This is a genomic window from Streptococcus oralis, from assembly GCF_004127215.1.
GTDB classification, from domain to species: domain Bacteria; phylum Bacillota; class Bacilli; order Lactobacillales; family Streptococcaceae; genus Streptococcus; species Streptococcus oralis_BD.
Genome location: NZ_QEWJ01000009.1, coordinates 1 through 57,671 on the forward strand (window position 1 = coordinate 1; position 57,671 = coordinate 57,671).

57 protein-coding genes, 2 pseudogenes and 3 riboswitches (1 of these 62 running past the window's edge) are annotated in these 57,671 nt (G+C 41.9%); of the genes and pseudogenes, 8 read left to right on the forward strand and 51 right to left on the reverse strand.

The features are described from left to right. Positions 1-317: HlyD family efflux transporter periplasmic adaptor subunit (locus DF216_RS07335; RefSeq protein WP_129326419.1), on the forward strand; the 317-nt coding region annotated here is incomplete at its 5' end. Between the two features lie 196 nt (positions 318-513). Here the strand turns inward: DF216_RS07335 and ftsX are convergent. The 19 genes and pseudogenes from ftsX to DF216_RS07435 all read right to left on the reverse strand — a co-directional run bounded on the left by ftsX (position 514) and on the right by DF216_RS07435 (position 17,657). Then, entirely contained in the window at positions 514-1,440 is a 927-nt protein-coding gene (gene ftsX / locus DF216_RS07340) for a permease-like cell division protein FtsX (protein WP_061454510.1), read from the reverse strand. Beyond that, a complete protein-coding gene (gene ftsE / locus DF216_RS07345) occupies positions 1,433-2,125 on the reverse strand; it encodes a cell division ATP-binding protein FtsE (RefSeq protein WP_061454509.1) in 693 nt (230 codons plus the stop codon). The genes ftsX and ftsE overlap by 8 nt, the downstream gene beginning before the upstream one ends. Positions 2,126-2,142: 17 nt before the next feature. Beyond that, positions 2,143-3,238 (reverse strand): peptide chain release factor 2 gene (prfB, locus tag DF216_RS07350; protein ID WP_125827928.1). Its coding sequence is split into 2 segments (ribosomal slippage): positions 2,143-3,165 and positions 3,167-3,238, totalling 1,095 coding nucleotides; the frame shifts between segments, so codons are not numbered across the junction. Positions 3,239-3,348: 110 nt separating this feature from the next. Continuing rightward, entirely contained in the window at positions 3,349-4,005 is a 657-nt protein-coding gene (locus DF216_RS07360) for a CBS domain-containing protein (protein ID WP_129326424.1), read from the reverse strand. 133 nt (positions 4,006-4,138) lie between these two features. Next, positions 4,139-5,566, reverse strand: coding sequence for a cytosine permease (locus tag DF216_RS07365; protein ID WP_129326425.1), 1,428 nt, complete (start codon positions 5,564-5,566; stop codon positions 4,139-4,141). A 132-nt stretch (positions 5,567-5,698) separates the two neighbouring features. Then, positions 5,699-7,126 (reverse strand): cytosine permease, encoded by a 1,428-nt coding sequence (locus DF216_RS07370; RefSeq protein ID WP_129326426.1) that lies wholly within the window; start codon positions 7,124-7,126, stop codon positions 5,699-5,701. Between the two features lies 1 nt (position 7,127). Next, the gene (locus DF216_RS07375) at positions 7,128-7,313 is read right to left on the reverse strand and encodes a hypothetical protein (RefSeq protein ID WP_000805405.1); all 186 of its coding nucleotides are present in this window, start codon (positions 7,311-7,313) and stop codon (positions 7,128-7,130) included. A gap of 1 nt (position 7,314) precedes the next feature. After that, positions 7,315-9,093, reverse strand: coding sequence for a phosphotransferase (locus DF216_RS07380; protein WP_129326427.1), 1,779 nt, complete (start codon positions 9,091-9,093; stop codon positions 7,315-7,317). A 269-nt stretch (positions 9,094-9,362) separates the two neighbouring features. After that, a pseudogene (gene tnpA / locus DF216_RS07385) lies at positions 9,363-9,745 on the reverse strand (IS200/IS605 family transposase). Positions 9,746-10,065: 320 nt separating this feature from the next. After that, a complete protein-coding gene (locus DF216_RS07390; protein ID WP_129326428.1) occupies positions 10,066-10,776 on the reverse strand; it encodes an ABC transporter ATP-binding protein in 711 nt (236 codons plus the stop codon). Next, positions 10,776-11,540 carry an ABC transporter ATP-binding protein gene (locus tag DF216_RS07395; RefSeq protein ID WP_129326429.1) on the reverse strand — a complete coding sequence of 255 codons (765 nt, stop codon included), beginning with the start codon at positions 11,538-11,540 and terminating at the stop codon, positions 10,776-10,778. The genes DF216_RS07390 and DF216_RS07395 overlap by 1 nt, the downstream gene beginning before the upstream one ends. Continuing rightward, complete coding sequence (locus DF216_RS07400) at positions 11,540-12,493, reverse strand: branched-chain amino acid ABC transporter permease (RefSeq protein ID WP_129326430.1); 954 nt, start codon at positions 12,491-12,493, stop codon at positions 11,540-11,542. Before DF216_RS07400 ends, DF216_RS07395 begins: the two co-directional genes overlap by 1 nt. Positions 12,494-12,496: 3 nt before the next feature. Continuing rightward, positions 12,497-13,426, reverse strand: coding sequence for a branched-chain amino acid ABC transporter permease (locus tag DF216_RS07405; protein ID WP_164979026.1), 930 nt, complete (start codon positions 13,424-13,426; stop codon positions 12,497-12,499). A 90-nt stretch (positions 13,427-13,516) separates the two neighbouring features. Beyond that, positions 13,517-14,698 carry an ABC transporter substrate-binding protein gene (locus DF216_RS07410; protein WP_129326432.1) on the reverse strand — a complete coding sequence of 394 codons (1,182 nt, stop codon included), beginning with the start codon at positions 14,696-14,698 and terminating at the stop codon, positions 13,517-13,519. 83 nt (positions 14,699-14,781) lie between these two features. After that, a complete protein-coding gene (locus DF216_RS07415; RefSeq protein ID WP_129326433.1) occupies positions 14,782-15,051 on the reverse strand; it encodes a YlbG family protein in 270 nt (89 codons plus the stop codon). Positions 15,052-15,130: 79 nt separating this feature from the next. Continuing rightward, a complete protein-coding gene (gene clpP, locus DF216_RS07420) occupies positions 15,131-15,721 on the reverse strand; it encodes an ATP-dependent Clp protease proteolytic subunit ClpP (RefSeq protein WP_000613467.1) in 591 nt (196 codons plus the stop codon). A gap of 173 nt (positions 15,722-15,894) precedes the next feature. Next, positions 15,895-16,524: a uracil phosphoribosyltransferase gene (gene upp, locus DF216_RS07425; protein WP_000515974.1), complete on the reverse strand. Its 630-nt coding sequence runs from the start codon at positions 16,522-16,524 to the stop codon at positions 15,895-15,897. Between the two features lie 89 nt (positions 16,525-16,613). Then, complete coding sequence (locus tag DF216_RS07430) at positions 16,614-17,081, reverse strand: deoxycytidylate deaminase (RefSeq protein WP_000136985.1); 468 nt, start codon at positions 17,079-17,081, stop codon at positions 16,614-16,616. 18 nt (positions 17,082-17,099) lie between these two features. After that, positions 17,100-17,657: a TetR/AcrR family transcriptional regulator gene (locus DF216_RS07435; RefSeq protein WP_129326434.1), complete on the reverse strand. Its 558-nt coding sequence runs from the start codon at positions 17,655-17,657 to the stop codon at positions 17,100-17,102. A 124-nt stretch (positions 17,658-17,781) separates the two neighbouring features. Between DF216_RS07435 and DF216_RS07440 the strand changes: the two genes are divergently transcribed. The 3 genes from DF216_RS07440 to DF216_RS07450 are packed head-to-tail and all read left to right on the forward strand — an operon-like array spanning position 17,782 to position 20,335. Beyond that, on the forward strand, positions 17,782-18,627 hold the full coding sequence (locus DF216_RS07440) for a DegV family protein (RefSeq protein WP_129326435.1): 846 nt from the start codon (positions 17,782-17,784) through the stop codon (positions 18,625-18,627). A gap of 57 nt (positions 18,628-18,684) precedes the next feature. Then, complete coding sequence (locus tag DF216_RS07445; RefSeq protein WP_129326436.1) at positions 18,685-19,860, forward strand: NAD(P)/FAD-dependent oxidoreductase; 1,176 nt, start codon at positions 18,685-18,687, stop codon at positions 19,858-19,860. 19 nt (positions 19,861-19,879) lie between these two features. After that, a complete protein-coding gene (locus tag DF216_RS07450; protein ID WP_129326437.1) occupies positions 19,880-20,335 on the forward strand; it encodes an 8-oxo-dGTP diphosphatase in 456 nt (151 codons plus the stop codon). A 28-nt stretch (positions 20,336-20,363) separates the two neighbouring features. Here the strand turns inward: DF216_RS07450 and DF216_RS07455 are convergent, their stop codons facing one another. Further along, positions 20,364-21,104 carry a MerR family transcriptional regulator gene (locus DF216_RS07455; RefSeq protein ID WP_129326438.1) on the reverse strand — a complete coding sequence of 247 codons (741 nt, stop codon included), beginning with the start codon at positions 21,102-21,104 and terminating at the stop codon, positions 20,364-20,366. A gap of 250 nt (positions 21,105-21,354) precedes the next feature. Between DF216_RS07455 and DF216_RS07465 the strand changes: the two genes are divergently transcribed. Beyond that, positions 21,355-22,695, forward strand: coding sequence for a sodium-dependent transporter (locus DF216_RS07465; protein WP_129326439.1), 1,341 nt, complete (start codon positions 21,355-21,357; stop codon positions 22,693-22,695). Between the two features lie 146 nt (positions 22,696-22,841). On the opposite strand, the gene manA is transcribed toward DF216_RS07465, so the two are convergent. The 6 genes from manA to DF216_RS07500 all read right to left on the reverse strand — a co-directional run bounded on the left by manA (position 22,842) and on the right by DF216_RS07500 (position 29,406). Next, positions 22,842-23,786, reverse strand: a complete 945-nt coding sequence (gene manA / locus DF216_RS07475) for a mannose-6-phosphate isomerase, class I (RefSeq protein WP_129326440.1) — start codon at positions 23,784-23,786, stop codon at positions 22,842-22,844. A 163-nt stretch (positions 23,787-23,949) separates the two neighbouring features. Further along, positions 23,950-24,297, reverse strand: a complete 348-nt coding sequence (locus tag DF216_RS07480) for a VOC family protein (RefSeq protein ID WP_129326441.1) — start codon at positions 24,295-24,297, stop codon at positions 23,950-23,952. Positions 24,298-24,407: 110 nt separating this feature from the next. Beyond that, the gene (gene spxB / locus DF216_RS07485; RefSeq protein ID WP_129326442.1) at positions 24,408-26,183 is read right to left on the reverse strand and encodes a pyruvate oxidase; all 1,776 of its coding nucleotides are present in this window, start codon (positions 26,181-26,183) and stop codon (positions 24,408-24,410) included. A 213-nt stretch (positions 26,184-26,396) separates the two neighbouring features. After that, a complete protein-coding gene (locus DF216_RS07490) occupies positions 26,397-28,619 on the reverse strand; it encodes a heavy metal translocating P-type ATPase (protein ID WP_129326443.1) in 2,223 nt (740 codons plus the stop codon). A gap of 9 nt (positions 28,620-28,628) precedes the next feature. Continuing rightward, positions 28,629-29,000, reverse strand: a complete 372-nt coding sequence (locus DF216_RS07495) for a cupredoxin domain-containing protein (RefSeq protein ID WP_000935075.1) — start codon at positions 28,998-29,000, stop codon at positions 28,629-28,631. A gap of 10 nt (positions 29,001-29,010) precedes the next feature. Next, positions 29,011-29,406, reverse strand: a complete 396-nt coding sequence (locus DF216_RS07500) for a CopY/TcrY family copper transport repressor (RefSeq protein WP_129326444.1) — start codon at positions 29,404-29,406, stop codon at positions 29,011-29,013. Between the two features lie 183 nt (positions 29,407-29,589). Continuing rightward, positions 29,590-29,688: riboswitch (TPP riboswitch) on the forward strand. An 84-nt stretch (positions 29,689-29,772) separates the two neighbouring features. Between DF216_RS07500 and thiD the strand changes: the two genes are divergently transcribed. After that, complete coding sequence (gene thiD / locus DF216_RS07505; protein ID WP_129326445.1) at positions 29,773-30,564, forward strand: bifunctional hydroxymethylpyrimidine kinase/phosphomethylpyrimidine kinase; 792 nt, start codon at positions 29,773-29,775, stop codon at positions 30,562-30,564. Positions 30,565-30,612: 48 nt separating this feature from the next. Here thiD and thiE read toward each other — a convergent pair whose 3' ends face one another. The 15 genes and pseudogenes from thiE to DF216_RS07585 all read right to left on the reverse strand — a co-directional run bounded on the left by thiE (position 30,613) and on the right by DF216_RS07585 (position 45,578). Continuing rightward, positions 30,613-31,245, reverse strand: a complete 633-nt coding sequence (thiE, locus tag DF216_RS07510; protein WP_129326446.1) for a thiamine phosphate synthase — start codon at positions 31,243-31,245, stop codon at positions 30,613-30,615. Continuing rightward, positions 31,238-32,041 (reverse strand): hydroxyethylthiazole kinase, encoded by an 804-nt coding sequence (locus DF216_RS07515; protein WP_129326487.1) that lies wholly within the window; start codon positions 32,039-32,041, stop codon positions 31,238-31,240. The genes thiE and DF216_RS07515 overlap by 8 nt, the downstream gene beginning before the upstream one ends. Then, positions 32,041-32,565 (reverse strand): energy coupling factor transporter S component ThiW, encoded by a 525-nt coding sequence (thiW, locus tag DF216_RS07520; RefSeq protein ID WP_129326447.1) that lies wholly within the window; start codon positions 32,563-32,565, stop codon positions 32,041-32,043. Before thiW ends, DF216_RS07515 begins: the two co-directional genes overlap by 1 nt. A 3-nt stretch (positions 32,566-32,568) precedes the next feature. Beyond that, positions 32,569-33,261, reverse strand: coding sequence for a thiaminase II (tenA, locus tag DF216_RS07525; protein ID WP_129326448.1), 693 nt, complete (start codon positions 33,259-33,261; stop codon positions 32,569-32,571). A gap of 10 nt (positions 33,262-33,271) precedes the next feature. Beyond that, positions 33,272-33,922, reverse strand: coding sequence for an energy-coupling factor transporter transmembrane component T (locus DF216_RS07530; protein ID WP_129326449.1), 651 nt, complete (start codon positions 33,920-33,922; stop codon positions 33,272-33,274). Position 33,923: 1 nt separating this feature from the next. Beyond that, complete coding sequence (locus tag DF216_RS07535; RefSeq protein ID WP_129326450.1) at positions 33,924-35,309, reverse strand: ATP-binding cassette domain-containing protein; 1,386 nt, start codon at positions 35,307-35,309, stop codon at positions 33,924-33,926. Next, positions 35,310-35,870 carry an ECF transporter S component gene (locus tag DF216_RS07540; RefSeq protein WP_164979020.1) on the reverse strand — a complete coding sequence of 187 codons (561 nt, stop codon included), beginning with the start codon at positions 35,868-35,870 and terminating at the stop codon, positions 35,310-35,312. It abuts the gene before it with no gap. Between the two features lie 157 nt (positions 35,871-36,027). Continuing rightward, positions 36,028-36,116, reverse strand: a riboswitch (TPP riboswitch). Between the two features lie 123 nt (positions 36,117-36,239). After that, positions 36,240-36,908: a TenA family protein gene (locus DF216_RS07545; RefSeq protein WP_129326452.1), complete on the reverse strand. Its 669-nt coding sequence runs from the start codon at positions 36,906-36,908 to the stop codon at positions 36,240-36,242. Positions 36,909-37,126: 218 nt separating this feature from the next. Next, positions 37,127-37,215: riboswitch (TPP riboswitch) on the reverse strand. Positions 37,216-37,363: 148 nt separating this feature from the next. Beyond that, entirely contained in the window at positions 37,364-38,500 is a 1,137-nt protein-coding gene (gene lctO / locus DF216_RS07550; protein ID WP_084877879.1) for an L-lactate oxidase, read from the reverse strand. A gap of 288 nt (positions 38,501-38,788) precedes the next feature. Beyond that, positions 38,789-39,568 (reverse strand): annotated as a pseudogene (locus DF216_RS07555) (IS30 family transposase); the annotation flags it as partial. A gap of 165 nt (positions 39,569-39,733) precedes the next feature. Continuing rightward, entirely contained in the window at positions 39,734-40,462 is a 729-nt protein-coding gene (gene yaaA / locus DF216_RS07560) for a peroxide stress protein YaaA (RefSeq protein ID WP_125827945.1), read from the reverse strand. Between the two features lie 79 nt (positions 40,463-40,541). After that, complete coding sequence (locus tag DF216_RS07565; protein ID WP_002874755.1) at positions 40,542-40,673, reverse strand: DUF3953 domain-containing protein; 132 nt, start codon at positions 40,671-40,673, stop codon at positions 40,542-40,544. An 86-nt stretch (positions 40,674-40,759) separates the two neighbouring features. Beyond that, a complete protein-coding gene (locus DF216_RS07575) occupies positions 40,760-42,355 on the reverse strand; it encodes a hypothetical protein (RefSeq protein ID WP_129326453.1) in 1,596 nt (531 codons plus the stop codon). A gap of 11 nt (positions 42,356-42,366) precedes the next feature. Further along, positions 42,367-42,777, reverse strand: a complete 411-nt coding sequence (locus DF216_RS07580; RefSeq protein WP_129326454.1) for a peptide deformylase — start codon at positions 42,775-42,777, stop codon at positions 42,367-42,369. A gap of 104 nt (positions 42,778-42,881) precedes the next feature. Next, positions 42,882-45,578 carry a cation-translocating P-type ATPase gene (locus tag DF216_RS07585; protein ID WP_129326455.1) on the reverse strand — a complete coding sequence of 899 codons (2,697 nt, stop codon included), beginning with the start codon at positions 45,576-45,578 and terminating at the stop codon, positions 42,882-42,884. Positions 45,579-45,873: 295 nt separating this feature from the next. Between DF216_RS07585 and DF216_RS07590 the strand changes: the two genes are divergently transcribed. Continuing rightward, complete coding sequence (locus DF216_RS07590; RefSeq protein WP_129326456.1) at positions 45,874-47,067, forward strand: cation diffusion facilitator family transporter; 1,194 nt, start codon at positions 45,874-45,876, stop codon at positions 47,065-47,067. A gap of 53 nt (positions 47,068-47,120) precedes the next feature. On the opposite strand, the gene DF216_RS07595 is transcribed toward DF216_RS07590, so the two are convergent. From DF216_RS07595 to cdaA, 9 genes are all read right to left on the reverse strand, one after another. Further along, entirely contained in the window at positions 47,121-47,732 is a 612-nt protein-coding gene (locus DF216_RS07595) for a hypothetical protein (protein ID WP_061454481.1), read from the reverse strand. Next, positions 47,729-49,597, reverse strand: coding sequence for an ABC-F family ATP-binding cassette domain-containing protein (locus tag DF216_RS07600; protein ID WP_129326457.1), 1,869 nt, complete (start codon positions 49,595-49,597; stop codon positions 47,729-47,731). Before DF216_RS07600 ends, DF216_RS07595 begins: the two co-directional genes overlap by 4 nt. Then, positions 49,594-50,793: a CCA tRNA nucleotidyltransferase gene (locus DF216_RS07605; RefSeq protein WP_129326458.1), complete on the reverse strand. Its 1,200-nt coding sequence runs from the start codon at positions 50,791-50,793 to the stop codon at positions 49,594-49,596. Before DF216_RS07605 ends, DF216_RS07600 begins: the two co-directional genes overlap by 4 nt. After that, positions 50,790-51,557, reverse strand: coding sequence for a 4-hydroxy-tetrahydrodipicolinate reductase (dapB, locus tag DF216_RS07610; protein ID WP_125827953.1), 768 nt, complete (start codon positions 51,555-51,557; stop codon positions 50,790-50,792). The genes DF216_RS07605 and dapB overlap by 4 nt, the downstream gene beginning before the upstream one ends. Before the next feature lie 265 nt (positions 51,558-51,822). Further along, complete coding sequence (locus tag DF216_RS07615; RefSeq protein ID WP_125827954.1) at positions 51,823-52,671, reverse strand: DegV family protein; 849 nt, start codon at positions 52,669-52,671, stop codon at positions 51,823-51,825. Positions 52,672-52,673: 2 nt separating this feature from the next. Continuing rightward, entirely contained in the window at positions 52,674-53,048 is a 375-nt protein-coding gene (locus DF216_RS07620; protein WP_001050090.1) for a DUF1149 family protein, read from the reverse strand. 73 nt (positions 53,049-53,121) lie between these two features. Further along, the gene (gene glmM / locus DF216_RS07625) at positions 53,122-54,474 is read right to left on the reverse strand and encodes a phosphoglucosamine mutase (RefSeq protein ID WP_129326488.1); all 1,353 of its coding nucleotides are present in this window, start codon (positions 54,472-54,474) and stop codon (positions 53,122-53,124) included. Between the two features lie 31 nt (positions 54,475-54,505). Further along, entirely contained in the window at positions 54,506-55,291 is a 786-nt protein-coding gene (locus DF216_RS07630; protein WP_129326459.1) for a CdaR family protein, read from the reverse strand. Next, positions 55,278-56,135 (reverse strand): diadenylate cyclase CdaA, encoded by an 858-nt coding sequence (gene cdaA / locus DF216_RS07635; RefSeq protein WP_129326460.1) that lies wholly within the window; start codon positions 56,133-56,135, stop codon positions 55,278-55,280. Before cdaA ends, DF216_RS07630 begins: the two co-directional genes overlap by 14 nt. 136 nt (positions 56,136-56,271) lie before the next feature. Between cdaA and DF216_RS07640 the strand changes: the two genes are divergently transcribed. After that, the gene (locus DF216_RS07640) at positions 56,272-57,240 is read left to right on the forward strand and encodes an NAD(P)/FAD-dependent oxidoreductase (RefSeq protein WP_061454472.1); all 969 of its coding nucleotides are present in this window, start codon (positions 56,272-56,274) and stop codon (positions 57,238-57,240) included. Positions 57,241-57,272: 32 nt separating this feature from the next. On the opposite strand, the gene whiA is transcribed toward DF216_RS07640, so the two are convergent. Then, on the reverse strand, positions 57,273-57,671 hold the 3' end of the coding sequence (whiA, locus tag DF216_RS07645; RefSeq protein ID WP_000011290.1) for a DNA-binding protein WhiA. The gene runs 513 nt beyond the window's last position; the window shows 399 of its 912 coding nt (coding positions 514-912); the start codon falls outside the window, past its right edge; it ends in the stop codon at positions 57,273-57,275.

The window sequence follows — 57,671 nt, forward strand, 5'->3', positions numbered from 1 at the left end:
CGACAGAAAAGAAGGTAACCATCACAACTTATGTGACTTCAAAAGATGTCTCTAGCCTTAAACAGGGAGAGACCATCCGTTTCACTGCCTTGGATGAAAACAATAAGGAATTTGTTCTCACGTCTACTATTTCTAATATTGACAGCAATGCGACAAAGACCGAAAAAGGCAACTTCTTTAAAGTAGAGGCTGAAACGAGCTTAACGGATGAACAGGCTGAGAAATTGCGTTATGGTATTGAGGGACGAGCGGTCGTGATTACAGGTCGCAAAACCTATTTCAATTACTATTTAGATCAATTCTTAAGAAGAGATTAGGTAAAATCATCTGCTTCACTAAGATATATAGAAAGGCTCCCTTAGCAACAAGGGGGCCTTTTGTGTGTTAGTACTGGATTGAGAACTACTAGTCTTTTCAGTCAATGTCAATCAAACACAAGATTAGTAACTTTGGAAGCTAAAAAAAGAAGTTCCTAAAACTTCTCTTTTATAAAATATGGGCACTCCTATTTTCTTAAATCTTTAAGAATCGACGCATCGAAATTCCTGAACCGAGCGAACCGATGAAAATACCGATTACAAACAAGAGGAGGGTCATTAAAGGAATAAATACATCTGGAGCAATCATGGATAGATTTTGTCCTACTAATGATTTATTGACAGATTGGTAAACCATATTGTAGACAAAAAATACAAGGACTGAAGGAATAGCTGCACCAAATAAACCGATAAAGGCACCTTCAAGTAAGAATGGTCCTCTAATGTAGCCATTTTTAGCCCCTACTAGACGCATGATTTGAATTTCACGGCTACGCGAAATAATGGTGATACGGATAGTATTGGAAATGAGGAAGACTGCAATAAAAATCAAGAGTCCTGCAATAACCAATCCCCAAACACGGATAAAGGAAGCTAGTTCGAAAAGTCGTTGAGTGTTGGCTCCACCATCTTGAACCTCTGATACTCCCTCTATTTTCTTAGCTTCTTCAGCTACCGTTTTAACATCACTCGGAGAATTTGTATCAACGATATAGGCATCATAGAGAGGATTTGCGTCCCCTTCAAAGACCTTCCAGTCATCCCCCATCGTTTCAGTCAATTTTTGGTATTGCTCTTCTTTACTTGAGAAGGTAACACTTTTTACAGCAGGCATAGCTTTCAAAGCGTCATAGACCTTGTGGTAGTCATTATTGGTAACCGTCTGACCTTCTTTTTCAATCGTTTCACTGTTATCTGCCACATCCTTACGAATGTAAACCATGACACGAACATTGTTTTCAATATCGGTAGCCAGTTTAGCTGTATTAAAAATTACGGACGCAAACAGGGCAACGAGCGTCAAGGTAATCATAACCGAACTCACTGCTGCTACTGTCATCCAGCCATTTCGCTTTAAACTTTTTAATGATTCAAATAAATGGCGAAAAAATCTACTAATCATCGTATCCATATTCTCCTTTTGCTTCGTCACGAACGACACGGCCATTTTCAATGGCAATGACACGGTGGCGCAAGGTATTTACAATCTGGCTATTATGGGTAGCCATCAATACTGTAGTACCTTGGAGATTGATGCGTTCCAACAGATTCATAATTTCCCAAGAATTATCTGGGTCCAAGTTTCCTGTCGGCTCATCAGCAATCAAGACTTTCGGATTGTTGACAATCGCACGAGCAATTGCAATCCGTTGCTGCTCTCCACCTGAAAGTTCATTAGGGAATGAACGAACCTTATGTTTCAAACCAACTAGGTCCAAAACTTCCATAACACGTTTTTTGATATTACGGCGGTTCTCACCGATTACTTCCATTGCATAGGCAATATTTTCATAAACAGTTTTCTTCGGTAAGAGTTTGTAATCCTGGAAAACAACTCCAACATTCCGACGTAAGAGAGGAATGTCTCTCTTTTTGATTTTAACTAGATTAAAACCTGCTACTGTTAAACTGCCTTTTTCAACTTTGACCTCGCGATACAAAGATCTAATAAAAGTAGATTTCCCTGCTCCAGAAGGTCCTACGATGTAGGCAAATTCTCCCGGCTCAATGGTGACAGTGACGCCACGCAGAGCAGTAGTTCCGTTATCATATTTTTTGACAACATCTCGCATTTCAATGATTGACATGTGAGTTCCTTTCTATCTTAGCTGATTCTCCATTTGAGATAGGCATCGATGAAACCATCTAGATCTCCATCCATAACCTTATCTACTTGGGCAACTTCAAAGCTCGTACGGTGATCTTTGACCATAGTATAAGGTGTAAAGACATAAGAACGAATCTGACTTCCCCAAGTGATTTCTTTTTTCTCACCTTTGAGGGAATTGACTTCTGCTGCTTTCTTTTCTTGCTCCATTTGATAGAGCTTAGCTTGCAACATCTTCATAGCACGATCTCTATTTCCATACTGGGTACGATCGACTGTCGATTGAACGACTGTCCCCGTAGGAATGTGTGTCAAACGCACGCCAGTTGAAACTTTATTGACGTTCTGTCCACCAGCACCGCCTGAACGGAAGGTGTCCATTTTGATATCATCTTCACGAATCTCCACTTCAACGGTATCATCCAACTCAGGCATAACCTCTACGGATGTAAATGAAGTATGGCGACGTTTGGCTGAGTCAAATGGTGAAATACGGACCAAACGGTGAACACCCATTTCCGACTTGAGAAGGCCATATGCATTTGGACCTTCAAACGACAAGGTCACCGACTTGATACCAGCTTCATCACCTGCTTGATAATCCAATACTTCCACTTTAAAACCTTTGGCATTTCCATAACGAGTATACATACGGAGCAACATATCGCCCCAGTCCTGAGCCTCAGTCCCGCCTGAACCTGGATGGATTTCCAAGATTGCATTATTATGGTCATAAGGTTCTGACAAGAGAAGTGTCATTTCGTAACTGGTCATCATCTTATCCAGTTCTGTCAACTGTTCAACCAGTTCATCACGTACAGACTCGTCTTCTACTAAAAAGTCCAATAAAATTTCAACTTCATCCTGCAACTCTTCCATCTTACGGAAGGTGTTGTAGGTGTTTTTTAATTCATTTAATTCTTGCGACGTTCTTTGGGCCGCGATATTATCGTTCCAAAAATCAGGTTCTGTCATCTTGTTTTCCAAAATGGCAATCTCTTCCTCTAAGCCTTCGAGGTCAAAGAGACCCCCTGAAAGAAGCTAATTTTTCACGATTTGCGTCAATTTTTTGACGAATTTCTGAAATGTCCATAAATACTCCTTTATCACATCGTTCCATTATACCACATTCTCTCATTTCTTTCCATATTTTGCTTGATATTTCAATTTGTATACAAAAAAGAGGGCTTCCACCCTCCATATTTATAGCTTTTTAGCAGATGTTCGAGCAATTTCCTCTACTTGGATACCTTGCGCTTCAAATTTCTCCTTCAGGGCAGTTAAATCAATCGTTCCATCAATTTGAACCTCAATCACGACCTTACCATCCTTGCGAGGAATATTAACTGTATGTGAAATATTCAAATTTTCCTCAGCAATCAAGGTCACAATCTTGCCCAAAACCCCGACTTCATTTTCCGTAATAAACCGAACACGAATCCCTTCCTCGCCGTAGCCAGCAATTTCTAAAAAAGCCTGGAAAACATCACGATCCGTGATAACTCCATACACCTGCTGGTTATCCACAACTGGAAGAATACCGATTTTATTTTTCAGCATGAGATAGGTCGCATCCTCTAGACTAGCATAACCTGAGACTGTTATAACATCGCGAATCATGACGTCTTTGACTTTGGTCTTATTGAGAAGATAATTCATCTCATAGATGGAGAGACTGGTTGCCTTAGACGGACTCGCCTCTGCAATGGTTCCTTCTGTTACAAGACCAACCAATTGATCATTTTCGATAACAGGTAAACGGTGCAAGCCTTGCTCGCGCATCAAATCTGCTGCATGTGCTACAGTCGTATCTGGACTGATATAAACTACCTTGCGGGTCATAAAATCTTTAACTGCCATGAGACTTCTCCTTCTTTATTGCTACTATAATTATACACTTTCTTACAAAAACTATCAAACGCTTTCATTTCTTTTTCAAGATTTTGTAACATTCAATCACAAAAAAAGAGAGAAACAGCCTTCTCTCTTAAACTTAAATCGTAACGGAATCTCGATCCTTGATCATATAGCGTTTTAAAGGAGTTAAGCTAGCTAGCCAGTACAATAAACCACCAAAGATTGCAGTAAAGCCACTACCAGTTGTGAGCAGGAACACAGGACTCTGGATATGCTTTGTTATAGGATTGTAAACAAATAGTACTGCAACTAACAAGGAAATGAGTACACAAGATAATCCCACCAGGTTAAAGCCATTTGTAAACTCATAGGCGTCATGTCCTTCAAGGAAATAGGCTGAATGCAAATCGAGTTTTCGTTTTCTTAAGATAAAGTAATCAACAACGATCATTCCGATAATGGGGCCTTGAATATAGGCAGCCAGCGAGATGAAAGAACCAAAGTATTCATCCACTCCTCCCCAAATCGTAAGTAGGCTCACGTAAACCATGGCAATCCAAACCATTAGTTTATAGCTTACTTTTGGCATCCCGCTTTTTACAATCATACAGTTCACGTACGATCCTGTACCCTGGGTTCCAATATTAGCAAAAGCTACCAGTAGTAAACTTAAAAGCGCAAAGGCTGGTGTGCTTAGAGTTGAAAGCATGGTTGTTGGGTCACTTTCATAGACACCTGTTTTGACAAACATAGCCAAAGCCATCACCCCACCTGTCGCAGCAAAGAATGGCGCAACAACCCCGTATGACAAGGCTGTAGCCCAATAGCCACTACGTTCTGATTTTGCCAAACGTGGTAAGACAAAGGCTTGTGTAGACCAAGAAAAGGCTACGGCCACATTTCCTTCCCCTGACATCATAAAACGTTCAATCGGTGTCAAATTTTCTTGGATGGCAGGTTGGACATTCATAATATCCCTAATCGGAACCGCAACAAAACAGATCCCAACGATGATTAGCCCGACAAATAACAAGGCTACCACTAGAAAGCGATTAGTGCCTTTAATCACCTCTGGGCCCCCAAGAGCAATCAGCGTTCCAAGGAGAACACAAAGGGTGCCTAGAATCGGTGCCCATACTCCCTTGTCCAAACCAAGTCCAAAATTATTTGCCAAATGAATCATGGAGCTGGCAAAAAGATTGGCGGTAACAGCATACCAACCAAAATTTGCCAGACTAATCACGGTTGATAGAACGGCCACCCCTTTTCTACCTAGAACAGCCCTCAACCAGATCCACAAATCAATTCCATATTTAACGGCAAACAAAATTGGAAGACATTCAATAAAGACCCAGATAATATTGAAACTAAAAATATTAATCAACATTTGATTAAAGGTCAAATATTGAGCCACATAAGCTCCTTGAGTATAACACCAAGTTGCAATGGCAAAACCACTTGTTGATAGGAAGAGATCCCAGAAAGAATACTGACGATCCTTGTTGGTCATAGGAACGATTCCCGTTATCGTCTCCTGTTGAATAAAGTCATTCATCTTGGACATTTTATTGAATATCTCCTGTCATGGCTAGGATAATCAGAATATGATTGACTAGAATCATACCAATTACTAATATAAAATTAACTTTCAAAAAAGAGGAAGCGAATAGATATAGATTAAGGTTTTCATTTATCCTTAAATCGTAACAGAGTCCCGATCCTTAATCATATAGCGTTTTAACGGAGTTAAGCTAGCTAACCAGTACAATAAACCTCCAAAAATCGCAGTAAAGCCACTACCCGTTGTGATTAAAAAGATTGGGCTTTGAATCTGTGCTGTTACAGGGTTATAAACAAATAGTACTGCAACCAACAAGGAGATAAATACGCAAGACAAGCCAACCAAGTTAAATCCTTTGGTAAACTCGTAAGCATCGTGTCCTTCAAGGAAATAGGCTGAACGCAAGTCGAGTTTTCGTTTTCTTAAGATAAAATAATCGACAACAATCATTCCGATAATGGGACCTTGAATATAAGCGGCTAGTGAAATGAAGGAACCGAAGTACTCTTCTACCCCTCCCCAGATAGTGAGTAGACTCACGTAAACCATAGCAATCCAAACCATTAGTTTATAGCTTACTTTTGGCATCCCGCTTTTTACAATCATACAGTTCACGTACGATCCTGTCCCCTGGGTTCCAATATTGGCAAAGGCTACTAGTAGTAGACTTAAGAGGGCAAAGGCTGGAGTGCTTAGAGTTGATAGCATGGTTGTTGGATCACTTTCATAAACACCTGTTTTGACAAACATGGCTAGAGCCATGACTCCACCCGTCGCAACGAAGAATGGAGCCACAACTCCGTATGATAAGGCTGTAGCCCAATAACCACTGCGTTCTGATTTTGCCAAACGCGGTAAAACCAGTGCTTGTGTAGACCAAGAGAAGGCAAAGGCTACATTTCCTTCTCCAGAAAGCATGAAGCGTTCTAATGGAGTTAAATCTCCTTGGGTAGCCGGTTGAATGTTCATAATGTCAGTGATAGGCACGGCTACAAAGCAGATTCCAACGATAATGAGACCGACAATCAACAAGGCGATTACCAAGAATCGATTGGTCCATTTAATCACTTCTGGACCTCCTAGAGCAATCAGCGTTCCAAGAAGAACACAGAGGGTACCAAGAATAGGCGCCCATACTCCCTTGTCTAAACCAAGACCAAAATTATTTGCCAAGTGGATCATAGAACTAGCAAAAAGATTGGCCGCAACGGCATACCAGCCAAAGTTAGCTAAACTAATAATGGTTGATAGCAAGGCTACGCCTTTTTTTCCGAGGACAGCTCTCAACCAAATCCATAAATCAATTCCATACTTAACGGCAAACAAAATTGGGAGACATTCAATAAAGACCCAGATAATGTTAAAACTAAAAATATTAATCAACATTTGATTAAAGGTCAAATATTGAGCCACATAGGCTCCTTGGGTATAACACCAAGTTGCGATGGCAAAACCACTTGTCGACAGAAAGAGATCCCAGAAAGAATACTGACGATCCTTGTTGGTCATGGGAACAATACCCGTTATCGTCTCCTGTTGAATAAAGTCATTCATCTTAGACATTTTATTGAATACCTCCTGTCATGGCTAGGATAATCAGAATAAGGTTAATTAGAACTAAGCCAATGACTATAATAAAATCACTTTTTAGAAATGGCTGAGCAAACACATAGTTTGGAGATTCCATTTCTTCTAACCTTCTTTTCGTTTCATTTGCTACTAATTCTTCAATTTCAGATGTCGGTTTCATCTCAATTCTCCTCCAAATACAAATCTAGTGCAATTTGCCCATACTGCTTGGTATAACGATACCAGATATAAAGAAATTCACCTACGGGTTTCCCAACGCTTTCTTGGAACAGGGCCCACAAAAACCAATAATATGAAGTCACTGATACATAGGCAAAATAGTGACGTTTGGTGTTCTTATCTGGAACTTCTTGTAAATAGATTTCAAGTACCTTTTCAGCTTCTTCCACTGTATAATTTGAACACCCAATAAAGGTTCCTAAATCTCCTGCTGGATCTCCCATACCAGAATATTCCCAATCAATCAAGCTCATTTCGCCAGCTTCGTTCAACAAGAAATTTGGACTATAAGAATCTCCGTGGCAGAGAACCTTTTTCGTCTGCTCTTCTTGTAGAAACTTTTCGAGAACTGAGACATTCTTATCCAACTCTTCAAGTCCATCAAATTCAAAACGATTGCTGGCTTTTAGTTTTTGTCTAAAATCATCAATTCCCTCAAATTGGTTAAAGAAATGATTTGTTTTTTCTCCAGATTGGTGCAAACGTCTCAAGAGCTCCATTGCTTTTGCTACATCATCCCAATTATCATAATCCAGTTGCTTGGCATTAGGGATAAATTCTGAAATTTTCCAGCCCTCATCCTTGTTCATGGCAACAAAGGTACGGTCAATCTTTAATTTTGCAGCAATTTCCATGGAAGCCGCTTCACTAGCACGATCGATATAATTCTCCGTTCCTCTACCTGGATGACGGTAAACATATTTCTTCCCTAGGCAGTCAAATGAAAACGAAGTGTTGGTTAAACCGTCTTTTAGGGGTTTAATATTGACAATATCTGAAGCTATACATCCTAATGTCTTACAGATGTTATCAATGATTTCCGAATTAGTATTCACCAAATAGTGTTCATCAAACTGACGCAACTCATCTAGTGAATCAAACTCCTTAACAATGTCTGCTGAATAATGTCGAGCTTCTAAAGGAAGCTCCTTGACGTGACGACTATAATAATCTTCCCAGAGCTGTTCGCGATATGGCTCATGTTTAAATTCAGTTTCTAAAATATCTACGAATTTTTCGCTAAATGCACGATCAAAATAAACGTGTCCCACCATAGCCCAAGTATTTGTCCCACCGATTTGAATATCGATAATCGTGTGATTGGAATCTTCCTTAGAGCAGTATTCGTCTGTGTCTCCTTCTGCAAATATAGTCGAATAATAACCTCTGTAAATGTATCGCTCAAACGGATTTTCTACAAAATAATTATCCGAAGAGCAGATATAAGTGTTAGAAAGTTGATCTCTGACTAGCATGAGAGAAGAACAGTTATTATACTTGTAGTAATCATTATTTACAATGATTTTAACACCAAATTTTTCTGCTAGATAGAACATTTTTTCTTGCAGATAGCCTACAATAACTGTAATATCCTCTATCCCAGCTTCTTGCAACTGCTTGATTTCTCTCTCAATCAAACGCTCACCTTTGACTTGAAGCAATCCTTTAGGTAGCTCATAAGACAGAGGAGCAAAGCGGCTACTCATACCTGCAGCCATGATAATGGCATTCTTCACCTGATACGGAGCCAAAGCCTCCTCACCTAAGTCAGTTAAGTGATTTTCCTCACTGATCCACTTCTCTTCTTTACATTCCTTGAGAAGATTATTTACCGTCCCCAAAGCGATATCTAGCTGTTCAGCCAATTGTCTCTGCGTAAAGTTTTCGTCTTTGTGAGTCAACAAAAAACGTAAAAGTTTAAATTGTTTTTCTGATAGCATATCTTCAGCCTCTTTTGTTCAATAATTCTATTTATTTAATTATATAATGAACACACACTTTTGTCAAGTTGGATTCCATATCAAGCAAACCGATGCTCAAACCAAATCCATAAAAATAGTGGCATAAATCATAACCACCCGTCTAACGGGTGGTTTGCACTAGGGCTATAAGCCCAAATTACCAGCCAGCGCCTAAAGACGCTGGCTTTCACGTTGTTCAAGCCTCATTGCTCTGGACTCGTCACAAACCTCTCAAAGAGGTGTTCGCATTACTTACCACTATCCCTAAAGGGATCCTCATATTCTGTTACACTTAATTTATCCAATGCTATATCATACTTTTCCTGCTCTTGAATATATTTCTTAATTGTGGCTTCATTAAGTCCCACTGTACTCACATAATAACCTTCTGCCCAAAAATGCCGGTTGTCAAACTTGTACTTGAGGTTGGCGTGTTTGTCAAACATCATGAGTGCACTTTTGTCTTTTAAATAACCCATGAAACTTGAAACACTTATCCTCGGTGGAATATCTCTCCCAAACTACTTCGATATTGATTATAAATGATTTTTCGTCTATACTTAGGGGTAAACACAATGTGATATTTACACATCCACTTTGTGTGTGATAAACTATGTGCCTTTTGTCCCATATTTTTCTCCTTTCGCTTTACAATTGGCTTGAACACCTTTATTGTATCGCGTTTGGAGTTTTTTTGGTATAACCTTCGACGCGCATCCGCATAGCGGGTGGTTTATTGGTCTCGCACCTTACGGAGCGAGACGGACTAATAGTCACATAACGAAAAAAGAGCTCCTAATTGGAGCTCTTCAAATCCACTAAATAAAACAATCCACTGATTCTGATGATTGCTACGCAATCTCTATCTGCCGACTAAAAAGGTCCCCCGGACTATAATGATGATTACTTCGTAATCTCCATCTGCAACCTAAACTAGTCTCCCATACTAGTTTAGCCACCCAGATATGCTTTTCTGACTTCGTCTGATGCTGCAAGTTCTTTTCCTGTTCCTGATAGGACAATCTTACCTGTTTCTAGTACATAAGCACGATCTGAGATGGCAAGCGCTTTATTAGCATTTTGTTCAACCAAGAGAACGGTTGTTCCTTGTTTTTGAATCTCTTGGATAATGTCAAAGATCTCTTGGATAAAGATGGGCGCAAGTCCCATAGATGGCTCGTCCAAGAGGAGAAGCTTAGGCATGGACATGAGCGCACGTCCCATTGCAAGCATCTGTTGCTCCCCTCCTGAAAGAGTAGCAGCATCTTGATTCTTACGTTCTTCTAGGCGAGGAAAACGTGAAAACACCTTCTTGAGATTGAGCAAGTTTTTATCCTTATCAGTGCTTAGGAATGCTCCCATCTCAAGATTTTCCAGAACTGTCATCCCTGGAAAAACATGACGACCTTCAGGAACTTGAGACAGGCCTTCTGCGACAATCTTACGAGCTGGAAACTTTTGGATTTCTTGCTCTTTGTAAATGATTTTTCCAGAAGATACTTTCTCTAAACCTGAGATAGCGCGAAGGGTAGATGTTTTGCCAGCCCCATTGGCACCAATTAAGGTAACCACTTCTCCCTCGTTTACTTCGAAAGAGATATCTTTGACGGCTTCGATAGCTCCATAGGAGATGGATAAGTTTTCAACTTTCAGTAAGGACATTATGCTTCACCTCCTAAGTAAGCTTCAATAACGCGTTTATTATTCTTGATTTCTTCTGGAGTTCCATGGGCGATCAAGCGGCCATATTCCAATACATAGATTCGCTCAGTCACATCCATGACCAAGTTCATATCATGCTCGATGAGGATGATCGTGATTCCGAAATCGTTTTTAATCTGACGGATTAAACCTGTTAATTCAGCTGTTTCTTGAGGGTTCATCCCTGCAGCAGGTTCATCCAAGAAAAGGATTTTAGGTTCTGTCGCCAAGGCACGTACAATCTCCAAGTGGCGTTGTTGTCCATAGGCTAAGTTTTTTGCTAAAGTATCCGCCTCACCTTCCAAATGGAAGATAGACAAAAGTTCCATAGCTTTTTGCTTCAATTGCTCCTCACTCTTATAATAAGCAGGAAGACGGAATAGAGAAGCCAAAAGATGAGAAGGTTGATGGTTGGCCATCCCAATTAGGACATTTTCCAAGACAGTCATATCTTTAAAGAGACGGATATTTTGGAATGTACGAGAGAGACCCAAGGAAGCAATCTTGTATGGAGCCTTGTTGTTTAACACATGCCCATCTAAGGTTACAGTTCCTTCCGAAGGAACATAGACACCTGTTAGAAGGTTAAAAAGTGTTGTTTTTCCAGCACCATTTGGTCCAATCAAACCAACCAATTCACCCTCGTTCAGTTCCATGGTCACATCACTAACTGCAGTTAGTCCACCGAAGTGTTTTGTTAAATTTTTAACTTCAAGTAATGCCATTAGTTTGTCTCCTCCTTTTTCTTGTTAAAGAATTTTGAAAGATACAATTCTTTGGTTCCAAGCAAGCCTTCGGAGCGGAAAAGCATAACGAGGACTAGAGCCAAAGCATAAATGATCATCCGCAATTCAGCAAAGTTTTGGAGGTACATATTCAAAATTCCGAGGACTACCGCCGCAATGATGGTTCCTGTAATGGAACCAAGTCCACCTAGAACCGCGATAATAAGGTAGTCGATAGAGTTCATTAAACGGAAATTGTTTGGAACCACAACACCGATATAGCTTGCATAGATAGAACCGGCTACGGCGGAAATCATGGCACCAATGACGAAAATCATGACTTTCATCTTGGTCACATTCACTCCCATGGCCTCAGCCGCAATTTCGTCTTCACGAATAGTGATGGCTTGACGACCTGTTGAAGAAATAAGGAAGTTCAGAACAAGAATGGTAATGAGAACAACAATGACAAAGACAGCTTCCCAACTGACATAAGGAAGGATGTTGGTCATACCTGCAGGACCATTGGTTAATTCACCACCGTTCTCAATCAGTTTACGGATGATTTCTGCCATCCCTAGAGTTGCGATTGCCAGATAGTCCCCTTTTAAACGAAGAGTTGGCAAACCAAAGATAATGGCAACAATGGCTGCTAGAATCACACCTACTACAATAGATAAGTAAAAACTATCATAGGTCGGAGTTTTGCTTGTCATGATTGCAGTGGCATAAGCACCAATAGCCATAAAACCAGCTTGCCCAAGAGTGAACTGTCCTGTAAACCCAAGAACAAGATTGGTTCCCAATCCCATGAGAACAGCGATCCCAATACCAATCAAAATGCGAACATAATACATGTTCATTAGACCTGTTACTTCAGCTAGCTTTAAAAGGGCAAAGAGAGCCACGATTAGCGCAAGCCAAATCAAATTTACTTTTAAATTTTTCTTCATTGCTTACACCTTTTCTTTCACATTTTTGCCAAGGATACCAGCTGGACGGATCAAGAGAATCAAAATCAATACAATATAAACAATGGCATCACGGAAGTTTGAGAAACCAAGGGCAACTGTAATGGTTTCGACTCCACCAATCAAGAAACCTCCCAAGGTTGCACCTGGAATAATTCCAATACCACCTAAAACTGCCGCGACAAAGGCTTTGATACCTGGTACCATCCCCATCAAGGGTTCAATAGATGGTTGAGAAAGTGGAATCAAGACACCTGCAGCACCTGCAAGAGCTGAACCCAAAGCAAAGGTAAAGCTAATGGTTGAGTTTACATTGATCCCCATCAATTGGGCAGCGTCGCTATCCACTGAAACAGCACGCATGGCTTTCCCCATTTTTGTTTGTTTCACGACATATTGGAGGACAAACATTAGGACGATTGCAACGATGAAGATGATAAACTCTGCATTAGTGATAAAATCAAAGGTCATTGAACCAATTTGTAGCGGTTTAACCACAAGGGCTTCTTCTGGATAGGAACGTGGTTGCGCTCCGAAGAGGAAGACCATTCCATATTCCAAGAAGAAAGATACACCAATCGCCGTAATCAAGGCCGAAATTCTTGAGGCATTTCGAATCGGACGATAGGCTAAAAATTCAATCAACATTCCAACTGCTGCAGTCACAATCATAGTTACCGCGATAATCACCAAGAGAGCGATATAAAAACGCCATTCTGCTGATGGAATAAAGGTTAAATATGGAGCAATATTAAAATTGTTAAAGAGGAAATACCCCATGAAAGCTCCCAGCATGAAGATATCCCCATGCGCAAAGTTAATTAATTTAATAATCCCGTAAACCATGGTATATCCTAAAGCAAGGAGAGCAAAGATGCTCCCCGATACCAAGGCGTTTACAAGCTGATGTAAAATCTGATTTGACATATACTACCAAACTTTCTATAATTTCTAGTCATTCTCTTATATCAATGAAGAGGATGAATAATAGAATCTCCCTCGAATCTAGTCTTTCACCTCAACTGGTGTAGCTGATTCCTCTGCACCATTTTCAAGACGAACCATAAGGGCTGACTTGATTGGATTGTGCTGCCCATCAATGGACATTACACCGGTGACCCCTTCAAAGTTTTTCAAATTCCCAAGATTTTTGGCAACCTCTGTAGAATCTGAAGCTCCCTTAGAAGCCTCTGCCACCATATAAACAGAGTCGTAGGCAAGAGCCGCAAACATATTAGGAACGTCATTGTATTCTTTCTTATAGTTCTCGATAAAGGCTGCAGCTTTATCATTTAGGTTCACTTTTGATGAGTAGCCTGATACAAAGTAAACATCTGTCGCATTTTTCTTATCAGACAATTTCACGAATGTTTCATCACTAAAGCCATCCGGACCAAGAATCGGTTTATTGATACCCATCTCACGCGCTTGCTTTGTAATGATACCAGTTTCCGTATAGTAACCAGGCATAACAATGGCATCGAAGTCCAAGTCTTTGAAACGAGTCAAGGCTGCTTTGTAGTCTTTATCTCCTGCGATAAAGGTCGATTCAGCAACGATTTCCCCTTTGTATTTGCGTTTGAATTCTGCTGCGATCCCTTGAGCATAGTCTGAAGAGTTATCATAATAGAGGACAACCTTCTTCGCATTCATATTTTCAGCAGCAAACTGGGCCAATACTTGACCTTGGAAGCTATCTTTAAATGTTGTTCTAAAGACAAACTCTTTCGTTGAACCATCTTTATTGACTGTTAAGTCATCTTGTGTTCCAGAAGGTGTTAGAAGAGGCACTCCTGTTTTTTGAGATTCTAGACTAGAAGCGGCGGTTGCCCCTGAAGTCGCTGGTCCGATGATGGTCGTTACTTGACTTTGAACCGCAAGGTTTGTAGCTGTAGTGGAAGCTTCAGCGATTTCAGATTTGTTATCCTTGGCAACTAGTTCAATCATCTTGCCATCAACACCACCATTGGCATTGATCTCCTTAACGGCAAGCTTAATTCCATTGTACTCAGCAGTACCATAAGCTGCTACTGCCCCTGAAAGCTCCATGTTAACACCAATTTTGATGGTCTCTTCTCCTATTTTGTTTCCTTTGGCATTGGCAGTAACATCAGGCGACTGGCCACATGCTGCCAAGCTCATCAGGCAGAGCAAAGAAAAAGCCCCTAGAGCAAGTTTTTTTATCATAATCGTCTCCTTATTGCGAATAATGTAATACCTACTAATATACAGAATTATCTGAAAATTGTCAACATAAAAAACGCATTCTATTAAATGATTGCGTTTTCTTCGGTGCGATAGAGATTCCCAACAAAGGGAGTTTCTAACTCCTGAATGTGACACCGTCTAATTTTCTTGATATATCTTTCCTTACCTAATCTCTCAACTAAGTCATCTAGCTCCTCAGTCGGAACATAAAGTTGTAGGTAGCGATGCTTTTTAGAATGATAGAAAATGTCTCCATATTCCTGTAGTTTTTTCGCATCTCTATTATAGTAGAGATAGATGATTAATCCTGAGCGATTGACCTTTTCAAACATGTTAAATCCTCTTTCTAAGAAATCTTCTCCTAATTATATCAAAAAAAGCAAACTCCGTCGAGTTTGCTTTCTAGGTTGCTTAGCTTAACGAATTGTTGGCCATGATTTCATCAATAAATCCATATTCAAGCGTTTCTTGGGCGCTCATCCAGTAATCACGTTCCGCATCTGCATGAATTTGCTCAACTGATTTACCAGAGTTATCTGCAAGAATTTGCTCCAAAGTCTTACGAGTTTTGAGCAAGTGTTCTGCTGCGATTGCCATATCCGTTTGTTGGGTACCACCACCTGTACCACCCATTGGTTGGTGAATCATATACTCTGCATTTGGAAGCATGAAGCGTTTGCCTTTTGCACCACTTGATGCAATGACAGTCCCCATGGATGCAGCCATCCCCATAACAATGGTTTGAACATCTGCCTTGATAAAGTTCATGGTATCAACGATTGCCAGACCAGCTGAAACAGATCCTCCAGGTGTGTTGACATAAAGGTAAATATCTTTTGTACTATCTTGGGCATCCAAGAAAAGCAATTGGGCAATAACTGAGTTGGCCATATTGTCTTCAACTGGACCTGTTAGCATGATGATGCGGTCTTTCAGAAGACGAGAGTAAATATCATAGGAACGTTCTCCACGGCTTGTTTGTTCAATAACTACAGGAATCATTCATTTCTCCTTTTAATGTTGAATTTTCTTAGTCTTACGACTCAATACAGAACTATTATATCTTTTTGGTCAAAAAAGGTCAAATCTTTGCTCTATTCTCTAAACAGAAACAAAAACTCAACCTCCTTTCAAGTCAAAAACGAACTTCTAGTTTCAATATTTACTTTGGAATCTTATTTGGTACCGAACAAACGGTCTCCAGCATCTCCGAGACCTGGTACGATATAACCGTGTTCGTTCAAGCGTTCATCCAAGGCCGCAGTAAAAATTTCTACATCTGGGTGAGCTTCTTGAAGAGCTTTCACTCCTTCTGGAGCAGACACCAGACAGACAAACTTGATGTTTGATGCTCCACGTTTTTTAAGGGAGTCAACAGCCAAGATTGCTGAACCACCTGTTGCCAACATTGGGTCCACTACAAAGATTTGACGTTGATCAATGTCCTCAGGCAATTTCACCAAGTATTCAACTGGTTGAAGGGTTTCTTCATCACGGTACATACCGATATGTCCAACTTTTGCTGCCGGAACCAAGCTCAAGAGGCCATCTACCATCCCGATACCTGCACGCAAGATTGGGACAATCGCCAATTTTTTACCAGCCAATTGTTTTTGAACTGTTTTTGTGATTGGTGTTTCGATTTCCACATCTTCAAGTGGAAGATCACGAAGTACTTCATACCCCATCAACATTGCAATCTCATCTACGAGCTCACGAAAAGCTTTTGTAGAAGTATCTGTACGACGCAAGATTGACAATTTGTGTTGAATAAGTGGATGATTAATGACTTCAATTTTTCCCATTTTCTGAATTCCTTCTTTCAATTTATTCTTCTTATTATATCAAAAAACGGTTTAAAAAGCTTTCTAAACCATTCATTTTTTTATAAATTCTAAATTAAATTGGCTTCTTGAAGAGCTGTCTGAACAGTCTCAAGCGGTAAATGGGTCAACTCGGTCCCTTTTTCTTGATAGAGGTATTTGGCATAGTCGTCCATACGATACTGATTGATATAAACTACACGTTTGCAGCCGACTTGTAAGAGTTGTTTTGTGCAGTTCAGACAAGGGAAATGGGTCACATAGGCTGTAAATCCTTTAGGGACTCCACGTTCGGCTCCTTGTAAGATGGCATTGACCTCGGCGTGAAGGGTTCGGACGCAGTGTCCTTCAATGACAAGACATTCGTGGTCGATGCAGTGCTCCGTTCCTGATACAGAACCATTGTAACCTGTTGAAATGACCTTATTATCCTTGACTAGGACAGCACCTACTTTGGCGCGTTTACAAGTAGATCGATTGGCAATCAGTAAGGCCTGGGCTGCAAAGTACTCATCCCAAGCCAGTCTTTTTTCTGTCATAAGTCTTCTCCTCTTCCTCTATTTTTTGAAAAATGGCAAGCGTAAATCAGCAATCTTTTCAGCTGGAATCTTCATGCCATCCTTGATCCATTTGAGCAGAACCGATACGATGGCAGAACTCCAAAACGAATGCAGATAGCTGCTGACACCTTTTGATTTTCCGTGGTATTTTTCCAGAAATTCCTGCATAGCTTGAACAAAAATCTTTTCCAAGTGGTAGTCCAGAGCAAGTTGGATAACCTTAGCTTCTTTCTTGGCTGCCCTGAAAAGGTGAACCCAGACTAGATAAAGATCCGTTTTGACATCGTAGTGGCTGAGCTGTTCCATGATATTGTGAACACTGCGTTTAAAGACGCTTTCCAAAATCTCTTCTTTAGAATCATAATTTCGATAGAAGGCAGCACGAGAAACGCCCGCCCGCTTGACCAACTCTGAAATACTAATCTTAGCCAAGTCTTTTCTTTCCAGAAGTTGCAAAAGTGCAGTCTCAATCGCTTCTCTGGTCAAGAAATTAGATTCTTGATTTGATTTTCTGAGATTTTCAAGAGATTTTTCAGATATTTTACGTTCAGACATAACAATTTCTTTCTACTTGTGACAACAGAGAGGTGGTACTTTTGTTTCAAGGGCTTTCATGATATAATTGTAAAAAAAGACAGAACCTTTGTCAATGTATAAGTGACAAAGATGGAGAATTTCTATGACTTGGAAGATTGTGGCTGACTCGGGTTGTGATTATCGTCAACTGCCTGCTCCCGCTATCGATACTGAATTTGTCAGTGTTCCTTTAACCATTCAAGTAGCTGATCAGGTCTTTATTGACGATGCCAATCTCGACATTGATCATATGATGGAAACCATGTATGCGACTTCTGAGGCTTCAAAATCAGCTTGTCCTAGCCCTGATGATTACTTACGAGCGTTCGAAGGTGCCAAGCATATCTTTGTTGTTACCATCACTGGTGCTCTTTCTGGTAGCTATAACAGTGCACAGCTCGCTAAAAATATCTACCTTGAAGAACATCCTGACACTCAGATTCATGTGATTGATAGTTTATCTGCAGGTGGGGAAGTTGACTTGATTGTCGAAAAAATCAATGATTTGATTGACCAAGGATTATCTTTTGAGGAAGTTGTTGAAGCTATCACAGCCTACCAAGAAAAAACAAAATTGCTCTTTGTCCTCGCTAAAGTTGATAACTTGGTGAAAAATGGTCGTTTGAGCAAGCTTATCGGTACAGTTGTTGGCCTTCTCAACATCCGTATGGTCGGGGAAGCAAGTGAAACTGGAACTCTAGAATTGCTACAAAAAGCTCGTGGAGCAAAAAAATCCCTTCAAGCAACCTATGAAGAACTCATCAAAGCTGGCTACGCTGGTGGACGTATCGTCATGGCTCATCGCAGCAATGAAAAATTCTGTCAGCAGCTTTCAGAACGTTTGCGAGAAACATTCCCACAAGCCAATATCAAAATCGTTCCAACATCTGGTCTCTGTAGTTTTTATGCAGAAGATGGCGGTTTGTTGATGGGATATGAAATCAACTAAGATCATGAGCAACAAGAGATGCCAAGCATCTCTTGTTTTTTGTGGTACAATAGAGCTATGAAACATTTTGATACTATTGTCATCGGTGGAGGTCCTGCCGGCATGATGGCTACCATTTCCAGTAGCTTTTATGGTCAGAAAACCCTTCTCATCGAAAAAAATCGGAAACTCGGAAAAAAATTAGCTGGTACTGGTGGTGGCCGTTGCAATGTCACCAATAACGGAAGCTTAGATGACCTTCTGGCTGGAATTCCTGGTAACGGGCGCTTTCTATACAGTGTCTTCTCCCAGTTTGATAACCATGATATCATCAACTTTTTCACGGAAAACGGTGTTAAACTCAAGGTTGAAGACCACGGCCGCGTCTTTCCTGCCAGCGACAAATCTCGGACCATTATCGAAGCCTTAGAGAAGAAAATCATTAAGCTAGGCGGACAAGTTCTCACTCAAACAGAGATTGTCTCGGTTAAAAAGATAGACGACCAGTTTGTCCTTAAGTCCGCAGACCAAACCTTCACTTGTGATAAACTCATTGTCACAACAGGTGGTAAGTCTTATCCTTCGACTGGTTCGACTGGTTTTGGTCACGAGATTGCACGTCATTTCAAACATACTATTACCGAGCTTGAAGCTGCTGAGAGCCCATTGTTGACAGATTTTTCGCATAAGGCCTTGCAGGGGATTTCCCTAGATGACGTGACCCTAAGCTATGGCAAGCATGTCATCACTCATGATCTGCTCTTTACCCACTTTGGTTTGTCAGGTCCTGCTGCCCTACGTATGTCTAGCTTTGTCAAGGGCGGAGAGGTTCTCGCACTGGATGTTTTGCCACAACTCTCTGAGAGCGACTTGGTAGTTTTTCTAGAAGAAAATCGGGAAAAATCCTTGAAAAATGCTTTGAAAACTTTGCTTCCGGAACGCTTGGCAGAATTTCTTGTGCAAGGCTATCCTGAAAAAGTCAAACAACTGACTGAAAAAGAACGTGACCAGCTTGTCCAATCTATCAAGGCTCTCAAAATTCCTGTCACTGGTAAAATGTCATTGGCTAAGTCCTTTGTCACCAAAGGCGGTGTCAGCCTCAAAGAAATCAACCCTAAAACCCTTGAAAGTAAGCTGGTACCTGGCCTCCACTTTGCTGGCGAGGTACTGGATATCAATGCCCACACAGGTGGCTTTAACATCACTTCTGCCCTCTGTACCGGCTGGGTGGCTGGAAGTCTGCATTATGATTAAAAATCAAAGGGTGTAAAAAATGAATAGAAGAGAATCAGTCGAATTTGTCAACATGTGCATGATTAAAAATGGGGACAAGGTGCTGGTCCAAGACCGAGTGATCCCTGACTGGCCTGGTATTACTTTTCCTGGCGGGCATGTTGAACGTGGCGAATCCTTTGTTGATGCTGTCATTCGTGAAGTGAGAGAAGAAACGGGTCTGATCATTTCCAAACCCCAACTCTGTGGTATCAAAAACTGGTACGACGACGAGGATTATCGTTATGTCGTCCTATTTTACAAGACCGAACACTTTACTGGTGAACTCCAGTCTTCAGACGAAGGAAAGGTCTGGTGGGAGGATTTTGACAATCTATATCATCTCAAACTTGCCACCGATGATATGTCAGATATGCTTCGTGTTTTTCTGGAAGAGGATCTCAGTGAGTTCTTCTACTATAAAGACGGCGAAAACTGGCTTTATGATTTGAAGTAAAAAATAGGCTAGGAAATTCCTAGCCTATTTATTCTGCATTTGTCTGAACGTAAGCTGCAATGGCATCTGATGTGTACTGGGCTGTTCCAGGTCCAAATTTATCAATATTTTCCTTGAACTCTGGGTTATAGACGTATCCTTTACCGATATGTCCGAAGACTTCAATAGAGCAGTCAAATCCATAAGTACGAATGGCTTGCAAGAGCTTGGCTGCTTCTTCTTGGTTTTCAGCTGCTGTTGCAGGTAAACCAGCTTGAAGATTTTCTGCCAAAGTTTGAAAGACTTGGTTAAAGGCGGCCGTAGACTCATCTTCACGACCCTTTTGTCGCTCTAGGGCTTGATTCATGACTTCTTGTCCATATTTCTCTACCGCTTCTTGGTGATATTTTTGATTGTCTTGATAGCTAAATCCAGTGAATTTTTCCTCAATGGTCATTTTTCTTTCTCCTTTTTGTTCTTGAATGGTTTTTTGCAAGGTGGAAATCAAGGTATCCAGATGTTGCCTTTCTCGAGTTAGATACTCCAACTGCCTAGTCAAATGGGGCAATAAATCTTTCCTTTCCTCCTTTAACAGCTCTGCTATTTTTTCTAAAGAAAAGCCTAGATATTTGTAGTAAAGAATGACTTGAAGGCGTTCTAAATCCTCTTGACTGTATGTTCGATAGCCGTTTTCCGACTTTAAGGGGACCAAGAGTCCTATCTTGTCATAGTAGTGCAGGGTCTTGACAGAGACACCTGAAAGCTGCGCAGCTTCTTTGATATGGTACATGATTTCCTCCTTACAATGATAGTATAACCCCTCCCCTTAGGTCAGAGTCAAGTATTTTTGCGAAAATTTTTTAACTTTTTGAGAAAACTGTGAAAACTTGAAAATGGTTTTCTTGACAGACTTCAGAAAACATGGTAGGATAGTCAAGTCTATCAATCAAACAGAAGGCTCATAAAGAGCCATTGAGAGAGGGCTATTTGACAACTCAAGTAGCCTTTTCTTATTTGAAAAACAAAATTGGAGTTTAACTATGTCAGAAAAATCGCAATGGGGCTCGAAACTTGGCTTTATTCTAGCATCTGCTGGCTCAGCCATCGGACTTGGTGCCGTTTGGAAGTTTCCTTACATGACTGCTGCAAATGGTGGTGGAGGCTTTTTACTGGTCTTTCTCATTTCTACCATTTTAATTGGTTTCCCGCTCCTGCTGGCTGAGTTTGCCCTTGGCCGTAGTGCTGGCGTTTCCGCTATCAAAACCTTTGGAAAACTTGGTAAGAATAGCAAGTATAATTTTATCGGTTGGATTGGTGCCTTTGCCCTCTTTATTCTCTTATCTTTCTACAGTGTTATCGGAGGATGGATTTTAGTCTATCTAGGCATTGAGTTTGGGAAATTGTTCCAGCTTGGTGGAACGGGTGATTATGCTCAGTTATTTACATCGATCATTTCAAATCCAGCCATTGCTCTAGGGGCTCAAGCTGCCTTTATCTTATTAAATATCTTTATTGTATCACGTGGGGTTCAAAAAGGAATTGAAAGAGCCTCAAAGGTCATGATGCCCCTGCTCTTTATCATCTTTGTAGTCATCATCGGGCGCTCTCTCAGTTTGCCAAATGCCATGGAAGGCGTTCTTTACTTCCTCAAACCAGACTTTTCAAAACTGACTAGCGCTGGTCTCCTCTATGCTCTGGGACAATCTTTCTTTGCCCTTTCACTAGGAGTTACAGCCATGCTGACCTATGCTTCTTACTTGGACAAGAAAACAAATCTGGTCCAGTCAGGGATTTCCATTGTCGCCATGAACATCTCGGTATCCATCATGGCAGGTCTAGCCATTTTCCCTGCCATGTCAGCCTTCAACATCCAATCTGAAGGGGGACCAAGCCTGCTCTTTATCGTTTTGCCTCAACTCTTTGACAAGATGCCCTTTGGAACCATTTTCTACATCCTTTTCCTCTTACTCTTCCTTTTTGCGACAGTCACTTCATCTGTCGTGATGCTGGAAATCAATGTGGGAAATATCACCAATCAGGACAACAGCAAGCGTGCCAAGTGGAGTGCCATTTTAGGGATTTTAACCTTTGTTTTTGGAATTCCTTCAGCCCTATCCTACGGTGTCATGGCGGATGTTCACATTTTTGGTAAAACCTTCTTTGATGCCATGGATTTCTTGGTTTCCAATCTTCTCATGCCATTTGGAGCTCTCTGCCTTTCACTTTTTACAGGCTATATCTTTAAAAAGGCTCTTGCTATGGAGGAACTCCATCTTGACGAAAGAACATGGAAACAGGGACTTTTCCAAGTCTGGCTCTTCCTTCTTCGTTTCGTCATTCCAATTATCATCATCGTGGTCTTTATCGCCCAATTTATGTAATCAAAAAGGACTTGAGTAGTGATACTCTTCGAAAATCAAATTCAAACCACGTCAACGTCGCCTTGCCGTACTCAAGTACAGCCTGCGGCTAGTTTCCTAGTTTGCTCTTTGATTTTCATTGAGTATGAACTCAGGCCCTTTCTTTTTTATGGATGGCTAACAATCAATTCCAAATCTTGTCCTTCCAAGGTCCATGCTTCAACATCACTTGGTAGGATAAAGTGGCTACCTTTTTGGATTGGATAGTTTTTCCCGTCAACTGTTAGCTGACCTTGACCAGCTAAGACACTCAATAAGCTGTAGTCAGCTGTCTTTTCAAAATCAACTTTTCCAGTGATTTCCCACTTGTAAACGGCGAAGAAGTCATTGGATACAAGGAGAGTTGAACGGAGGTCATCGACCTTGATAGTCACCGGACGGCTATTTGCTGGTTCACCAATGTTCAAAACATCGATGGATTTTTCAAGGTGAAGTTCACGCAAGTTGCCATTGTCGTCCTTGCGGTCAAAGTCATAGACACGGTAGGTGGTATCGCTTGACTGCTGGGTTTCAAGAATCAAGATACCTGCGCCAATAGCGTGCATGGTTCCGCTTGGTACATAGAAGAAATCTCCAGCCTTGACAGGGACTTTTGTTAATAGACTATCCCAGTCTTTAGCTTCGATTTGCTGGCGAAGTTCTTCTTTTGACTTGGCATTGTGGCCATAGATAATCTCTGATCCCTCATCCGCTGCAATGATATACCAGCATTCTGTTTTTCCAAGTTCGCCTTCATGCTCGAGTCCGTAAGCATCATCTGGGTGAACTTGGACACTAAGCCAATCATTGGCATCAAGAATCTTGGTCAAAAGTGGAAACACAGGTTCTGGACGGTTGCCAAACAACTCACGGTGTTCTGCATACAAAGTTGCTAGGTCTGTTCCCTCGTAGCGACCATTGGAAACTTTAGAGACACCATTTGGGTGAGCTGAAATGGCCCAGTATTCCCCGATTTTTTCACTTGGAATATCGTAGCCAAACTCATCACGTAGCTTGGTTCCACCCCAGATTTTTTCTTGCATAACTGATTGTAAAAATAATGGTTCTGACATGTCGATCTCCTGTCTGATTTTTCTCCCCTCATTATAGCAAAAAAAGAGTTCGAATTGAACTCTTTTTCCTATCTTATAAAGTAGGGAGAAGATTTTATAAAAATAGTGAAGAAATCCCCTCTTATGCTATAACTTTTGTTGGCAATCAAACTCTACTATGCCCTTATTTCATTCGATAAAAATCAATCACTAGACCAGCAGGTCCTCTAACTAATAAGGACTCTGTTCCCCAATCGGTTTCAGAAGGACCGTGTAAAATCTCAGTACCAATTTCTTTCAATCGTTGGTAATTCTGATTTAGATTCTCAACCTCGACGTGAAGAATGATTCCTGACTGAAAATTGTTCAAAGGAATCAGGTGATTTTGTGATAACATGAGACAATGACTGCCAATCGTAAACTGAGCAAAACTGCCATCAACATAATCGGCCTTTTTATCCAAAAGCCGCTCCAAGTCAGCACAGACTTGGGGAACATTCGAAACGATAATATCTAATTGATTTAAATTCATTTGTTATCCTCCAGAAAAAGACCGGATTGCTCCGATCTTTTCAAGTTCCGCTCTATGAAAATCAAAGAATAAAGTCTACAAGCTTTACATTTGATTTTCGACGAGAGGAATTATTTGATTGCGCGTGATTGCAATCCTTCTTCTTCCAAGAAGAGGCGGAATGGTACGAGTTCTTCTGCTTCGTATTTTTCTTTGAAGGCCTTGATAGCTTCTTCTGAGTGAAGTTTTGGATCGAGTTCAAGTACTTCTACTGGAAGTGGACGGTGTTGCGTGATGTGGGCATCGATGACAACTGTCTTGCCTTCTTTGTTGAGTTTCACAGCTTCTGCAACAACTGCATCGATGTCTTCGATACGGTCTACTGTAAACCCTACAGCACCTTGCGCTTCAGCGATTTTCGCATAGTCAGCATTAGGGAAGTCACAACCAAACAAGTGTTTGTTTGTGTCTTCGTATTTGTCCTTGATGAAGGCATATTTACCATTTGAGAAGACAACGTTGATAACTGGAAGGTCGTATTGAACGTTGGTAATCACGTCTGGGTAGCACATGTTGAAGGCTCCATCACCCATGATGTTCCATACTTGGCGATCTGGATTGTCTTTCTTAGCAGCGATACCACCAGGAAGGGCAATACCCATTGTCGCAAAGAGTGGAGATGTACGCCACATGTTCTTAGGTGTCATGTGAAGGTGACGAGTAGATGTTTGAGTAGTATCACCTACGTCGATTGAATAGATAGCGTCTTGATCAGCATGTTTGTTGATTGCATTGTAAACTTGATACAATTGCAATTCACCCTCAGTTTTACCTTCGAGTTTGTTCATGTAATCACGCCAGTTTTGGTTGTTCTTAACGTTTGCACGCCACCATGGAGTAGATTCAACAGGGTTCACTTTGTCAAGAAGCGCTTGTGCTGCTTGACCAGCATCACCAAGGATAGACGCGTCAAGGGCATGACGTTTACCAAGTTTGTAAGGGTCGATATCGACTTGGATGAATTTTTCAGTGTTCTTGAAAGCTTCGTAAACTTCAGCAAATGGGAAGTTTGAACCAAGGAAAAGAACGGTGTCTGCTTCAAAGACCACTTCGTTGGCTGGTTTCCAACCAACACGGTAAGCAGAACCTGTCAAACCTTCGTAGTTCCATTCAAAGGCTTCAAAGTTTTTACCAGTTGTGATGATTGGTGCTTTGATTTTACGTGACAATTCTGTAATCACTTCACCAGCTTTGACACCACCGTAACCAGCGTAGATAACTGGACGTTCAGCATTGTTCAAGATTTCAACTGCTTTGTCAATTTCAACTTCGTTCAATGCAGGAGCGATGAATGAACGCTCGTATGAACCTGAACCGTAGTATGAGTTTTCGTCGATTTCTTGGAAACCGAAGTTTACTGGAATTTCAACAACAGCTGGACCTTTTTTAGAAACTGCAGCACGGCAAGCTTCGTCAATCACTTTTGGCAATTGCTCAGCGTAAGCTACACGTTTGTTGTAAACAGCGATGCCGTTGTACATTGGGTTTTGGTTAAGCTCTTGGAAAGCATCCATGTTGAGTTCGTTGACTGGACGTGATCCAAGGATGGCAAGGAATGGAGTGTTATCCATAGCTGCATCGTAAACACCGTTAATCAAGTGAGTCGCACCTGGTCCACCTGAACCAACTGCAACCCCGATTGAGCCACCGAATTTAGCTTGCATAACCGCTGCAAGAGCACCTGTTTCTTCGTGGCGAACTTGCAAGAAGCGGATATCTTTGTCTTCAGCCAAAGCGTCCATCAATGAGCTGAGTGTTCCTGATGGGATACCGTAGATTGTGTCTACGCCCCATGTTTTCAATACGTTGAGCATTGCTGCTGATGCAGTAATTTTCCCTTGAGTCATAATGATAACTCTCCTTCAAATATTTTTAAAACTTGATAAATCCGTTTTCATATACTAATTGGAAACGTTTCAGCAAATTTTTACTCTACTACTTTACCACATTTGTTTTGGGTCTCCTAAGAATGTGCTCAGAAGTTTTCATTCTCTATTACAGCACAGACTAGAAACGCTTCACAAAACTGTTTTATAATAAAAAAGCGGTGGACACCGCTTTTAGTCTATATTAGTAACGTTTAGCATGAGCGAACTAGTCAGAACAGATACAGAACTAAAGGCCATGGCTAGACCTGCCAGTTCTGGGTTGAGGGCCAGTCCAACACCTGAAAAAACTCCTGCTGCAATCGGAATTCCGATGACATTGTAGATAAAGGCCCAGAAAAGATTGAGCAGAATACGATTAAAGGTCTTCTTACTCATATCAAAAGCACGAACAACTCCTGTCAGGTCGTTGCGTGTCAGAACAATCCCTGCTGACTCGATGGCGATATCGGTTCCAGCTCCCATAGCAATTCCCACATCTGCTACGCTGAGAGCTGGTGCATCATTGATGCCATCTCCAACAAAGGCTACTTTACCAGACTGTTGCAGTTGATGAATTTCATGCGCTTTTTCTTCTGGTAGAACGCCAGCAATGACCTCTTCGATTCCGATTTTGTCTGCAATAGCACGTGCCACACCAGCATTATCTCCTGTCAGCATAACTGTTCGGAGACCACGTTTTTTCAACTGACTGATGGCGAGCTTGGCATTTTCCTTGGGAATATCTTGCAGGGCAAGCAAGCCTTTTATTTCATTGTCAACAGCCAAGTACACAACTGTCTTAGCTTCTTTTTCCAATTCTTCAAGTTTTTCCTTATAAGCGGTCGAAATATCCATGCCATCTAGCATTTTAGCATTTCCAAGTAAGACTTGTTTCCCATTGATTTGCCCTGAGACACCTTTTCCATGAAGGGCTTGGAAATTCTCTACAGTATGAAACTCAAGTCCGCCTTCAGTCGCTCGCTTAACAATAGCATGAGCCAGAGGGTGTTGGGAAGCTTCTTCCAAGGAGGCGGCTAATCCAAGCACCTCTGCCTCATCACCAATGATATCAGTGACCACAGGTTTTCCTTCCGTCAAAGTCCCTGTCTTATCAAAGACAAGAGTTTGGACTTTCTGGATTTCCTGTAAGACCGTTCCATTTTTGAGGAGAACACCCATCTTGGCACTGCGTCCTGTCCCTACCATCAGGGCTGTCGGCGTTGCGAGACCCAAGGCACAAGGGCAAGCGATAATCAAAACCGCCACCCCATAAAGAAGAGAGGTCACAAAGCTCGCCTCAAGCAAGACAAACCAAATCCAAAAGGTCAGAACCGCTAAAATGACAACTGCTGGGACAAAAATGCCTGAAATCTTATCTGTCAAATCCTGAATCGGTGCGCGGCTGGTTTGGGCTTTCTTGACAAAGTCCACAATCTGTGCCAAGACCGTCTCGGAACCAACTTTTTCTGCTCTAAAAATAAGAGTGCCGCTGTTATTGATGGTGGAGCCAATGACGGTATCTCCAACTGTTTTGTCCACTGGTAAGCTCTCACCTGTCACCATGGATTCGTCAATGCTGGAGACTCCTTCCACTACAACACCATCAACCGCAATCTTCTCTCCTGGACGCACTCGAATCAGGTCGCCTACCTTAACTTGGTCCAAGAGAACTTGCACATAGCTATCATCACGCAAGACTTCTGCTGTTTTAGCTTGCAAATCAAGCAATTTTTCCACAGCTTGGGAAGTATTTTTTCGCATTTTCTCCTCAAAAACAGCTCCCAAAAGAACAAAGAAAAGGATAAATCCGGCACTTTCAAAGTAAACAGGGAGTCCAGCAAAGAGGGCAACTAGACTATAGAAATAGGCTACCAGAGTTCCCAGCGCCACCAAGGTATCCATATTGGCATTGTGCTTTTTAAAGCTGGCCCAAGCGCTCTGGATATAAGGACCACCTGCCACCAGCATAATAGGCGTTGTAGCTAAAAAGGTGCCCCAATGCATGACTGGATGACTGATAGTCCCTGTCAACATCCCAACCATGAGAAACACAAGAGGCACAGTAAAGATACTGGTAATCCAAAAACGTTGCAAAAGTGACAAAGATTTTCGCGTCTTCTCAACGACTGTATAGCTTCCTTTTTGCATCTTCATGCCACAAGAAAATTCATGTTGCCCCAACTCTTGAGGTGTAAAACGAATTGTCTTCTCCTCGTCTACTCCGATTGGTTCCAAGATTCCTTCTTCCTCAAAAAGAATCTCCTTGTAACAGTTTGAAGGAGTGGCACGATGAAAGGTAATTTCAGCAGGGATCCCTTTTTGAAGCTGGATATGGGCTGGATGATAGCCTTTTTCAGCTGTGATTCGGATTTTTTGAATGCCATTTTCTAGGCTTGCTTTCACAATTTCTGTCATAGTCTCCTCCTACTCTACAATCATCTTGCCGTGCATCATGTTCATACCACATGCAAAACCAAACTCTCCAGCCTGCTCAGGCGTGATTTCTACTACATATTCTTCCCCCATAGGTAGGTCCGCATGTACTCCAAAGTCTGGAAAAACAATTTGATCCAGACAGGGTGAAGGATCCTTACGATCAAAGACAATGCGGGCTGGCACTGATTTTTTAAGGATAATCAACTCAGGAGTATAGCCTCCCATAACTTCCACTCGAATCTCTTGGTAGCCCTTTTTTTGCTGGGCCTTTTGTCCAGATTTTTCAGGCTTTTTGAAAAACCAAAATAGGATAAAAGCGATAAGTGCAATACAAACAATGGTTACAATACTATTTAACATGACATCTCCTTTACATACAATTACATCTTACTTCAGCAACTGCGCTGGCTTTTTTTCCAGAAATCACAGCTTCCAAGTTTTCCAAGTCTGCCAAAGTAAAATCACATTCCATAATCAAATCAACCACCAACTGCTTGATCCTGCGGGAACAAACCTTGTCTTTGATATCTTGGACAAGTAAGTCTCGGCTTTGATCTAGGGTTAAAAGGGCTGAATAAACAAAGGACTTACCTTCTTTCTTCCGAGTCAGGCACCCTTTCTCTACTAAGCGAGCCAAAAGAGTTTGAATGGTTGACTTAGACCAGTCAAACCTTTCCGCCAAAACCCTGATTAAATCCGTGCTAGTTTGCTCCCCCTGCATCCAAATAATCTTCATGACCTGCCATTCTGCATCTGAAATCTGCATTAGCACACCTCCAAAATCTACATTTGTCAATTATGACTCTAAGTATACTCTTAAAATCTACATTTGTCAACTATAATTTTTATTATTTTTTCGAAAAATAGAATTATAATCATGTAACGAGAGATTTTCAGTCAAATTTCACTATATAAACTATAAAAATATGCTATACTGTAGAAAAAAGAAAACAACCACTAGGGGTGCGTAAAGCTGAGATTAACGACTGTTAGATCCCTTTGACTCAATCTAGGTAATGCTAGCTGATGGAAGTGGAAATGATGATGAGGACTAGCTGGTCTTCTATTACTTTCCTGAAACAGACTAGCTTGTTCTTAAGAATACAAACTTCAGTTGGTTGGGAGGTTTTAGATGACTTATTTACCCGTTGCTCTAACCATTGCAGGAACTGACCCTAGTGGCGGTGCTGGCATTATGGCTGACTTAAAGTCGTTCCAAGCGAGAGATGTCTATGGAATGGCCGTTGTGACCAGTCTTGTCGCTCAAAATACCAGAGGTGTTCAGCTAATCGAGCACGTCTCCAACCAAATGTTGGAAGCCCAATTGGAGAGTGTCTTTTCGGATATCAAGCCTCAGGCTGTAAAAACTGGGATGTTGGCAACTACTGAAATCATGGAAATCATCCAGCCCTATCTTAAAAAACTGGATTGTCCCTACGTCCTTGACCCTGTTATGGTCGCTACGAGTGGGGATACCCTGATTAATACCAGCGCTAGAACCTACCTAAAAACAGACCTGCTTCCCCTTGCTACCATTATCACTCCCAATCTTCCTGAAGCAGAAGAGATTGTTGGTTTTTCAATCCATGATCCAGAAGACATGCAGCGTGCTGGTCGCCTGATTTTAAAAGAATTTGGTCCTCAGTCCGTTGTTATCAAAGGTGGCCATCTCGAGGGTGGTGCCAAAGATTTCCTTTTTACCAAAGATGAACAATTTGTCTGGGAAAGCCCAAGAATTCAAACCTGTCACACCCATGGTACTGGATGTACCTTTGCTGCTGTGATTACGGCTGAACTAGCCAAGGGCAGAAGTCTTTACCAGGCAGTTGATAAGGCCAAGGCCTTTATCACAAAAGCCATCCAAGACGCTCCTCAACTCGGACATGGTTCTGGCCCAGTCAATCATACAACTTTTAAAGATTAAGAAAAAAACTCTCTAGCTCCTACTTTAAGGGAATTAGAGAGTTTTTGATTAGGAAATAATGTCATCCAGCTTTGTTAAAAAGGCTTGCGTTTTTGCCTCAATATCTTCTGCCTGCATCAAATCACGTACTACGGCTACTCCAGCTATACCCGTGCCGATAAGTTGGTCAATATTCTCTGACGTCAAGCCTCCGATAGCAACTACTGGAATGGCGACCGTTTGGCAAATTGTTTTCAAGGTTGAAATCAGAGTGATGGGAGCATTTTCCTTGGTCGTGGTTGGGAAAATGGCTCCTGTTCCCAAGTAATCCGCACCCCATGTTTCTGCTTCGAGAGCTCTTTTAACTGTTTTAGCAGTGACACCTAGGATTTTTTCAGAACCTAGGACTTTGCGGGCAACCGAAACTGGTAGTTCATCATCGCCGATATGCAGACCTGCTGCATCGACTGCAAGACAGACATCCAACCGATCATCGATGATCAAGGGCACCTGATAGGCATCTGTTATTTCCTTGACTTGTTTTGCCAGTTGATAGTATTGATTGGTGGTGAGATTTTTTTCTCGTAGTTGGATAATAGTAACACCTGAACGGCAGGCCGTCTCGACTTTTTCAAGAAAGCTTTCCAAGGAATCTTGGTAGCGATTAGTTACTAGATACAGTTTAAGTGATTCTCTATTCATAAAATTCTCCTTTGATGGCTTCTAGCCAGTTTTCGTCTCTTTTTAGGAGAGAGAGTTGATTGAGAACTTGGTAACGAAAATCTTCCAATCCCATTCCTTTAACAACGATTCTCTCAGCAGAGATATTGAGATAAGAGATCGCTAGGCAAGAAGCTTCAAAGGCAGTCTTTCCTTGGCTGAGAAAAACGGCTGTCAAGGCTCCAACCAAGTCTCCTGTCCCTGTTATCCAGTCCAATTCTGCACAGCCATTTCCCAATATTGCAACCTGATTCTCCGAAACGATGAGATCCTTGGGACCAGTGACTAAGAATGACATACCAGGATAGGTCTGACACCAGTCTTTCAAGACTTGAAGCAAATCCTCCGTTTCTTGGTCTTTAGCACTCGCATCAACCCCAACTCCATGGTGCTTTAAACCAACAAGACTTCGGATTTCCGACATATTTCCTTTAAGGACCGTGGGCTTGTATTCTAAAAGATCTTTGACTAGATTCTTACGAATGGGGGAAGCCGCTACGCCAACCGCATCTACTACCATTGGGAGACAAGTTTGAGATGCATAAGAAACTGCCAGACGGATTGCTTTCTCCTTCTCAGCTGACAAATGCCCCAAATTGATGAAGAGAGCCTGGCTTTGCTTAGTAAAATCAAGAATCTCACGGGGGTCATCTGCCATGACTGGTTTGCATCCCAGAGCCAAAATGCCATTGGCTAGCATCTCGCAGGAAATCTCATTGGTGATGCAGTGAATCAAGGAACTGGTTGCCAGAGGGAAAGGATTTGTCAATTTCTGCATCATTCTATCCTTTCTCCAAAGAAATATCCCTGCACTTTTTTAAAGAATTCCTGCTTGATTAAAAATCGAAAGGCGAGGAAAGCTATGGCTGTACCAATCAAGGTCGCTCCGAAAAATCGCGGAGTATAAATAAACCAACTGAGCTTCGCCGCAGATCCTGTAAAGAGAACCATAACAGGATAGGAAACAATGGAACCGATAACCCCTGTTCCCAAGATTTCTCCTAGGGCAGAAAAGTAAAATTTTCGACCATACTTATAAAAGAGACCTGCAAGGAGGGCTCCAAAGGTAGCTCCTGTTAGGGCCAAAGGGGGAATGCCTTGAGTAGACATACGGATAAAGGCTGTCACTGTAGCCATAACCAAGGCATAAACAGGTCCCATCATGATTCCTGCCAGAATATTGACTACACTAGACATCGGTGCCATTCCTTCAATTCGAAAGATGGGTGTAAGAACTACGTCAAGGGCAATCATCATGGATAAAATAGTTAATTTGTGAACTTGTAATTGGTGGTTTCTCATTTTCTATTTCTTCTCTTTTTCTAAGGACTGCAAATCACTCGTCCATGTTTGATGTTGGTAAGCCATCTCCCAAAACTTGGCTTCCATGTGGACACTTCGGTGGAAGGCCTCTAGCATTTTTTGTTTGTCCGTCTCGTCACTTTCTTGATAGAGCTGATTGACCAGCGCTTCTTCCTCTTTAATCTGCTGCTCTAATTCATCGGTGATATAGGTTTCAATCCACTGTTGATAAAGAGGATTCGGGGATGGTTTGCGATTAAGTGCCTTGCCCAAATCATGGTATAACCAAGGACATGGAAGTAAACTAGCAAAAGCAATACCCAAATTTGACTCTGCAAATTGCCGATAAATATGAGAAATATAATGATAACAAGTTGGAGCGATTGGATGTTGCTCCATTTCCTGGTCGCTGATTCCTAATTCCTTGAAAAATTGTTGGCGGATAAACAACTCACCCTCCACTAGACTCTGAGCATTTTGTTTCAAGAGTCTTTTCATCTCCTCGTTTGAAGTCTTATCAGCCAAGAGGTGATAGGCTTCTGAAAAAGACTTCAGATAGTAGGCATCCTGAATCAGGTAATAGCGGAAAATAGAAGGTTCTAACGTTCCCTCTTGTAACTGTAAAACAAATGGGTGATGAAAGGAAGCCTGCCAAGCTTCCTTGGATAATTCCATCGCAATATCTGTAAATTCCATAATAACTCCTTTATAGAAACAAACTGGTTTGAAGCAATAAAAAGAAAAGTAGGTAGATCAATTTTGTCCTCTGAGAAATATAAAAAGTCCGATAACTATTCTCCAACTGTGCATGTTCGTCATATCCATGTGCAGACAGAGCTCTCAAGTAAAGATGGTGCCACCTAAAGACCGTCATCAGAACCTTGCTGTAAATCAGGGGAGACCAAACATGCAATTTTTGACCACGCAATAAGCAAGCTTCCTTGAGGGACTTGATTTCTTGCTGAATGAGGGGAAAGGAATTGAATACCACAATTAAGGCATAGGCCCAAGACCGTGATAACCCCTTTTGAGCCAAGTACAAGAGAAGCTCTTTTAGGGAAATACTGGAAACAAAGACAAGGCCGATACAAACAGTCACAAAGGCCCTCGTTCCAAGTATCACTGCCTGCGAAGCATCCCCATGTAACTGAACTGCCCAGTAGTTAGCAAAGGATGGTAAAATGGCGAGCACAATCATCCAAGTCGACATCTTAAATCGACGGTAGTAAAGCATGAAGAGAATGCAAAATGCGGCTACCGAAAGATTAAGAGCAATCGAAGGAATGAAGGATGTTTCCAAGGATAAAATTAGAAAGAAGAGACTGAGTATCGGTGTCTGGGTTGCGACTTTGATCATACTACCTCACCTCCCCTTGAGCATTGCTACTCAGAAAACTGAGAGGTTTGCTGATGGTCACGTCTTGGAGATGACTGAGCCCCTCACTAGTCATCTCAATCCAATAATCAACCACAGAAATCAAAGGATCTAAACGATGGCTAATGATCAAAAAACTTCTCCCTTGATTGCTCTCCTCCACAATCCACTGACAGAAATAATGGCAGGCTCTATCATCCAAACCAGCAAATGGCTCGTCTAGCAAGATCACAGAAGCCTTGCTGGTCAAGATGGTCAATAGCTGAAGAATCTTTTGCTGGCCACCACTTAATTGATAGGGACTCTTATCAAGCGCCTGCTCCAGATTAAAATATCGTAAAGCTTGGAGAATCCGCTGATTTCTCACAGTATCTGGAACATCTACTTGAAGTTCCTCTCGCAGACTGACTCGGATAAACTGCTTCTCAGCTTCCTGAACAACACCTGTCAAGTCACGATACAAACTCTTTTTCTTTTTAAGAACCCAACCCTTCCAAGTAATGCGCCCTTTATACTTTTGAAATTGAAGAATGGAGCGAAAGAGGGTTGATTTCCCGACGCCATTGTCACCCAGGATACAGGAAATCCCTTGGTAAAATGTGAAATCCGCAATCGAAAAGAGAAGGTGATTCCCCAGCTCACAAGTCACACGGTCCATATGGAATAGTTCTGGGCTAAAGGCAACTTCCTTTGAAGCAACCTGTGTCATCTCAGAGGTAGGGATTTGAAACACTTCCCTTAGTTGCCCGTCTCTCAGCTCCACCATATGGTCAATGTAGGCTCCATAGTCTGATAAATCATGGTCGCACAGGATGACTGTCTTCCCATTAGAGACCAACTCCTTTAGAATCTCTAGGATCTCTATCCTACTCTTTCGGTCAATGGAAGCGAAGGGTTCATCTAAGAGATAGACCCTAGGATTCATGGCAAAGAGAACAGCCAAAGCAGCTTTTTGCTTTTCCCCACCTGATAAGTGATGAATGGGACGGTGCAAGATTGCCTTACAACGACATTGCCGGACCACCTCTTCTATTTTATCATCAATCTCCTGAACAGGATAGCCAATATTCTCCAAGGTAAAAATTAGCTCTTCAAACAAGTTCTCCATGGTAAATTGATAATTGGGATTTTGAAAGAGAATACCAACCGTCTGGACACGTTCAACGATAGAAAGCTGACTGACCTCACTCCCATCTACCAAGACTTGACCACTACAGGGCAAGGAACTGACTTGGGCAATGATTTGAAAGAGACTGGATTTTCCTGAACCACTGCTCCCAACTAATAAGGTAAAAGCTTGCGCATGAAAAGTAAAAGCAATCGGCTCCGAAAAGATTGGGGACTGAATCCCCCGTAGTTCCAGCCCCATCTACGCCTTTCCTCCGGCTGCAAACTGATGATAGAGTTTGACAATGGCACGAACCAAGATGGTACAGAAGAAAAAGACTGAAATAAAACGCACCACAAGCAAGGAAAGGACAAAAGGAAGAGAAAAGGCATAGTAACCTAATTTAATGTATTCATAGACAAAGCTAAAAATCGTAATCCCAATACTATTGGCGGTTAGAGAGAGCCAACTTTCATAGCGATTCTTGGTCACAAGAAAGCCAAATTCACTTCCCAGACCTTGAACCAAGCCAGACAAAAGAGCGCCTAGACCGAATTGGCTACCATAAAGAACTTCAGCAAGCGCAGCAAGCACTTCTCCAATCGTTGCACTTCCGATTCTTGGAACAAAGATAGCCACAATGGGCGCAGCCATACACCAGAGACCAAAGAGGATTTCATTGGCAAAGGCCTGTAAACCAAGAGGGGCTAAGATCAGGGTGAGGATATCAAACAGATAGCCTGAACCCACAAAAACGCCACCAAAAAAGATAGATAAGAAAGCAAGTAAGATGACATCTTTTAACTGCCATTTTTTCAACATAAAAAACTCCTTTTTTAAAGAAAAGTGGGGCATTTGCAGAGAGCTACTCAAAGGCTTGCCGTCAAGCCTATCCTCTTTTGATAAACAAAAAAACTCCAATTACAATCAAGAATTAGAGTTGACTTACAAGATTAGACAGTTCTTTTCGACATACGAAAAAAACCTTTTCACATTTCCCTTCGCCAGTATTAACTGTATCAGGTTCAATGGGTATCATCTCAGCCTAAAGCACCCCAAATGTCTTTATTATTTAATTACTGGATCAGTATAACAAAAAATGAAAGCCCTAGCAAGATATTTGACTGGAAAATATATTTATATGGTTTGTTTGTTAATTCTTTTAATCTACATAAAAGTATTGCATCTGTTCTATAATTCATAACCAATATCAAAAAAAGCTAATTCTAAAGCAACTGCTTGATTCCAGCGTTGCTGAAGTTCTGTCAAATCTTCTCTACCTTTCCCGACACGATTGAGTTCGTCAACCAGAAATTGAACCCACTCTGTAAAGAAAGGACCTCTGTGGAGATTGATCCATTCCGAATGAATATAGGCTTCAGGTAGAGCCAAATCTTTAGAACCCCAGTCTAAATAAAGACCTTCTGCAATGGCTAGCATGACCAAAAGATGAGCATAGTCTGATGAAGCCACAGCAGAACACATTAGCTCCTGAAAGGCTTTTGTTACAGGGTGCAAGGTCACTTCTAGATAGTCATTCTCTGCTACTTTTAACTCTTTGAAAGCCTTTTGGAAATAACCATCTTCATCTGCTTCAAGAAAGCCTAGTTGCTTGGCAAAACGAAGTTTGGATTCAAGCTGGTCTGCGTGAGCTACACAAGCACCAAGCATGGATAAGAAGGCATCAAAGAAATGATAATCTTGAATCAGGTAGTCTTTTAAGACCTTATTCTCAATTGTCCCCGCAAAAAGTTCCTTAACAAAACGATGATTGATTGCAGCCTGCCAATCCTTCTGACTGCTTTTTAATAATTCTCCAACGGTCAAACCTGGCTGAAATGCATAGTTTTGTGTTTCCATATTTATTTTTCCTTTCTTTACTCCTTAGTAATCAATAAAATATCAAGAGACACCAAGCAAAATCGTAATTCCACTTGATACTTTTAAAGAACATCGAGGGCATTTGCAGAGAGCTACCTAAACAAGCCTATCCAGTTTGTATAAACAAAAAAACTCCAATTACAATTAAGAATTAGAGTTTACCTTACAAGATTAGACGGTTCTTTTCGACATACGAAAAAAATCTTTTCACATTTCCCTTCGCCAGTATTAACTGTATCAGGTTCAATGGGTATCATCTCAGCCTAAAGCACCCCAAATGTCTTTATTATTTAATTACTGGACCAGTATAACAAAAAATGAAAGCCCTAGCAAGATATTTGACTGGAAAATATATTTATATAGTTTCTGATAACGATTTAATCTTTCTATACACGAATAAAAACCTCCACATTATGCGGAGGCAATCTGTTTTATCAATACAATTTTAAGTCACGTGGGTCAACTGGGAAGGTTGGATTGTAAGGATTGTGACGGAGTTTGAAGTGCTTGACATCTTCAATAGTCTGAGTTCCAGACAACTGCATGACCGTCTTCAATTCTGCATTCAAGTGCTCAAAGACCTGACGCACACCAACACTACCACCAAGTGCCAAGCCATAGATAACAGGGCGGCCAATAGCTACCAAGTCTGCTCCTGAAGCCAAGGCTTTAAAGACGTGTTGACCACGACGAACACCTGAGTCAAAGACAATAGGCACGCGCTTGTCAACTGCTTCTGCTACTTCTTGAAGTGAGTCAAAGGCAGCTGGTCCACCGTCGATTTGACGACCACCGTGGTTGGTTACCCAGATACCTGAAGCTCCCGCAGCAAGCGAACGTTCAACGTCCTCACGGCATTGTGGTCCCTTGACATAAACAGGAAGTCCTGAGTATTCAGCGATGAACTCTACATCACGTGGAGACAAACGTTGTTTAGCTGATTTGTAGACAAAATCCATTGATTTTCCAGCGCCTTCTGGCAGATATTCTTCAACAATCGGCATGCCAACTGGGAAGACAAAACCATTACGCTTATCGACCTCACGATTGCCTCCTACAGTAGCATCTGCGGTCAAGACAATCGCTTTATAACCTTCAGCCTTCACACGGTCCATGATATGGCGGTTGATCCCGTCATCCTTACTAAAGTAAAATTGGAACCAATGAGGTGTCCCTTGAAGGGCTTCTGTAATTTCTGGAAGGTCCACAGTAGAGTAAGAGCTGGTTGTATAGAGGGAACCAAACTCATGTACACCACGCGCAGTAGCTACTTCACCTTGTTCATTTGCCAATTTATGAGCTGCAACAGGCGCCATAATAATTGGTGAAGACAATTTTTCACCTGCAAATTCAATCTCTGTACTTGGATTTTCAACATCACAAAGAGTGTGCGGAACGATGAGCTTGTGGTTAAAGGCGCGGATATTCTCCCGTAAAGTAAAAGTATCTTCCGCACCACTGGCGATATAGCCAAATGCTGCTTTAGGAATAACTTGTTGCGCCATTGGCTCCAAATCATAGGTATTAATAAAATCTACAGGTCCTTCTGCATTGCTTGTTTTATATGACATAAAGTGTCCTCCTTATTAAGTAAGCGTTTACTTCTTCTTACATAAACTATCTTAACTCTTTTTCAGATTCCTTTCAAAAATTTTGTCTGGAAATTTCAAACTGATTGTCTGAATATATCCCCAAAAAGAGAGGGCTCTCATTCTATCATTATCCTATATTTTTCTTTACCCTTAGGAACCTTTGTTTTATTTCTTACATACAAAAAATCAGGTAATCCTAGTGACTACTTGATTTTCTATGTCTTAGGCATTTTGCCAATTTTCTTGGTCTTCTTTAAAGCGTTTTAAGAGATCTAATCTCTCTATCTTACTCAATATGGACTTAATGGGATAAGGTTTCATACACTCTAAGACTGCTTGATTGACATACTCTGCTTTCTTTTCGACGAGTTTCTCTGTGACAGTATAGCGTGTTTGTCGTTCTACTAAGGTCAGAATAGAAGGTTCTCCTACTGTCTTTCCCCCCAGAACAGAATCGATTTCCCAATCTCCAAAACGGGAGCGATTATTGATCTCTTCTGGCCTTTCTTCAATTGACTTTCCTAGATGTTTCTTGGTAGAGGGACGCTTGTTAAATTTCTTACGGATCCGCACTGCTCTTGGTAAATCAATAGCCTTAATCTCTAACAAACCTTGATGGATATAGTTATAGAGCGTCTTGGTTGAAGGAACAACTACATCTACATGTTGGAGTTTATAGATATGAACAAAGGTATCCACGCTATGCACCCTTGGTTTCTCTCTCATTGCTTCTGTAAATTTTGTCATAAAGTCGTCCGATACACGATCCAGTTTCAGATAATAGCTGCCTTCTCTGGCCTGACGATAGCGGTTATGGGCAGCATCTGCATAATAGTGTTAATAATAGACCTTCTGTCTATTTACTTGTTTCACTTGTGTTATAGAACCTCGATTCATTTCACGAGTAATGGTAGAGCGATTTCTTCCCAGTCTACGAGCAATCTCAACAGGTTTGAGTCCTACGCTTAAATAAGCTTCAATTTCTCCTCGCTCAGCTTCAGATAAGTGCTTGTATGATTGATTTGTGGTAGAATAGTTTGTGGACATGTTTCTCTTCCTTTATACTGTTTTTCGCAACTCTAGTATATCAGATAGACATGTCTTTTGTGTTGCACTTCATTTTACAACAGAGCGAAAAAATTGCCCCCAAAAGGTCAAACTAAGAGGTTGACTTCTTGGGGACAGCTTATATTATTTTGAATTAAAGATACTTTACACTTGTTTTAAAAAGACGAGTTCTAAGTTACTTGATAAATCAGGTTGGTAGTCAAAACCTGCAAAACTGAGCTGGCGAGCTTGTTCGACTGTTTGGACTTGCCCCTCTATCAAGGCGGTCAAAAAGGCGCCACGGGCTTTTTTTGAAATAGTTGAGTGGATTTTCAGCTGACCTGCCTTGTCCTCCATAAATTTGAAGGTCACCATCTTTTCTCTAATTTCCTTCGAAAATACGGTTTCAAACTCTGATGATAAGAGTGAGAATATCAAGTTCTCATCCTGTAGGACCTCATCGTAGGCTGACTTCCAATGACTCTTTAAAGTCTTACCAGCAACTTTTAACTTCATCAAGAAGTCCAAACGGTGAGGAGCCATGGGAAATAAGGCAGGGACAACACCGTATAAAGCCGAGGTAATTAGGACATGATTTTCAAGATAGGTTTGTTCAGCCTCGGTTAACCCATCTCGTTTGATGTGGCGATACATGAGACCATCGAAAAGTTTCAAGGCTGGATAATGTTTAGCCCTGTGATCTTTTAAAGCTTGAATATGGCCGTACTCTTCTTCTGCTTTCTCGGCAGATACCTTATAAAAAGTCTCTAATTCACTAGCTGAGTAATGCGCCAGTGAGTCAAGGACTGCCTGACTTTCTTCCCTCAAAGGGAGCGCTTCGATACAAGGATGGTTTGTGTTCATTTCTTTTGCTGTTGGGATTAAAATTTTCATATTGTTAGTGTAGCATATTTTTCAATCACGACCAAGAATTTCATCTTAAAAACCTCGGTTCACACCGAGGTTTCTTTGTTTATTTTGGCCACCCTAACCAGATAGCCACGAGAACAAGGGCTGTGCCAGCTAAGCTTGTTAAGATAGATAAGAATTTATCTTTTTTCTCCTTGAACTGAGAAAACCTATTTTTATACTCAATGAAAATCAAAGAGCAAACTAGGAAGCTAGCCGCAGGCAGTACTTGAGTACGGCAAGGCGACGCTGACGTAGTTTGAATTTGATTTTCGAAGAGTATTATTGTACTTTAAAGGTCTTGAGATAATTATCTTTTCCAACTTGACCTTCGAAGGTTTGGCCATTTTCGAGGTAAGGAAGGTCGTCTGACACTGAAGCCTTGACCTTATAAATCTTGCCATCAACTTTAAAGAAGTAGACGGTATCCCCCTTGATGACAGCTGATTTAAGATCTGAAACCACTCCCTTGATGTTTTCTACCGTTTCATTATCAAGCTCGAGGTCGTTTTTATTGGCATATTTGCTAAGGAGTTCATCTACCGTAGTTGCTACGATAACGTTTTGGTACTCCACGGCATCGACCAATGCATACTCCTTGACCAAGCCTGCATTGTCCTTCAAGCCCATGATATAAAGAGGCTTGTCATTGAGATTAACAAGGATAGGGAAGGTAGCCTTGTAGGCCTTCTCCTGAACGGCTCCTTCTGCAGAAGCACGGGCTGATTCTTCGGTTGCTGAAGCTAGATTGTACTTGGTGATTTCACCAGTGCGCATATTTTCAAGGATAAATCCTAGATTACTTTCATCAGCATTTGCTGAAGTCACCCCTGTGTAGAGATAAATGTCATTTCCGATAGAAAGATAGTTATAACCCTCTGTCGTTTGGGTGACGTTTTTCTTAGAAATCAAGGCATTCCAGAAGCCGTCTTTATATTTGCCGTTGTAGTTAATTTGCTCGATGGTTTCTTCTGCTGGATAGACACGATCCACCCATTCTGGTACTTCATCCAAGCTGTATTCCTTGGTTTCGCCATTGGTAGCATCCAAGATAATAACAGATGAAGGACGAGGGACTCCTAGACCAAACTGTTTTTGATAAACGGTTGCTACATAGAAAGGATTGCCTTCATCATCCACCTCAAAGGATGGGGTTTTAAAAATCTTAGTCGGATACTTGATTCGAAGATGACGTTTGACGTCACGGTTAAAATACTCGGAGTCCGAATACTTCATCGGTGTTTTTAAATCTACCAATTCCGCATTCCCTGTCACCATATCAACCTTGATATACTCGCCAATTCCCTTGGCTTGATTGTTGAACCATTTGATGGGATCGGCATACTCCAAAGGAGTTACCCGATAGGGTTTGCCATCAACTGTTAGCTGGGTATAGGTGTCTGCTGCGACGTACTGGGAGACCTTATCTGTCAGAGAGCCCAGATAACGGTCCCCAATCTTTTCTGCAGTGCTCCGATCCAAGATCGGAACCTTACTGGTATCACTCTTAGGAAAATCTTTAAAGTCTTTTTCTGTGATAGACACCACATTAGCATAGTTTTTTGCTTGGAAAAAGCTAGAGGTCACTAGGCTAACCAGACCAGCAAGGGCAAAGATGAGGCCTGCCACCAGTAATAATATTCCACCTAATTTATTAAAATGGAACCCTTCTAGATTGAGCTCGTTAGCAGGCTTGCCATGACGTACATGAACAGTTTTGAGAAGATTAGTATCCTTGCGGAAACTAAACAAAATCCCCATCACCACCAGATGCCCACAGAGAAAGAAGATGAATTCCCAGCTAGTAAGATTGAAGGGGGGCAAAAAGATATACCAAGTCGTTGCGATAAAAACAAGTTCAAAGAGTATGCGTTTCATCGGAGTTCCTCCTAAATAATCCGTCCTTCCAAATGATCCAGTTCATGTTGGCATATCTGAGCTGGAAAATCTGTTAGCGTAATAGTCTGTTCCTGCCACTTGCTATCGCGATAGGATACCGTAATCGTTTCATAACGAATCGTCGTTCGAACCCCAGTCAAAGACAAACAACCTTCCTCTGTCTCGTAAGGTCCTTTATAGGAAAGAAGAATCGGATTAAACATAACCATGGGAACTAGGCCAAGATTAAAGATAATCACGCGCTTCTGCACACCAATCATATTGGCCGCCAGACCGACACAGGTTTCGCGATTAGCCAGCAGGGTATCCTGCAAATCCTTAGCCAGATAAAGGTCTTCTTGACTTGCAGGTTTCGAGACCTGCGACAAGAATAAGACATCTCGGACAATTTTCTTTTCCATTCTCTTACACTCCTTACAACTTCACTTTATTATAACACAAAAGGAGGTAACTTCTAGTCCTTTCCCTCAAATGCAAAAAAAGCCATCCGAAGATGACTTTCTTTTTAAATCGCGTTCTTATCAAGACCAAGTTTACGTTGAACAAACTTAACGATTTCTACGATAAGAATCATTGAGAAGCTTCCAGCTAGAACAATAGCCCATTGCGATAAGTCTAGTTTGGTTACGTGGAAGATACCTTCAAGTGGTTCTACGACGATTGTTGCCATGAGAAGAATGAAAGATACCAAGATAGACCAGTTGAAGGTCTTAGACTTGAATGGTCCAACTGTCAAGATGGATTGGTAAACAGACTTAACATTGTAGGCATGGAAGAGCTGAATCAAACCGAGTGTTGCAAAGGCCATAGTGAGGGCATCCGCGTGAATGGCTTGATTATCTCCTACATGGACCGGATAAGCAAGAGCAAGACCATAAACAGTCAAGACGAGTGCCCCTTGGAGTACACCTTGATAGATGATAGAACTCATGACTCCACCTGAGAAGAAGCTTGACTTACGTCCACGTGGTTTGTGGGTCATAACACCTGGCTCAGCAGGTTCAACACCAAGAGCGATAGCTGGGAAGGTATCGGTCACCAAGTTGATCCACAAGAGATGAACTGGCTGTAGAACATCCCAACCAAACAAGGTTGATAGGAAAATGGTCAAAACTTCAGCCGTATTGGCAGAAAGAAGATATTGAATAGTCTTTTGAATGTTTGAGAAGACCTTACGTCCTTCTTCAACTGCGACGATGATGGTCGCAAAGTTATCATCCGCAAGAATCATGTCAGATGCACCCTTAGAAACCTCTGTACCAGTGATTCCCATACCGATACCGATATCGGCTGTTTTCAGAGCTGGGGCGTCATTAACACCGTCGCCTGTCATAGCAACGACCTTACCTTGGTTTTGCCAAGCTTTCACGATACGAACCTTGTGTTCTGGTGATACACGCGCGTAAACAGAGTATTGACCAACTACTTTTTCAAATTCTTCATCAGAAAGTTCGTTGAGCTCTGCACCTGTCAATACATGGTCTTCCGAGTCATTTTCATCGATGATTCCCAGACGTTTGGCAATGGCTTCCGCTGTGTCTTGATGGTCACCAGTGATCATAATTGGACGGATTCCTGCTTCCTTAGCTACACGAACGGCTTCTGCCGCTTCGGCACGCTCAGGGTCAATCATACCGATCAAACCAGTAAAGATCAAGTTGTTTTCCAGTTCTTCAGAAGTGAGGTTTTCTGGAATGCTATCAATAATCTTATAAGCACCTGCAAGGACACGCAAGGCTTGGTGAGCCATTTCAGAGTTGTTTGTATGGATGAGGTTTGTAACCTTCTCGTCAATCGGAGCGACATCGCCAGCTTTATCACGAGCAACACAACGTTTCAAGAGTTGGTCTGGAGCTCCCTTAACCGCTACTAGGAATTTCCCATCTGGCAATGGATGAACAGTTGACATGAGCTTGCGGTCCGAGTCAAATGGCAACTCAGCGACACGAGGATATTGCTCTAAAAATCCTTTAACATCATAACCCTTGTCCAAGGCATACTGGATGAAGGCTGTTTCCGTTGGATCCCCGATCAGGTTTCCTTCTGCATCAATCTTAGTATCATTCGCTAAAACAACAGAACGAAGAAGAGGCATGTCCAAGCCGAGTTCAATGTTATCAGCAGAGTCATGTAGGACTGCGTCATAGAAGACTTTTTCAACGGTCATCTTGTTCATAGTCAGCGTACCAGTCTTATCAGAAGCGATGATCTCAGTTGAACCAAGTGTTTCTACTGCTGGCAACTTACGAACGATAGAGTTCCGTTTTGCCAAAACTTGAGTACCCAAGGCAAGAACGATGGTCACGATAGCTGGAAGTCCTTCTGGGATGGCTGCAACAGCAAGCGCAACAGAGGTCATCAACTCACCAAGTGGATCTTTTCCTTGAATAAAGACTCCAACTACAAAAGTAACAAGGGCAATGACCAAAATTGCATAGGTCAAGACTTTAGAAAGGTTGTTCAAGTTTTGCTTGAGTGGTGTATCTGTCTCATCCGCATCTTGGAGCATGCCAGCGATATGACCAACTTCAGTGTACATACCTGTATTGACAACAACACCAAGACCACGACCATAAGTCACGTTTGAGTTTTGGAAAGCCATATTGACACGGTCACCGATACCAGCATCTGCAGCAAGATCGACTGTCAAGTCTTTTTCGACTGGAACAGACTCACCTGTCAAGGCAGCTTCTTCGATTTTAAGAGAATTGGCTTCTAGCAAACGTAGGTCCGCTGGTACTACATCACCTGCTTCAAGAGCAACGATATCACCTGGCACTAATTCTTTTGAGTCAATCTCAGCCATGTGCCCATCACGGATAACGCGAGCAGCTGGACTAGACATCGACTTGAGAGCTTCGATGGCTTCTTCTGCTTTTCCTTCTTGGTAAACACCAAAAGCTGCATTGATGATAACAACGGCTAGAATAATGACGGCATCTGCAATATCTTCCCCACCAGAAGTTATGACAGACAAGATGGCTGCAGCCACCAAAATAATAATCATCAAATCCTTAAACTGTTCGATGAATTTAACCAAGAGAGATTTTTTCTCACCCTCTTCGAGTTCATTACGTCCATATTCAGCTAGGCGTTTCTGTGCTTCGCTTGACGAAAGGCCTTGCTCAGTTGCTTCAACCGACTTCAAGACCTCTTCAGGACTTTGAGTATAAAACGCTTGGCGTTTTTGTTCTTTTGACATGTGTCTCCTCCTTGACTTTGTGTGCAAAACAAGCTCTCTTTTGGTTTTATGACAAACAAAAAGAGACCTGTTAATCATAACAAGTCTCGCTGTTTAAGATAGCGCCGGAAAGCATACTTTGCAGTATACAATTCGGAATGACGACACTATCACAGGTTTCTGCCAGCTACTCCCTTGAGTAGTACTATTATATCAAAATTTGAATAATTTTCAAAGAGTAAAAACTGCCTTATTTGAATTTTCCTTTGAAAACCAGTATAATGGTAGAATATTATACGACTAGAAAGGAAGTCCGATGAACCAATCCATGTCAAATCTCAAGTTAGCGGAACGTGGGGCCATTATCAGTATTTCGACCTATCTGATCTTGTCTGCGGCAAAATTGGCGACTGGCCACCTCCTTCATTCTTCCAGTTTGGTAGCCGATGGTTTCAACAACGTGTCGGATATCATTGCAAATGTGACTCTCTTGATCGGGATTCGGATGGCGCGCCAGCCCGCTGACCGTGATCACCGTTTTGGCCACTGGAAGATTGAAGACCTGGCTAGTTTGATCACTTCCATCATCATGTTCTACGTTGGCTTTGATGTTCTGCGGGACACCATTCAAAAAATTCTCAGTCGAGAACAAACACACATTGACCCTCTGGGTGCTACTCTAGGAGTCTTATCTGCGGCAGTCATGTTCACCGTTTATCTCTATAATACTCGCCTCAGTAAGAAATCCAAATCCAAGGCTCTGAAGGCAGCTGCTAAAGATAATCTTTCTGATGCAGTCACCTCGCTTGGTACTTCCATTGCCATCCTAGCCAGCAGCTTCAACTATCCAATCGTGGATAAACTGGTTGCTATCATCATCACTTTCTTTATCTTAAAGACAGCATATGATATCTTTATCGAGTCTTCCTTCAGTCTTTCAGATGGTTTTGACGACCGTCTGCTGGAAGATTATCAGAAGGCTATCATGGAGATTCCAAAGATTAGTAAGGTCAAGTCCCAAAGAGGTCGTACCTACGGTAGTAATATCTACCTTGACATCACGTTGGAGATGAATCCCGACCTATCAGTCTATGAAAGTCATGAAATTGCAGACCAGGTCGAATCTATGCTGGAAGATCGTTTTGGAGTCTTTGATACCGATGTCCATATCGAACCTGCTCCTATACCTGAAGACGAAATTTTGGATAATGTCTATAAAAAACTACTCATGCGTGAGCAATTGATTGACCAAGGCAATCAACTGGAAGAACTCCTATCTGAAGACTTTATCTATATCCGCCAAGATGGAGAGCAGATGGATAAGGTTTCCTATCAAGCTGAGAAAGAACCTAAAGCTGCGATTACGGACATTCAGATTACCTCCATTAGTCAGAAAACCAAGCTCATTTGCTATGAGTTAGATGGTATCGTCCATACCAGTATCTGGCGTCGCCACGAAACTTGGCAAAATATCTTCCACCAGGAAACAAAAAAAGAAGACAAACAGTAACCCTATCCAGTGGATAGGGCTTTTTTGATTGATTTTCTTTAAGCTAAACTGGCTTATAGCTGTTTGGAAGATTTGCTTTTCGAAGCTTGTTTTGTCTCTTTTCTTGCTTGACGATTTTGTTCGATACGCCATTCTCTCTCATAGTACTTCATGGTCTCGTATACCCTTTCAGGAAGACCTACATCTAGTAGAATGATAGGGATGATCAAATCTGCTGACTGATGAAAAGAGAAACACCTTCTCTTCGGTAGGGCTAGAAGTGATTGGGATCTCACATTATCCTTGTTTTTAAAATAAACTTCAATCCGATAAGAATCCCCATACTTCCCTCGAATCCGAGAGAAGAAAAAGTCCTCTACATCAGCCCAAGCATAGAAATGACTGGCTTTCTTTGGATTCGGTTTGTAGTAAAACCCTTGAACAGTACATCTCAAATATTCCTTATCGGAGCTTAACAGTCTGTAGGTCTGATAAACTACGACTCCGGCGCAAAAAAGTACAAGCAGCATTAACAAAAGACTTATCGTATGAAGTCTGGTCCCCTTTTGTGAATACGAATGGAGATAATAGAGAAGTAACAAGAAGAAAAGCACAGAAGCTAGGCCAAACAAGGCATTCCAAATAATTTTCTTTGGACTACGTTTAATGACTTTTCCTTCCATCATGCTAACTCACTTAAATATTCATAGCGTTCATATTTTTCAAGGAGTTCTTCGTTTTTTTCATCGAGCTCTTTCTGAAGTGTCGCAAGTTTACCAAAATCAGAACCATTGGCCTGCATCTCCTCTTCAATAGCAGCGATACGGTTTTCTAAGGACTCAATATCTGCTTCAATGCTTGCCCACTCCTGCTTTTCTTGGTAGGTCATGCGTTTCTTATCTTCTCTGACCTTGACCACTTTTTCCTTTTCGGCCTTTTGAACTTGATTGACCATATCTGTTTCAAAAGCTTTTTCGTCAAGGTAGTCTGTGTAATGACCAAAGAAAGGACGAATGTTGCCATTCTCAAAGGCTAGAATCTTGGTCGCTACCTTGTCCAGGAAATAGCGGTCGTGACTGACTGTTAAAACAGGCCCAGCAAAACCTTGCAAGAAATTCTCTAAAACTGTCAAGGTCGCAATGTCTAGGTCATTTGTTGGCTCGTCCAAGAGGAGAACATTTGGTTTTTCCAAGAGCAGTTTAAGGAGATAAAGGCGTTTTTTCTCGCCACCAGACAACTTCTCAATCAAGGTTCCATGTGTCGAACGTGGGAAAAGAAATTGCTCCAGCAACTCAGCGATGGAAGTCGTAGAACCACCACTAGTCTTAACCTCTTCTGCTACTTCCTGCAGGTAATTGATGACTCGTTTGCTTTCATCCAAGCTTTCGAGTTGTTGAGAGAAATAGGCGATACGGACTGTTTCACCGATGATGACTTGACCTGCTGTCGGCTCAAGAATTCCAGCAATGAGATTAAGAAGAGTTGATTTTCCGACGCCATTATCACCAACGATACCGATACGGTCTTTGGCTTGCACCAAGAAGTTAAAATCTTGTAAAATCGGCTTGTTCTCATAAGCGAAGGAAACATCTTTAAACTCGATGACCTTCTTACCAATCCGACTGGTCTCAAAGTTCATGGTTAAGTCTGTCTCAGTAGGATTATCTGAAACTTCCTTTTTCAAGTCGTGGAAACGATTGATACGAGCCTGCTGCTTGGTCGCACGTGCTTGCGGTTGTCGGCGCATCCAGGCCAATTCTTGCTTATAGAGTTGTTCCTTTTTGTGGAGAAGTGCCGCGTCACGCTCATCTTGTTCTGCTTTGAGACGAACATAGTCCTGATAATTGCCCTGATACTCCGTCAAACCAGCTCGGTCCAACTCGAAAATTCGTGTTGACAACGCGTCTAGGAAATAGCGATCATGGGTGATAAAGAGAACCGTCTTCTTGGAATTTTTCAAAAAGAGTGTCAGCCACTCAATGGTCGCAATGTCCAGATGGTTGGTCGGCTCATCCAGTAACAAGAGGTCGTGGTTGCCTAGGAGAACTTGCGCCAACTGAACCCGTCTTCTCAGACCACCTGACAATTCCCCAACTGGAGTCGACAAGTCCTGAATCCCCAGCTTGCTGAGAACGGTCTTGACCTGACTTTCGATTTCCCAAGCTTGGAGAGAATCCATCTCAGCCATGACCCGTTCCAAACGAGCCTGCTTGTCCTCAGTGTAGTTGAGCATGAGGAGTTCATACTCACGAATGAGCTGGATTTCCTTGAGGTCGCTAGATAGAACCGTATCCAAGACCGTCTTGCTATCATCGAACTCTGGATCCTGAGTCAGGTAGCCAATCTTGTAATCACTCTTAGCTGAAAAAGGACTGACATCCCCATCAAAACCTGAAACTCCCGAAAGAACATCCAAAAGAGTGGTCTTACCCGTTCCATTAACACCAATCAGACCGATTCTATCCAAATCATGGATAATAAAGGAAATATCTTTAAAGACTGTCTTATCCCCAACTGATTTGCTTAGCTTTTCAACGATAAAATCACTCATTTTCTCTCCCTCAGGTAATCATGGATGGCTTCGCGGTCATTGTCCAATTCTCCATCAACAATGGCAAACTCAATCTCTGTTAAAATCTCTCCCAAATCTGGACCAGGCTGGTAGCCGTACTCTTTGATGAGAATACCTCCATTGATTTGGATTTCTTTCTTATCATGAATGGTCAAACTCTGGTAAGTTTCTGTAATGGCTTGTGGATTGACTGCTTTTCCTTGGGCCTGACGAAGCCTTTCAGCTTGTAGAAGGGAATCCAAGTCAAAGCGGTAACAATCACGCTTGCTCAATTCTCCCTTTTCACGCAAAGCTAAAATAGTCAGCAAATCCTGAACCTGCTTGGCAAATTGACGTGAGGTTTTCCAATGCTTCAAAAATGGTTGAGCATCCTCAATTTCTAGTACCCACAAGAGGGCCGCCCAGGCTTGCTCAGAAGACTCAAAGGTGAAATCAGTCTCCAAATCAAACAGTCTGTTAAGCTTGTCCCGACTTCCTGCCATATCAGGGAGATAGTCATAAGCTTGACTCTCAATCATGGAAGACAAGCCAACTCTCCAAAAAGGTGCTAGCAAGAGCTTGTCAAATTCAACAAAGGTACGTTCTACAGAAATCTTCTCCAAGAGCGGAGTCAAGGATTTCATCGCTTCGAATGTTTCTCTCTCAAGTTCAAAACCAAGACTGGCCTGAAAACGAAAACCACGCATAATACGTAGAGCGTCTTCGTTGAAACGCTCACTAGCAACACCCACTGCTCGCAAAACTTGGTTTTCCAAGTCTTTGAGACCATCGAACAAATCAATAATTTCACCTGTCTCATCCAAGGCAAAAGCGTTGACTGTGAAATCACGGCGTTTGAGGTCTTCTTCTAGTGAACGCACAAAGGAAACTGCACTAGGTCTGCGATAGTCTACATAGACATCCTCTGTCCGAAATGTCGTCACCTCATACTCCTCGTCTCCATCTAAAACCAAGACGGTTCCGTGCTCGATTCCGATATCGGCTGTACGAGAGAAAATCTGCTTGGTCTCTTCTGGATAAGAAGAAGTCGCAATATCCACATCGTGGATGGGACGATTGAGTAGGGCATCTCTGACGGAACCCCCAACAAAATAGGCTTCAAAGCCTGCTTCTTTAATTTTTTCTAATACTGGTAAAGCCTTCTGAAATTCAGAAGGCATTTGCGTTAATCTCATAATAAGTGTTCTAATCCATAGACAAGCTCATGACGCTTGACAACTTCTTTGATTCCCAAATTCACCCCTGTCATGAAGGAGCTGCGATCATAGGAGTCATGACGGAGAGTCAATCCTTCTCCCTGATTGCCAAAGATGACTTCCTGATGGGCTACCAAACCTGGTAGACGGACTGAGTGGATGCGCATGCCATCAAAGTCAGCACCACGGGCACCAGCAATCAACTCTTCCTCATCAGGCGCACCTTGCTGAATAGACTCTCGAACTTCTGCCATCAACTCAGCTGTTTTGATGGCTGTTCCACTTGGAGCGTCCTTTTTCTTGTCATGATGAAGCTCGATAATCTCCACATTTGGGAAATATTTAGCAGCCTGGGCCGCAAATTGCATGAGCAAGACAGCACCCAAGGCAAAGTTAGGGGCAATCAAACCACCCAAATTTTGCTTACGGGAAAGTGCTTTTAATTCTGCAATTTCTTCACTAGTGAAGCCTGTTGTTCCAACTACTGGAGCAAAGCCATTTTCAAGGGCAAAGCGGGTATTTTCGTAGGCAACGGCTGGTGTAGTAAAGTCTACCCAGACATGAGCTTCAAAACCAGCCAAGGCAGCCTTATCATTGAAGACAGGAACCCCCTGCCATTCTGATTCAGACTCAAAAGGATCCAAAACTGCAACCAAGTCCAAGTCAGGATCAGCCAAGACCATCTGGCAGGCAGCTTGACCCATCTTCCCCTTAAAACCGGCAATAATTACTCGAATACTCATCTCTACTCCTATTCAAGATACAAAGGACGCTAGTTGCCCATGAAAAATAAGGAATGGCGCTGACTTTCCATGAAAGGCAAGACAGGCATCTTTTTTCAAGAGGCAGGTAGTCCGTGTTCAATTATCAAGATACAAAGCCTGTAAGAACATAAAGTGAAAATAGGAGTTCTGATCAAGGAGTGTCTACTCCTTGGAAGAACTATCTTTTTCACACAGGGTTCCAGACGTGTTCAATTGCTAAGATACAAAACCTGCCCAGACAAATCTAGACAACTGGCGTATAGCTCAAAGCGATACTGCCTTCTCCAAGGTGGGTCCCAATGACACTACCAAAGCTAACAATTGGAATCTCAGAATTCACACCACCCTCAATCAAGAGTTGGCGCAAATCTGCCGCCTTTTGGGGAGCATTGCCATGAATGACAGTGATACGGTAGTCCCCGTCTTTTGTCAACTCTTTAATGATTTCGACCAAACGTTTGGTTGCCTTCTTTTCCGTACGAACTTTTTCGTAAACTTCAATCACACCTTGGTCATTGAAGTAAAGAATGGGCTTGATACTGAGAAGATTTCCTAGGATGGCCGCCCCATTTGACAGACGACCTCCCTTAACCAAGTGATCAAGGTCGTCTACTATGATAAAGGCGGAGTTATCAGCTATTTGGATAGCCAATTTCTCCTGAATCTGAGCAAAATCATCGCCCTGTTCTGCCCATTCAAAGACACTCTCCACCATAAATCCTAGAGGAGCACTTGTGATATGGGTATCAGGAAAGGCAATGGTCAAACCTTCGTACTCGTCCAACATATATTGGATATTCTGATAAAAGCCTGAAATTCCTGACGAAAGGAAGAGTCCCAAGACGTGGGTGTAGCCCTCTTCTTTCAAGGAACTTAAAATCTCATCCAATTTGGCAATGCTTGGTTGACTGGTCTTAGGCAATTCTGCAGACTGAGCCATCTTTTGATAAAATTCCTCAGCAGTCAGATTCACACCTTCGACATACTCCTCCCCATCAATATTGACAGGAATATCCAAGATATATAGATTCTCTCTTTGCAGCGTCTTCTCCTCTAAATAGGCTGAAGAATCTGTAATGACAGCTAATTTCATGACTAAAACTCCAAATTGATCCCTGGAAGATCCAAGGCGATTTCTGTTACTTCATACGTCAAACGGTTGAGCATGTTCAAGCATGGACGCGCCAAGTTTTCGACTTCTTCTTGGTTAAATTCGCTTGGTTCGTTGACAATACGACCTTCCACATGGTTAACTTGGGAAATCGTTCCACTGATGACAAATTTGTCAAAGACAATCATGAAACTCAAGATAACAACTAAAGAAGTCACTTGGTTTTCTTGGTCATGTTGGAGTAACTGAAAGTTCACGTCTACCTTTGTTTCAGGAGCTCCATTTTCATTTTCCCATTCAAAGTTACGAGCATCAAAGTGATACTGGCTAACAAATTCTTGTTCTCGTTTAAGGTTCATTTTTCTCTCCAATAAATACAAATTACACTGTCATTGTAACATATTTTTTTATTTTCATCTAGTTTTCTAGGCTTTAGTCAATTCCGATTTCATCTTTAACCACAGCAGCAATCGTATCTACATAGTAGTTGACTTCTTCTGTTGTAGGCGCTTCTGCCATGACACGCAAGAGGGGTTCTGTTCCACTTGGACGGACAAGGATACGACCGTTTCCTGCCATCTCTTCTTCCATCTTTTCGATGATTTTCTTGATGGCTGGTACTTCCATGGCTTTTTCTTTCATGGCATTTTCCACTCGGATATTGACCAGTTTTTGTGGGTAAATCGTCACTTCTGCTGCCAGTTGAGACAAGCTCTTACCTGTTTCTTTCATGATTTTGGTCAATTGGACAGCTGATAATTGACCATCACCTGTTGTATTGTAATCCATCAAGATAACGTGACCAGACTGTTCACCACCAAGATTGTAGCCTGATTTTCTCATTTCTTCGACAACATAGCGATCTCCAACTGCAGTGACTGCTTTGTTAATGCCAGCACTATCCAAAGCCTTATGGAAACCAAGGTTAGACATGACGGTTGTTACGATGGTGTTTTGAGCTAACTGTCCTTTTTCAGAAAGGTATTTCCCGATGATGTACATGATTTTATCACCATCAACGATGTCGCCATTTTCATCAACAGCAATCAAGCGGTCGCTGTCTCCGTCAAAGGCCAAACCAATAGCTGACTGGCTTTCTTTGACTAGTTCTTGGAGAGCTTCTGGGTGTGTTGAACCAACATTTAGGTTGATGTTAAGACCATCTGGTGTCTCCCCGATTACAGTCAACTGGGCACCTAGATCAGCGAAAATCTGACGGGCACTTGTAGATGCTGCACCGTTGGCTGTATCCAAAGCCACTTTCATTCCCTCAAGAGGAGTTCCAGTTGAAACAAGATAGCCTTCATACTTACGCAAACCTTCTGGATAGTCCACTAAGGTCCCCAAGCCCTCTGCACTCGGACGAGGAAGAGTATCTTCAGCAGCATCCAGCAAAGCTTCGATTTCTGCTTCTTTTTCATCATCAAGTTTGAAACCATCCCCACCAAAGAACTTAATCCCATTATCAAGGGCTGGATTGTGACTCGCTGAAATCATGACGCCTGCACTGGCTCCCTCAGTTTTAACCAAGTAAGCTACTGCTGGTGTTGCAAGGACACCGAGTTTGTAGACGTGAATCCCTACTGATAGAAGACCTGCCACCAAGGCAGATTCTAACATTTCTCCTGAGATACGTGTATCACGTCCTACAAAGACTTTAGGGGCTTCCGTTTCATGTTGGCTAAGAACATAACCACCAAAACGCCCCAGTTTAAAGGCCAACTCTGGCGTTAGTTCTACGTTTGCTTCTCCACGGACTCCATCGGTCCCAAAATATTTACCCATTTTGTTAATCATCCTTTTCTACTATCTTTGTTTATTCTCGTTTAGACGAGTCTGGTTTTGTTTCTGAACTCGTTGAAGACGAACTACTAGCTGAGGAGCTCGTTGATGATGAGCTCGAGCTAGACGATGCTGGTTTCGTTGTAATTTTCATAGTTGTATCAAATGGCATAATGACACTTGGTAAGACATTTCCATTTTTATCAACCGCTTGTAGAGGAACAGAAGCTGAATAGTTACCTGTTATCCGTTCACTCGTTGGTAAGATGGCAATGACACGATCCACTTTGGAGAGGGTTTCCTCATCACTAATAACCGTTACTTTTTCATCTGACACAGTAACTGTATCGATTTTCACGCGAGAATCAATCTGGCTAGGATCAATCTCTGGCACAACGATTACATTGTCTCGTTTTGCTTTTTTACCGACCTTCACTGTTATCTTTTGCGGAGTTGCAACAGCCGTCAAACCACTCGGTAAATTTTCAATGGTTAGAGGAACTTCAATGGTCCCTACACTGGCATTGGTTAAGTCAGCTTTGACCTTGAATTTCCGAGTGCTTTCCTGCATCTCGCTCGCTAGAGCAACTCTATTTGATCCAGTTAGGAAGACAGTCACCTCAGATGTGAAACCACTGATAAAGTACTGGTCACTATCATACTGAATATCGATTGGGACATTAAGAACCGTATTGGTATAGGTTTCCGTCCGCACCTGTCTGGCACTATTATTATTCTGATAGTTTGTTGAAGTCGCATAGATAAAAAGAATGCAGGCGAAAAAGAAGGAAGAAATGATGTATAGACTATTTTTTCTCATGTTTCAATCCTCCTAGCAAGCGCTCTTTCAGACCATGTTTTTCCTCTGATGTTGGAAGCAAGATTCTTCTTAACTCCGATTCAAACTCTTCCAAGGTCAAATCATGCTTAAAGACTCCATTATAGGTGATTGAGATTCCACCCGTTTCTTCCGAAACCACAAAGGTAAGAGCATCAGATACTTCTGACAAACCAATCGCCGCCCTGTGGCGTGTTCCAAACTCTTTGGAAATCTCTGTATTTTCAGTTAGTGGCAAGTAGGCTGAAGTAACAGCAATCCGATCTTCTCGGATAATGACCGCTCCATCGTGCAAGGGAGTGTTAGGAATAAAAATGTTGATGAGCAATTCAGCTGAAATCTTGGCATCTAGGGGAATCCCAGTTGAGATGTATTCCTGCAAGGTTCTCACGCGCTGCACCGCTACCAGAGCACCAATTTTACGCGGACTCATGTACTCGACTGATTTGACAAAGGCACGAACCATTTGCTCTTCCGCACTAATAGGTGCGTTGGAAAAGAAATCTGTCGCCCGCCCCAATCTCTCCAAACCAGTCCGAATCTCTGGTGAAAAGATAACCACTGCTGCGATGACCCCGTAGGTGATAATCTGATTGATCAACCAGGAAATGGTCGTTAAGCCAATCATATTGGACAGAATCTGGGCTAGAATAAAGACCAAAACTCCCCGAACCAAGATCATGATTTTAGTCCCTGCAATGGCTTTGGTAAAATGGTACAAAATATAAGTCACAATCAAAATATCAATCAGATTGGTGACTATAGTCCAAGGACTTGAAAACAAACTCGTCCAGTATTGCCAATTGGATAATTGTTGAAAATTCATCCTTGGCCTCCTCCCTGTCAAAACACTTTCCGACCTATTATACCATTTTCTGTCCATTTTTTCTCTATCCTACTTCATTTTAAATTAAGCAAAATTATGATAAAATAAACTGACTAGAAAAAACGAAGGAGAAATCATGTCTCAACTCTATGATATTACCATTGTAGGAGGCGGTCCTGTCGGCCTCTTTGCTGCCTTTTACGCCCATCTACGCCAAGCCAAAGTCCAAATCATCGACTCCCTTCCCCAGCTCGGTGGCCAGCCTGCCATCCTCTACCCTGAAAAACAAATCCTTGATGTGCCAGGTTTCCCAAATCTAACTGGAGAAGAGTTAACCAATCGTCTAATTGAGCAGTTATATGGCTTCGACACACCTATTCACCTCAATGAAACCGTTCTTGAGATTAAGAAAAATGACGATTTCTTTAGCATTACAACCACTAAAGGAAACCATCTCAGCAAAACAGTCATCATTGCTATGGGGGGCGGTGCCTTTAAACCACGTCCACTCGAATTAGACGGTGTTGAGAACTATGAAAATATCCACTACCACGTTGCCAACATCCAGCAATACGCTGGTAAGAAAGTGACCATACTTGGTGGAGGGGACTCAGCAGTTGACTGGGCATTGGCTTTTGAAAAAATCGCCCCAACTACTCTCGTTCACCGTCGAGATAACTTCCGTGCCTTGGAACACAGTGTGCAAGCCCTGCAAGCATCATCTGTGACTATCAAGACACCATTCGTTCCTAGCCAACTCCTTGGAGCTGGAAAAACACTTGATAAACTTGAAATCACCAAAGTCAAATCGGATGAAACCGAAACGATTGATCTAGACCACCTCTTTGTCAACTACGGCTTCAAATCTTCTGTCGGTAACCTTAAAAACTGGGGTCTGGACCTCAACCGACACAAGATTATCGTTAATAGCAAGCAAGAATCCAGCCAAGCAGGTATTTACGCTATCGGAGACTGCTGCTACTATGAAGGAAAGATTGATTTGATTGCGACAGGACTGGGTGAAGCGCCTACTGCCGTCAATAATGCTATCAACTACATCGACCCTGAGCAAAAAGTACAACCGAAACACTCAACTAGTTTATAAGAAAAGAACCACGGATTAACTAATCCGTGGTTTTATAATTCATCTGCTATTTTATTAATTTTTCTGAGTCTGTGGTTAACTCCACTTTTGGTTAGGGGATTGCTCAGGCTATCTGCCAACTGCTGGATAGAGTAGTCTGGGTGCTGGATCCGCAAGCGAGCCACCTCCTGCAAATCCACTGGTAAATTTTCTAAGCCCATTCTATCTTTGATTTTACTGATATTGTTTATGGTCTTCATGCTGGCAGAAACCGTCCGAGCGATATTGGCTGTTTCAGCGTTATTAGCTCGATTGAGATCGTTACGGGTTTCACGCAAAATCTTGACACGCTCAAAATTATCACGCGCCTGCATGGCCCCAATCACGATCAAGAAATCCATGATGTCCTCTGCACGCTGGAGATAGGTGACTGCACCTTTCTTACGCTCAAT

Excerpts from the sequence above, each read along its gene's own strand:
- ftsX (WP_061454510.1), bottom strand. The coding sequence starts at position 1,440 with ATGATTAGTAGATTTTTTCGCCATTTATTTGAATCATTAAAAAGTTTA.
- ftsE (WP_061454509.1), bottom strand. The coding sequence starts at position 2,125 with ATGTCAATCATTGAAATGCGAGATGTTGTCAAAAAATATGATAACGGA.
- DF216_RS07360 (WP_129326424.1), bottom strand. The coding sequence starts at position 4,005 with ATGGCAGTTAAAGATTTTATGACCCGCAAGGTAGTTTATATCAGTCCA.
- DF216_RS07365 (WP_129326425.1), bottom strand. The coding sequence starts at position 5,566 with ATGTCCAAGATGAATGACTTTATTCAACAGGAGACGATAACGGGAATC.
- DF216_RS07370 (WP_129326426.1), bottom strand. The coding sequence starts at position 7,126 with ATGTCTAAGATGAATGACTTTATTCAACAGGAGACGATAACGGGTATT.
- DF216_RS07375 (WP_000805405.1), bottom strand. The coding sequence starts at position 7,313 with ATGAAACCGACATCTGAAATTGAAGAATTAGTAGCAAATGAAACGAAA.
- DF216_RS07380 (WP_129326427.1), bottom strand. The coding sequence starts at position 9,093 with ATGCTATCAGAAAAACAATTTAAACTTTTACGTTTTTTGTTGACTCAC.
- DF216_RS07390 (WP_129326428.1), bottom strand. The coding sequence starts at position 10,776 with ATGTCCTTACTGAAAGTTGAAAACTTATCCATCTCCTATGGAGCTATC.
- DF216_RS07395 (WP_129326429.1), bottom strand. The coding sequence starts at position 11,540 with ATGGCATTACTTGAAGTTAAAAATTTAACAAAACACTTCGGTGGACTA.
- DF216_RS07400 (WP_129326430.1), bottom strand. The coding sequence starts at position 12,493 with ATGAAGAAAAATTTAAAAGTAAATTTGATTTGGCTTGCGCTAATCGTG.
- DF216_RS07410 (WP_129326432.1), bottom strand. The coding sequence starts at position 14,698 with ATGATAAAAAAACTTGCTCTAGGGGCTTTTTCTTTGCTCTGCCTGATG.
- DF216_RS07415 (WP_129326433.1), bottom strand. The coding sequence starts at position 15,051 with ATGTTTGAAAAGGTCAATCGCTCAGGATTAATCATCTATCTCTACTAT.
- clpP (WP_000613467.1), bottom strand. The coding sequence starts at position 15,721 with ATGATTCCTGTAGTTATTGAACAAACAAGCCGTGGAGAACGTTCCTAT.
- upp (WP_000515974.1), bottom strand. The coding sequence starts at position 16,524 with ATGGGAAAAATTGAAGTCATTAATCATCCACTTATTCAACACAAATTG.
- DF216_RS07430 (WP_000136985.1), bottom strand. The coding sequence starts at position 17,081 with ATGACAGAAAAAAGACTGGCTTGGGATGAGTACTTTGCAGCCCAGGCC.
- DF216_RS07435 (WP_129326434.1), bottom strand. The coding sequence starts at position 17,657 with ATGTCTGAACGTAAAATATCTGAAAAATCTCTTGAAAATCTCAGAAAA.
- DF216_RS07440 (WP_129326435.1), top strand. The coding sequence starts at position 17,782 with ATGACTTGGAAGATTGTGGCTGACTCGGGTTGTGATTATCGTCAACTG.
- DF216_RS07445 (WP_129326436.1), top strand. The coding sequence starts at position 18,685 with ATGAAACATTTTGATACTATTGTCATCGGTGGAGGTCCTGCCGGCATG.
- DF216_RS07450 (WP_129326437.1), top strand. The coding sequence starts at position 19,880 with ATGAATAGAAGAGAATCAGTCGAATTTGTCAACATGTGCATGATTAAA.
- DF216_RS07455 (WP_129326438.1), bottom strand. The coding sequence starts at position 21,104 with ATGTACCATATCAAAGAAGCTGCGCAGCTTTCAGGTGTCTCTGTCAAG.
- DF216_RS07465 (WP_129326439.1), top strand. The coding sequence starts at position 21,355 with ATGTCAGAAAAATCGCAATGGGGCTCGAAACTTGGCTTTATTCTAGCA.
- manA (WP_129326440.1), bottom strand. The coding sequence starts at position 23,786 with ATGTCAGAACCATTATTTTTACAATCAGTTATGCAAGAAAAAATCTGG.
- DF216_RS07480 (WP_129326441.1), bottom strand. The coding sequence starts at position 24,297 with ATGAATTTAAATCAATTAGATATTATCGTTTCGAATGTTCCCCAAGTC.
- spxB (WP_129326442.1), bottom strand. The coding sequence starts at position 26,183 with ATGACTCAAGGGAAAATTACTGCATCAGCAGCAATGCTCAACGTATTG.
- DF216_RS07490 (WP_129326443.1), bottom strand. The coding sequence starts at position 28,619 with ATGACAGAAATTGTGAAAGCAAGCCTAGAAAATGGCATTCAAAAAATC.
- DF216_RS07495 (WP_000935075.1), bottom strand. The coding sequence starts at position 29,000 with ATGTTAAATAGTATTGTAACCATTGTTTGTATTGCACTTATCGCTTTT.
- DF216_RS07500 (WP_129326444.1), bottom strand. The coding sequence starts at position 29,406 with ATGCAGATTTCAGATGCAGAATGGCAGGTCATGAAGATTATTTGGATG.
- thiD (WP_129326445.1), top strand. The coding sequence starts at position 29,773 with ATGACTTATTTACCCGTTGCTCTAACCATTGCAGGAACTGACCCTAGT.
- thiE (WP_129326446.1), bottom strand. The coding sequence starts at position 31,245 with ATGAATAGAGAATCACTTAAACTGTATCTAGTAACTAATCGCTACCAA.
- DF216_RS07515 (WP_129326487.1), bottom strand. The coding sequence starts at position 32,041 with ATGCAGAAATTGACAAATCCTTTCCCTCTGGCAACCAGTTCCTTGATT.
- thiW (WP_129326447.1), bottom strand. The coding sequence starts at position 32,565 with ATGAGAAACCACCAATTACAAGTTCACAAATTAACTATTTTATCCATG.
- tenA (WP_129326448.1), bottom strand. The coding sequence starts at position 33,261 with ATGGAATTTACAGATATTGCGATGGAATTATCCAAGGAAGCTTGGCAG.
- DF216_RS07530 (WP_129326449.1), bottom strand. The coding sequence starts at position 33,922 with ATGATCAAAGTCGCAACCCAGACACCGATACTCAGTCTCTTCTTTCTA.
- DF216_RS07535 (WP_129326450.1), bottom strand. The coding sequence starts at position 35,309 with ATGGGGCTGGAACTACGGGGGATTCAGTCCCCAATCTTTTCGGAGCCG.
- DF216_RS07540 (WP_164979020.1), bottom strand. The coding sequence starts at position 35,870 with ATGTTGAAAAAATGGCAGTTAAAAGATGTCATCTTACTTGCTTTCTTA.
- DF216_RS07545 (WP_129326452.1), bottom strand. The coding sequence starts at position 36,908 with ATGGAAACACAAAACTATGCATTTCAGCCAGGTTTGACCGTTGGAGAA.
- lctO (WP_084877879.1), bottom strand. The coding sequence starts at position 38,500 with ATGTCATATAAAACAAGCAATGCAGAAGGACCTGTAGATTTTATTAAT.
- yaaA (WP_125827945.1), bottom strand. The coding sequence starts at position 40,462 with ATGAAAATTTTAATCCCAACAGCAAAAGAAATGAACACAAACCATCCT.
- DF216_RS07575 (WP_129326453.1), bottom strand. The coding sequence starts at position 42,355 with ATGAAACGCATACTCTTTGAACTTGTTTTTATCGCAACGACTTGGTAT.
- DF216_RS07580 (WP_129326454.1), bottom strand. The coding sequence starts at position 42,777 with ATGGAAAAGAAAATTGTCCGAGATGTCTTATTCTTGTCGCAGGTCTCG.
- DF216_RS07585 (WP_129326455.1), bottom strand. The coding sequence starts at position 45,578 with ATGTCAAAAGAACAAAAACGCCAAGCGTTTTATACTCAAAGTCCTGAA.
- DF216_RS07590 (WP_129326456.1), top strand. The coding sequence starts at position 45,874 with ATGAACCAATCCATGTCAAATCTCAAGTTAGCGGAACGTGGGGCCATT.
- DF216_RS07595 (WP_061454481.1), bottom strand. The coding sequence starts at position 47,732 with ATGATGGAAGGAAAAGTCATTAAACGTAGTCCAAAGAAAATTATTTGG.
- DF216_RS07600 (WP_129326457.1), bottom strand. The coding sequence starts at position 49,597 with ATGAGTGATTTTATCGTTGAAAAGCTAAGCAAATCAGTTGGGGATAAG.
- DF216_RS07605 (WP_129326458.1), bottom strand. The coding sequence starts at position 50,793 with ATGAGATTAACGCAAATGCCTTCTGAATTTCAGAAGGCTTTACCAGTA.
- dapB (WP_125827953.1), bottom strand. The coding sequence starts at position 51,557 with ATGAGTATTCGAGTAATTATTGCCGGTTTTAAGGGGAAGATGGGTCAA.
- DF216_RS07615 (WP_125827954.1), bottom strand. The coding sequence starts at position 52,671 with ATGAAATTAGCTGTCATTACAGATTCTTCAGCCTATTTAGAGGAGAAG.
- DF216_RS07620 (WP_001050090.1), bottom strand. The coding sequence starts at position 53,048 with ATGAACCTTAAACGAGAACAAGAATTTGTTAGCCAGTATCACTTTGAT.
- glmM (WP_129326488.1), bottom strand. The coding sequence starts at position 54,474 with ATGGGTAAATATTTTGGGACCGATGGAGTCCGTGGAGAAGCAAACGTA.
- DF216_RS07630 (WP_129326459.1), bottom strand. The coding sequence starts at position 55,291 with ATGAGAAAAAATAGTCTATACATCATTTCTTCCTTCTTTTTCGCCTGC.
- cdaA (WP_129326460.1), bottom strand. The coding sequence starts at position 56,135 with ATGAATTTTCAACAATTATCCAATTGGCAATACTGGACGAGTTTGTTT.
- DF216_RS07640 (WP_061454472.1), top strand. The coding sequence starts at position 56,272 with ATGTCTCAACTCTATGATATTACCATTGTAGGAGGCGGTCCTGTCGGC.